We start from the raw sequence: 56,510 nt of genomic DNA, 5'->3' as shown, positions 1-56,510 counted from the left end.
GCCCGGCAAGGGTGGCAAGGGTGGCAAGAAGGGCGGGGCGAAGCCGTCCGGCAGCGCCACCCCGTCCGGCAGCGCCAGCCCGTCGGGCAGCGCCACCCCCTCGTCGTCGGCGACCGGCTCGCCGTCCGCGTCGTGACCGGCCTGCGCCTGGGCACCCTCGAGGTGCCCACGCCCGTCGTGCTGGCGCCGATGGCGGGCATCACCAACGCCGCCTACCGGCGGCTGTGCGCCGAGCACGGCGCCGGTCTCTACGTCTGCGAGATGATCACCAGCCGCGGGCTGGTCGAGGGCGACGAGACCACCAAGCGGATGCTGGTCTTCGACGAGCTCGAGACGGTCCGGTCCGTCCAGCTCTACGGCACCGACCCGACCTACGTCGGCCAGGCCACCAAGATCCTCTGCGAGGATTACGGCGTCGCCCACGTCGACCTCAACTTCGGCTGCCCCGTCCCCAAGGTCACCCGCAAGGGCGGCGGCGGTGCGCTCCCGTGGAAGCGCAACCTGCTCGGCCGGATCCTCGAGGAGGCCGTCGCCGCGGCCGCGCCGTACGACGTCCCGGTCACCATGAAGACCCGCAAGGGCCTCGACGACGACCACCTGACCTACCTAGACGCGGGTCGGATCGCGCAGGAGAGCGGCGTGGCCGCGATCGCGCTGCACGGGCGCACGGTCGCGCAGGCCTACTCCGGCCAGGCCGACTGGGACGCCATCGCCGAGCTCGTCGCCCACGTCGACATCCCCGTCCTCGGCAACGGCGACATCTGGGAGGCCGCCGACGCCGTCCGGATGGTCGAGCAGACCGGTGCCGCCGGCGTCGTCGTCGGCCGCGGCTGCCTCGGCCGGCCCTGGCTGTTCCGCGACCTCGCCGCGGCGTTCGCGGACGGCGGCCCCGGTGAGACCACCCTGCCCAACCTCGGCGAGGTGCGCGCGATGATGCGCCGCCACGCCGAGCTGCTCTGCGAGCACATGGGGGAGGAGCGCGGGTGCAAGGAGTTCCGCAAGCACGTCACCTGGTACCTCAAGGGTTTCCGCGCGGGCGGCGAGCTGCGCCGCTCGCTCGGCCTCGTCGACTCGCTGGCGGCGCTCGACGACCTGCTCGCCGTCCTCGACCCGGACGAGCCGTTCCCCGCCTCCGAGCTCGGCGCGCCGCGCGGGCGGCAGGGCGCGCCGCGCCACAAGGTGGTCCTCCCGGAGGGCTGGCTCGACGACACCGACGGCCTGGGAGAGGACGGCTGCGGGCTGCTCGAGGACGTCAGCGAGACCACCGGCGGGTGACCGGCCTCACGCCCGGACGACCCTTCTCCAATTGATTGAACACTTGACCGGTGTGCTTCACTCACACGATGCCCTGGTCCCGGCTAGGGTCCTCGGGATGCATCTGTAAGCGACAGCAAAGGAATCAGCGCGTGGCCACCAGCCACAAGCGGGAAACCGCGCGACGTACACCGCGAGCCGCCTTCCTGGCCGGCTCGCTGGCCGTCCTGGCGACCGGTGCGGCCGTGTCCGCCGGAGTGATGAGCTCCCCGGCCCCCGACAACGACCTGATCGCGATCGACAGCAGCGCGCCCGTCGCAGGATCGGTGCAGGACGCCTCGCGCGACCTGCCGGTCCTCTCGCGCAGCAGCGACCGCTCCGCCGACGCGATCGGCAGCAAGCTCGACCGACTCCTGTCCACGACCGCGACCGCCAAGGCCGTCGCCGCCGCCGACACCAAGCGGTGGACCACCGACGCCCTCAACCTCTGGACGCGCCCCGACAAGGCCGGCAAGAAGGTCGGCGAGGTCGACGAGGGCGAGAAGGTCCTCGTCACCGGCCGCAAGTACGGCGAGCGGGTCGAGATCGTCCTCGAGGGCACGTCCCGCTGGGTGACGGCTGGCCACCTCTCCGACGAGAAGCCCCTGAGCATCGCGGCGTCCTGCACCAACGGCACGAGCGTGCCGGCCGGGGTCAGCCCGAACATCAAGAAGGTCCACCAGGCCGTCTGCGCCAACTTCCCCGAGGTGTCGACCTACGGCACCTTCCGCGGCGACGGCGAGCACGCCCAGGGCATCGCGGTCGACATCATGACCTCCGGCGCCCGCGGCTGGGAGATCGCCGAGTTCGTCCGCGCCAACTACGCCGCGCTGGGCGTCAGCTACGTCATCTACTCGCAGAAGATCTGGTCGGTCGAGCGTTCCGGCGAGGGCTGGCGGGGCATGCCGGACCGTGGTTCGACGACCGCCAACCACTACGACCACGTGCACGTCACGACGTACTGACCCGGCGGCCGACCCGCGGGCCGGCCACGGGTCGCCGCGGTCGGCTCAGGCGTGTCCGCCGTCGTCGTCCCAGTGGTCGGTCGGGTCCTGCGCCGGCTGGTCGCGCACCTCGGCGAGCAGCTCGCCCGCGGCGTGGCCGTTCCTGCGGGTGGATGCCGCGAGCAGGGCCTCCTCGCCCTGCTGGCTGGTGAAGCCAGGCGGGACGACCAGGATCCGGAGCCGGCTGCGGTCCGTGAGGGCGACCGTCATCAGGTGGGTGTCGTCGCCCGGGAACGAACCGACCTTCACGTAGCCCCGCGCGACGGGCACCCGGCGCGGGGCCGGCTCCCAGTCGGGCGGTGAGAACAGGGCGCGTGCCACGGGAGCGCGGTCGCCCGGGAAGTGGTCGACCAGGTCCGCGAGCTCGACGGCGAGGTCGCGGCTCTGCGGCCACCACGCCCCGTCGAGCACGTTGCGCGGATCGGGTTCGGCGAGACGGACCCGGAGCGGGACCCTCGCGTCGGTGGCGGGCTGGGCAGGGATGTTCGACGTCGTCATGACGTCCGCCTCTCGACCGGTTCTGGCGTCCGACGGACGCACGGTGCCGGCCATTCACCCTCAGCCTACGCCGCCACCAAGCGACTGCTCGCCCCGCCAGCTGATCCCGAGCGCCACGATGCCACCTCCGGTGACCCGCACCAGCACGAGACCGGTGCCGCGGCTGGCCCCCATGTAGCCCACCTTGATCCGCCCGTGGCGGGTGAAGACCTCTGTCACGAGCACGTCGTCCCAGTCCGGTGGTGCGTAGACCAGCCGGTCGATGCGGCCGCGGTCGGTGGGGAAGCCGTCGACCAGGTGCGCCGCCTCGCGGGTGAGGTTGTGGCTGTACGGCGCCCACCACCCGCCGAGGCGGCCCTCGTCGAAGTGGGGCGACAGCTGCAGGCGCAGGGTTCCGAGCGGCGCGGCGTAGCGATGGGGGTAGATGGATTCGCGGGCAGCCATGGTGGCGCCTTCTTTCGTCGCGGCCGCGGACACGATGCGGCTGCAGCGTGGCGTCGACCTGCCTCGATCCTACGTCGGCGCCGGTCCGAGCCGGCCGCCTAGAGGTAGAACGCCGAGGTCTCGAGCGCCACGCAGGCGGCCAGCACCCAGCAGGCGGAGATCGCGGTGCACAGGCCCAGGAGCCGGTCGACCGCCTTGATGGGCGGTCCGGGCGCGACCACGACGCGCCACGCGCTGAGTCCGACGGCGATCGCGAAGACGGCCGCGGCCTGTCCGAGCTCGATCACGTGCACGGCTGCCTCCACTCGTCACGACGATTGCTTGCGGGATCAACGAGCGGGCCGCCCCGGGGCGACGGGCGGATCTACGGCAGCAGCACGTAGGGCCCACCGGACGCGTCGACCGCACGCCACGCGGTCGCCCGCTCGGCCCGGCCGTCGAGGTGGAGCCGGACGACGGCGACCCGGCCGGCGTCGTACTCGAGGGCGAGGAGGGTGCGCTCGCTCTCCCAGGTGACCGACCACGCCTCGACCTCCGCAGGAAGGTCGATGGTGGCGGCCGTCGACCCGTCGCGGCTGCGCAGCACGACCAGCCGGTCGTCGCGGAACGCCACCACCCGGCCCCCGGCGGGGCTGAAGCCGATCAGGTCGCCCTCCGCGACGCGCCACAGGGGCGTGCCGTCGGGCCGCAGCACGCGGTCGGTCCGGTCGCCGCGACCGCCGAGCACCAGCGAACGGCGGGTGCTGGTGTCGCGGGCGTGGTCGATCCCCGGGATGCGCCGGGGCGTGCCGGCGAGGTCGCTGACCCACACGCCGCCGGCGAAGCCGAGCTGGTAGACCACGTCGTGGCCCAGGAAGCCGACGACGCTCACCAGCCCCGCGGCCACCGGCACCACGACCTCGCCGCCGCCCGAGGCCCGGGAGCGGTGGATCGCACCGGCCGTCGTGTCGCCCGACTCCAGGCACAGCGTGGTGGCCCACGCGACGTAGCGGCGGTCGGCCGACGTCGCCGGCACCCCGCTCGAGCAGCCGAGCGACGCCACCCACCGCCCGTCGCGGACCCGGGCCAGGCCGACCGTGCCCTCGAAGATCCTCGCGTCGGCGACGAGCAGGCCGTCGTCGTACACGACGGCGCCGGTGACGCCGCGGCGCCCGCCCGGGAGGCGCAACCGGCGGTCGGGGGCGACGTACCACCGGCCGGCGACGTACGGGACCCGCGGCGGCGCACCCACCGGGAGCGGTGGGGCGGCCGCGGTGGGGGACGGGCCGTCCAGCGCGCCCGGCACGGCGGTGGGCAGGGCCGCGGGCGCGCACGCGGAGAGCAGGGAGAGGCCGCACGCGGCGGCGGCGACGAACCGGGGCATGCCGGTGCGACGCACCACCGCACCGTCCGGTTGTCCTGTCGATAGGGTCGCGGGCGTGGACCAGGTCGAGCGGCTGTACGACGCCGCGGCGCGCGAGCGGATCGTCCCCGAGCCGCCCAAGCGGGTCGAGGCGCCGGAGCGGCTGCCGTTCGAGCGCGACCGCGCCCGGGTCGTCCACGCCGCGTCATCGCGCCGCCTCGCCGCGAAGACCCAGGTGGTCGGCCCGCAGAGCGACGACTTCGTCCGCAACCGGCTGACGCACAGCCTCGAGGTCGCCCAGATCGCCCGCGACCTCTCCCGCGCCCTCGGCACGCACCCGGACATCACCGAGACCGCCGCACTGGCGCACGACCTCGGACACCCGCCCTTCGGCCACAACGGGGAGCGGGCGCTCGCCGTGCTGGCGGCCGACTGCGGCGGCTTCGAGGGCAACGCCCAGACCCTGCGCCTGCTGACCCGGCTGGAGGCGAAGACCGCCGACGCGGCGGGGGAGTCCGTCGGCCTCAACCTCACCCGCGCGACCCTCGACGCCTGCACGAAGTACCCCTGGGGCCCCGACGAGGCCGGTGCCGACGGCAAGTTCGGCGTGTACGACGCCGACCGCGCCGCCTTCGACTGGCTGCGCCGGGGCGCGCCCGCCCGCCGCAAGTGCGTCGAGGCGCAGGTGATGGACCTCGCCGACGACGTGGCCTACTCGGTCCACGACGTGGAGGACGGCGTCGTCGCCGGCAAGGTCGACCTGACCCGCCTCGACACGGCGGCCGTGTGGGAGACCGTGCGCGCGTGGTACCTCCCCGACGCGACCGACGCCGCGCTCGACGAGGTCCTCGCCCGGCTGCGGGCAGTGGGCAGCTGGCCCGGGGCGTCGTACGACGGGAGGCGGGCCTCGCTCGCCGCGCTGAAGAACCTGACGAGCGACCTGATCGGGCGCTTCTGCGGCGCGGTGCAGGAGGCGACCTTCGCGGCGGCCGACGGACCGTTCGCGCGCTACGCGGCCGGCCTCGTCGTCCCGGAGGAGACCTGGGCCGAGATCACCGTGCTCAAGGGGATCGCCGCGCACTACGTCATGCAGGACGCCGGCCGGGTCGCGCTGCAGGAGCGCCAGCGCGAGCTGCTCGCCGAGCTGGTCGAGGTGCTCCTCCGCGACGAGGGCGCGGGTCTCGACGCGACCTTCGCCGCCGACTGGGCCGACGCGCCCGACGACCTCGCCCGGACCCGGGTGGTCATCGACCAGGTCGCCTCGCTCACCGACGCCAGCGCCGTCGCCTGGCACCAGCGCCTGACCTGAGAGGTGGTCGAGGAGGCCGCGCAGCACCCCCGCCGGTGGTCGAGGAGGTCGCGCAGCGACCGTCACGAGACCCGGTGAGTCGACAGCCACGACGCTGCTGCCTCATCTCGCAGCGGGGCCGTGAAAAACGACCGACCGGCCACGACCGGGAGGTCGTGGCCGGTCAGTGACCGACAAGCTGGAGTCGGGAGAGGGTCAGCCGGTGACCGGGACGTGCGACTCGACCGGGGTCGGGGTCGGCGCGTCGGACGGGTCGGTCTCCTCGTCGCTGGTGACCTCGCCACAGGTGGCGGAGGCGACGACCAGGTCGACTTGGCCCAGCAGGTTGACGTGCAGCGCGTTGACGGTGAAGGTGCCGTCGGCGTTGGAGATCTGCTCGTTGGCGGTGATGGTGAGCAGGCCCGGGATCTCGACCTTGGCGTTGGGCTCGTCCACGTCGATGTCGACGGGCAGGCCGAGGGCGCTGAGGTCGGTGATCGTGGTGGTGCCGGTGTCACCGGTGCACTCGGCGATCACGGCGTCGGCGCCGACCAGCTGGTCGTCACCGGCGAGCACGTCGCAGAGGCCGCCGAGCTGGAGGTCGGTGAGCTCGGACAGGTCGAGCGCGCCCAGCAGGCTCAGGTCGAGCGGGGTGCCGTCGGTGGCGTCGCTGATGTCGTCGAGCAGGTCGCCGATCTGCGGCAGCAGGGTGCCGAGCAGGGCGTCGTTGATCTGGCCGGTGACCGGGTCGAGCGCGCCGGCGATCTGGTCGCAGGCGTCGCCCAGCGGGCCGGTGAGCTCCGCGGGGAGCTGGGCCAGGAGGCCGTCGCCGACGCCGAGGTCGGTGACGCTCGAGCTCGCCTTGCCGTTCTCGGCGCTGACGTTGATGACGCCACCGCTCGCGACCGGGTTGTCCGGCAGGCCGATGAGCGAGTCCTTGACCAGCGTGCCGTCGGTGGACTCGACCGCGATCGTGTCCTCGCCGATGACCGCGTTGTCCGCGATGCTCAGCGCGATGCCGTAGGCGGACGACGGCTCACCCGCGGCGGTGGCGGTACCGCCACCGAGCACGGCGAACGACGCGGCCCCCGTCACCAGCACGACCGCGCCGGCGGCCGAGGCCAGGGTCCTTGTCTTCTTCATGGGTTTCCCTTCATCTTCATCTTGTCGGCAGAGCGAGTCTGGGGGTTCCGGTCAGGCCTTGTCGACCATCACGGGCGTTCCGGTCGGGACGGTGCGCAGGAGGGCGAGGGCGTCATCGGGCACCCGCACGCATCCGTGGCTGACCGACTGGCCGAAGACCGAGGGGTCCGTCCAGCCGTGCAGGGCGACGGTCCCGGGGCCGCCGCCGTACGAGTCGAGGGTGTCGCTGTGGCTGCCGAGCGGCAGGATCACGGGGGAGAAGGGCTGCTTCTCGTCGGTGATCTGGCCGAGCACGAAGGTGCGTCCGGTCGGCGTCGGCGTGCCCGGCGCGCCGATGGCCACCGACCAGGTCCCGATCAGACGGCCGTCCTCGATCAGCTGCAGCTCGTGCGAGCCGAGGTGCACCTCGACCCGGAAGCGGCTGTGCGCCTCCTGCACGTCGCCCGAGCGCAGCCAGCCGGTCGAGCCGTTCGGCTTCGACGGCAGCAGGACCTGCACCCAGTCGCGGTTGCGGGTGATGACCGGCAGCCACGTGTCGCCGAACTGCTTCGGCGCGATCTTCGCGAAGGCGGTCCCGTCCGGCTCGTCGTACAGCGGGAGCATCCGCTTCGGATGGACCACGGTGCCCTTCGGCACCTTCGTGGGTCGCGGGTCCTTCGGCGCGGCCTTGATCGTCGTCTTCGTGGAGCTGGCGCGCAGCTTGCTGAGGTCGACCTTCTCGGAGGCCGTCGTGGGCGGAGCCGCCGGCGAGGGGTCCTTGTCGTCGGTGTCCCGGAAGACCACGAACAGGACGGCGATCACGAGGAGCGCGATGACGACGGGCAGGGCCGACGTCGCGCGTGCGCGCGCAGACGACTGCTCCATGCTCGGTCCCTCCCCGCATGCCCATTCCTGGCTCCCACTGTCCCGGTTCCCACACCGCTCCCGTCTGGGAAACGAACCACTGGGACGTAGGTCACGCCGAGAATAACGATCGGTCCGCTGTATTTGGTGGACCGTCTCCGGAGATGGACGCCGTGGCACCGACCCGGAGACGGATCGGTGGCCCGCGAGGGCCCGTCAGTAGGATTCCCCGCATGGTGGGACGGATCCGTGACGAGGACATCGCCGCGGTCCGGGAACGCGTGCGGATCGACGAGGTCGTGTCCGGCTACGTCACGCTCCGCAACGCCGGCGGCGGCTCGATGAAGGGCCTGTGCCCCTTCCACGACGAGAAGTCGCCCTCCTTCCACGTGACGCCGAGTCGTGGGTTCTTCCACTGCTTCGGCTGCCAGGAGGGCGGCGACGTCTTCACCTTCCTGATGAAGATCGACGGGCTGAGCTTCGGCGAGGCGGTCGAGCGGATGGCCGACAAGTACGGCGTCCAGCTGCGCCGCGACGAGAGCGGGTACGACGACCGCCCGAAGGGTCCCCAGCGCCGTCGCCTGGTCGAGGCCCATGCGGTGGCGCAGGAGTTCTACGCCGAGCAGCTGGGGACGCCGGACGCGCTCCAGGCGCGGCAGTTCCTCGCCGAGCGGGGCTTCGACCAGAACGCCGCGCTGCACTTCGGCGTGGGGTTCGCGCCCCGGGACGGGGAGGCGCTGTGGCGCCACCTCAGCGGCCGCAAGTTCACCTCCGAGGAGGCGATCGCGGCCGGCCTGGTCGCGATGGGCCGCTCGATGTACGACAAGTTCCGCGGCCGGCTGCTGTGGCCGATCCGCGAGACCAACGGCGACACGATCGGCTTCGGCGCGCGCCGGATCTTCGACGACGACCGGATCGAGGCGAAGTACCTCAACACCGGCGAGACGGCGATCTACAAGAAGAGCCACGTCCTCTACGGCATCGACCTGGCCCGCAAGCCGATCGCGCTGAGCTCCCAGGCCGTCATCGTCGAGGGCTACACCGACGTGATGGCCTGCCACCTCGCCGGGGTCACGACGGCCGTCGCCACCTGTGGCACCGCCTTCGGCGACGACCACGCCCGGGTGCTGCGCCGCTTCCTCGACGACCACGCCGAGCTGCGCAGCGAGGTCGTGTTCACCTTCGACGGCGACGAGGCGGGCCAGAAGGCCGCGCTGCGCACGTTCGAGGGCGACCAGCGCTTCGTGGCGCAGACCTATGTCGCGGTCGCGCCCGAGGGCATGGACCCCTGCGAGCTGCGGATCAAGGAGGGCGACGCCGCGGTCCGCGAGCTGGTCGCCACCCGCCGCCCGCTCTACCGCTTCGTGCTCGACAACGTCGTCGGCCGCTACGACCTCGACCGCGCCGACAGTCGGGTCGACGCGCTGCGCGCCGGTGCCCGGCTGGTGGCGAGCGTGCGCGACAGGTCGAAGGTCGACGCCTTCGCCCGCGAGCTCGCCGGCATGGTCGGCGTCGACATCGAGCAGGCCCGTGCCGAGGTACGCCGCGCCGCCGCCCGGGGCAACGCGCCCGACCGCAACGCCCCGCGCGACCGCGACCGTGACCGCGTCCAGGCGGGCGCTCCCCAGGCGCCCGCGCCCCGCAGCAACCTCCCCGACCTGCGCGACCCCCGGTTCGGCATCGAGCGCGAGACCCTCAAGCTCGTGCTCCAGCACCCGGTCGCGATCGGCCGCACCAGCGCCGACATCGGCGCCAACGACTTCACCCACCCGACCTACCGCGCGGTCTGGGAGCTCGTCGCGGCGGCGGGCGGCGCCGTGGCCGGCCAGAACGACCCCGGCTGGGTGTCGAAGGTCCGCGAAGGGGCCTCCGACCCGGCGGTGTCCTCGCTCGTGAGCGCGCTCGCGGTCGAGCCGATCCCGGTCAACAAGGACATCGACGCCGGCTATGTCGCGACCCACCTCTTCCGGCTCCAGGAGCTGACCGCGCTGCGCCGCATCGACGAGGTCAAGTCGCGCCTGCAGCGCACCAACCCGGTCGAGAACGAGACCGAGTTCAACCGCATGTTCGGCGAGCTGGCCGCCCTCGAGCAGGCCCGCCGCACGCTGCGGGAGAAGATCGTGGGCTCGGCCGAGTGAGGCTGTTCGCGCGGCGCTCGCCGATCGACGTCGGCCCGGGGGAGCGGCTGCTCGCCTCCTCCGGCGAGGTGGGCGGCACCCGCGACGCGCTCTACCTGCCGCAGCGGCTGCCGTGGGAGCAGGTCGCGAGCGCCGACTGGGACCAGGAGGCGCGGACGCTGACCGTCACCGAGGTCGGCCGCTTCGGCGAGGCGCAGCCCGTGCACGTCGTACGGCTGGAGGAGGCGGGGCGGCTGCTGCAGCTCGTCAGGGAGCGGGTGACGGCGAGCATCGCGCTCCAGCGCCACGTCCCGGTCGCGGACCGCAGGTCCGTGCGCGTCCTCGCCCGGCAGGCGCCGGGACGCCGCGGCGAGCTGGCCTGGTTCGTCGAGTACGACGCCGGGCTGGACCCGGAGGACCCGGCCGTCGACGAGGTCGTCCAGGCGGCGCTGGCGGCGGCGCGCGCCGACCTCGGCGCCTGAGCCCGGATCCGGCCTGAACCAGCCCTCGATTTCGGCCGGTCGGCCGAGCCTTGCTAGTGTTTCCCCGCTGCACGGCCCCCGGGCCGGGCCCAGCAATCCCCCGTAGCTCAACTGGCAGAGCATGCGACTGTTAATCGCAGGGTTATTGGTTCGAGTCCAATCGGGGGAGCCAACAGAAAACCTAAAAGAGCCTCTGACCTGCACAGACAGGTCGGAGGCTCTTTCTGTTGGGATCGGTGCCGGAGGGCTATTCCCCACCTATTCCCCAGATTGCGGCCGATCCCGAGCGGATCGGCTCTGGCGCGGGGCTCAGGTCACGACGAGCGCGAGGTCTGGACCGTCGCCTCGGCGTGCCGCCCGCTTCGCCTTGGGTGTCGCGCTCGGCGTCGCGGTCGGCTCGGGCTCTTGGTCCTCTGTGCTCGCCAGCGTCATGACCGATGCCGCCCGTGTCGGAGCGAGCTTGCGAGCCAGATAGCGCGTGGTGACGGCAGTGCTTGCATGTCCGAGCTGAGAGGCAATCTCTCCCAGGGGAGCGCCAGCGTCATCCATCCACGTTGCGACGGTACGCCGGAAGGAGTGCGAGCCGGCCCAGTCGCAACCTGCCTTGGTCAATACGAGCCGAACAGAGCGGAGCACGTTGCTCACGTCGCGAGGCTGTCCGAGCTTGGTTTCGTACCGCGTCACGCCGAACACGAGCTCCTTGGTTCCGAACGTCTCGGCTCGCTTGGCGAGCCTGTCAGCAAGCTCGTCGCTCAGCATCACGGTGCGGTCAGCCGCTTCGGTCTTCGTGCCCCGAATGCGGACGGTGCGAGCCTCAAGGTCGAGGTCTGCCCATGACACACAGTGAAGGGCCTCGCGGATACGAGCCCCCGTGCCGAAAAGGAAGGCGAGAAGGTCAGCAAGGTCAGCGTTGCTGTCCTCGGCGGCAGACATGACAGTGACCAGCTCGTCACGGGTGAACGCTCGCGACGTGTCCAAGTGGCGCCTGCCGCAATCGAAGTCGCAGTCAGGGTCGGAACACTTTCGGTCCCCGGTGCTGCCTTTCCGGGCGCCAGGGGTCTCAACGCGATGCATGACGCTCGCAGCGATTGCGCCTCGCCGCTCGGCAAGAGCGAGCGTGTTGGAGAGAACCTTGCGCGCTGAGGTCGCAGCTCCCTCGCCGTGGGCGTCGGCAATCTCAGATAGCCAGGACTCGATGCGCGCCACATTGTTCAGCTCCCCAAGCGGCACCAGCTCGATAGAGCTGCCAGTCACATAGCGCCGAATGTTGCCCTCGTACTGATTGAGCGTGCTGGCGCTCAGCCTCTTGCCGTTGCTGTCCTTACGGTGCTTGGCGTAGTCGAGCCACACAGCGACAGCGGTCCCAGTCCGCGTCCTTTCGTTGAGCTGGTGGTCTCCACCCCGGTGCGTGTCTCGGGCTGCCGCAACCTTTGCGGCAAGAGCCCGCTTGGCCGCGGCAGCGCTCTTGCCGCTCGCGGTCACGTCACGACGCCGATGGTTGGCGTCGTTGTAGTAGCCGCGTGCTTGGTGCATTCCCGTCGCTGTGGGGTGCGCCCTTGTTGTCACGGTACCCAGTTCGTACGGCGGAAGCTTCGGCCTTGCCATGTTGCGCCTCTCCCTCTCAGCGGCTCGCGTCATCCGGGCCCTCCATCGGGCCCGTCCGGGGGTGAAGTTAGCAGGTTTCTAGTGAATAGGTACTCAGATTCCAGTGGCTCGTTGTGATGGGTATTGGTTGTGAGGTTTCGGGTCCTGTCACCAAAGGGTCACCCTGTGAGCCTTAGAGGAGCTTTGTTGCGGAAGCTGCCTGCTTGCTGTGGAGCAAGCGCACCTGTGAGCCGTGATCGACTCGCCTCTGGCGTGGCAGGACGTCCTGGCGGCGTGGACCGATCAGGCTCGGGAGCCTGGTGGGCTGATTGGAGTGGGGTGAGCAGGAGCTGGTGCGAAACGCCGCTGCTGGGCGCTCGGAGACGACAGGATGGCCCCCGTCCCTCATTACAGCTGACGTAGGAGACCTCGGCCCGTGCCACTGGTAGCAAATAAGTACTTCGACCTTGCAGTGAGAAACATTGCGCGATTCGGAGACACCGATGTGTTTCCGCTTCCGTTCGAAAACCACGTTCTCTATGACGCGAGGGAAAAGGTCGTGGACCTCCTCCAAGACCTCTCGGGGAACTTTGAGGACCGCCTAAATGAATCTGGTCCGGTCCTACACTCCGCGCTCTCTCCTCTCGGTTACAACGGATACCGATGGGCCACCCAGATTGAGCCAATCTGGAATGCCTTCTATCTTGGCACCGTCCTTTCGTTGGCGGAGGAGATTGAAGCGAAGCGTGTTCCTGTGGATCGGAAGGTAGTTTTCTCTCATCGCCTTGACATTTCAGATCCAGCGAGCGATGACCTGTTCCAGCGCGATGGTTGGTTAAAGTACCAGCAGGAAAGTTCCGACCTTGCCGAGAAACATCAATTTGTTGTTTCAGTAGATATTGCCAACTTCTACGCCCGCGTGTATCACCATCGAATCGAGAACGGGCTGAAGTATATTGATTCCGGCGGCGAGCGTGCCCGACAGATAACCAAACTCCTGGGATCCTTCAGTCAGAACGTTTCCTATGGGCTACCAGTCGGGGGGCCCGCATCCCGCATTCTTTCGGAGCTGGTGTTGGATCCAGTGGACAAGACATTGCTGGTACAGGATCCCCCGCTGAAGTTCCTCCGTTACGCAGACGACTATCGCTTTTTTGTTGATTCGACCGAGGACGCTCACCGTGTGATTGCCCTGCTATCGGAGAAGCTGCAGCGGAACGAGGGCCTCTCATTGCAGCGGAGTAAGACCCGAATCATGACGTCTGCCGAGTTCGCTACCTCGACCCGTCCTCATAATCCGTCTCCAGGAAGTGCGGAGAAGTTTCTGAGTCTACATCTCTATTACGATCCCTACTCGCCAACGGCAGAGGAGGATTACGACTACCTGAAATTTCAGTTGAGCGAGTTTGACGTCTTGGAGTTGCTGCGTTCGGAGCTGGTTAAAGGTCGGGTTGACCAAGCACTTACGCGCAAACTTGTGCAGGCGTTGAAGCACATGCCAGACGCAGTTAAGGAGCAGGCGCTGTTCTCGCTACTGGAAAACCTGGAGACGTTGGCTCCAGTCATACCTCAGGTCATGCGTGCCGTGCGTGAGAACGTTAACGATCTGTCGGAGGAGAGCCAGGCGATCATTCACGCTGCAGTTCGCGACCTGATCACCTCGCAGAACTACATTGCTCAGGTCGAGACAAACCTGGCCTATATGGTCCGCGTGCTCGCTCAGAAGGAGTCCGAGGAGAACGGCACACTGCTAATGCAGTTGTTCGACCGAGCGCACGGCTACACCGGCGGACCTTCTCCCGAGATCCAGCGTGAAATCATGCTCGTACTAGGAAAATGGGAAGCCCACCATTGGCTGCATGATATTAAGTCTCGTCACGCGACGATGCACGGCTGGGTTCAGAGGGCATTCTTTGTCGCGTCCTATGCGCTCGGAGATGAGGGTTCGCATTGGCGAAAGCAGGCCAAAAAGTCGCTCGCTCCCTTTGACAAAATTGTGGCGGACTGGTCGGGCGAAAAAGTCCAGCAGAATGGCTGGGAGATTCCGGTTTGATTACGGCAAAGAACTTCGCGAGCATGGGATCGATTTGGCATATCGTGGTGCCGTCGCTGGAGCAGTTCAACCGATGGGTGAATGTCAATGAGCGTGCCTATGGCAGGCCGGTGCAACGCTCGGGCGAAGCTAGTCGTAGTGCCCTGATCTCGGAAACGGCCTTCAATCTTGCGACTTCATCGGCCGGAATCCGAGATCCCGAGGCTAAGGCGAAAAAATTCCTTGACCAATTGCCTGGTTCGACCGAAACAAGCCCATTGAGTGTCGCGGAGTTGAATGAGGCTCGACGCTTGGCGTTGAACCTGTCGAGAGCTTTTATTTTCGATATCAAAGACGCAGTCGTTCATCCGAGGTTTTCGGGTTGTGGCGTAGTCGGTCCAGCCTTCGGAGATCTTGTACAGAGCGCGGAGTTGATCGAGGTAAAGACGGTTGAACGGGGCTTTCGTGGCCTCGATTTTAGGCAGGCGCTTACGTATGCGGCGCTGGCGTATGCCGGGGGGCAGGAGATTGAGCGGGTCACGCTCGTGAACCCTCGGCGTGCGGTGCGATTCTCGTCCGCTTCGGAATCGTTAGCCCGCGATCTCGGTGCTGCCTCATGGATAGATCTGATGCAGAGTCTGGTCAACGCGATGACTGACGTAGGCACATCGCAGTAGGTATCTGCACAGCGAACTCCTTGGTCCGCAATGCGGATTAGAGCGCCCTCGCGGAATGCAGAGTGGCGTCGGTGACTCGTGCCACGCCGCGTTCTCGTCCATCTCGCGGATCGACCGCCGAGAGACTTCTAGCAGGTGACCGCCCAGAGAGATCGGGAGACTTTCGGGACAGCGACCGTCCGGTCACGGCGGCACAGCCGCCGCAGCAGTTTCGCTGTAGAGCCTGGGCAGGTTGAGGGAGCATCCCCACTGGAAGCGCTGGGCGTGCCGGCTGTCGATAGCTGACGGGAATCTGCCACGGGGCTGAGGCGTAGAGGGCGGGCTCGACTTCTTTAGCCGGGAAGTGAGTTCACTGTGCGCCTTTGGGCAACGCCCGGTAGGGCATGCGACGGATGGCGCATCACCGCATGGGCGGGCCTTCTGAGCCCGCCCATGGGTACAGCTCCAGGGTCGTGGCTGCTGATCCCCGGTGGGTCCTCTAGGCCTCTGTCTTGGCGCCTAGCTTCTAGGCGCGGTGCGGGCTGCACCCGCGAGGTGCGGTGCCATCAGTCTCAGTGGCCGCCTGCTCGCCCAAGACGAGTCAAACGCGTCATGCTGATAGTGCACGTTTGATCCATATATTGTGAGGGCCACATCGGCTGACAACAGACGGGGAGTCCCCTTGAGTGACCTTTGCAGTTGAGTCCATCGGCATCGAAGAGTTGCTGAAACGGCTACGCACGAACACGTGGCTTGTTCCTTCGTTTCAGCGGGACTTTGTATGGTCGGAGGCCCAAGTAACGAGTCTCGTTCTGTCGGTCATCGAGGCGCGTCCGATCGGGATGGCAACTCTCTGGGAGCAGCCTGACGACAGTGATCTGAAGCTAGAACCAGTCTCGATCCCAGACACGCAAAACGGGGTATCGGTTGATGTAGGAATCGCAACGAGCGAGGGCTGGCCGAACAAGTTCTTCGCTGTCCTGGATGGTCGGCAGCGTTCGACGGCACTGGCAATGGCTTTCGGTGGCTTGCGAGCTACCGACTCCCGCAGGCGCTTCTCGGGACGGTTCTACCTGGACGTGACTCAACAAGAAGCGACAGAGCGCGTGCGGTACTACAAGGAATCCGAGGTTAAGAGCAAGAAGCTCGACCAGCTAAGCGTCTGCGTGGGCCAGGGGCTGTTTCCTTTGGCCACGGATCCTTCGAAGGGACTGATGGGTCAATGGATGCACTACGTCCAGGCGATCAAGGACGAAAGTAACTACCCCAACGGGGTGCTTCCAGCGGATGAGGAGCTGGAACGCCGCAACGCGGTCCTGATGAAGGCCTTCGAAGGAATCAATAAGACGGTTCTCGCGGTCTACATTGTCCCGGCCGACTATTCGCTAGGCGATATTTGTGAAATATTTGAAACCTTGAATACCACCGGCACTAAGGTTTCGACCGTAGATCTTCTCCATAGTTGGCTATATAGCGACACCTCAAAGGAGCAGGATCCGATTTCTTTGAGAGACTGGATTGATGATCTCGGGCAACTCGAAGGCGCGGTCGGTTGGGCGTCGCGTACCAACCGACCCGAAATCATCGCCCAAGCCGTCACGGCTTGTTATGTGACCCTTGAGTCAGACAAGCCGAGCCCCAGGGCAGTTGGCGGCAGAAAGAAACAATCAAGCATCACGTCGCTCAAGGCAGGCGACCTGCTCGCCACCCCAGTGGCGTTCTGGAAGCAGGTCGTTTCTAATCAGCAAGGATTTGCGTCCTATCTCGGCGATTTTCAAAAGTGCGTATCTGGTTCAAATTTTCCGCTGAGCGAGTGCCCTTATCCGGTTTCGGTGGCGATCTATGCGGGCCTGCGGTGGTACATGGCTGAAGACGCTAGGTTCAATGATCAGTGGACTATCGAGGAACTGGATGCATTGTTCCGTGCCTTCTTCTGGAGGAACGCGCTCACGGGAAGGTATGACCAGGGTTTCCTCAGTCAAAGCGCGGCCGATATCAAGGTTCTCCGAGACATTTTGTTCCGTCGCCCCAAGGCGTCGACTTCCAATTCTTGGGCCGCCGAATCCGACGCTTTGCTGGGCAGGAATCTTAGTCTGCTCCCTCCTGTTAAGGAGGTACTAAACCGGCAGTTGCTCCACTCAAAACCTGCCGGGGCGTTGGGGTTGGCGCTAACGCTGCCGGTTCGGACGCGGCCTTCTGTGGACCTTCTGGATCCCACCGTCTCACTCACGTTCCCGAGCCCTAAGCCGGTCGAACTGCACCACATCTACCCCCAGGCTTGGTGCTCAAGCAATCAGCACGGACTTCTCAAGGACGTGCTCAATCCGAACAAGGCCGAGTTCGATTATGTGAAGTCCGTTGCCAATCTGACGCCGCTTACTCGGGAGAGCAACAATGATTGGCGTGCGAAGACGCCTGGTCAGGCGCTCTCGGAGAAGGCTGTTAGCTTTGGGGTGGCAAAGGACCGTCTCCAGTCGCACTTCATCGACCAGGATGCGTTCGACGTTCTAACGGGAGATACGGCTGATCCCAAGAAATTCTGGGAGATCCGAGGTCGCGCGATATCAGATGAACTGCTGAACCGCTGCAATGTTTACCTTTGATAGGCCCTTCGATGTATCTACCAGTCTCGCCCGAGGTAACCGCAGTAATTTCGCAGGCCTATGTGGCCGGAGTCGAGACGTCCCTGGCCGAATTGGCGGATCTTCTCGGTTGCGCACAAGGGGGGACGCTGGCAGCGGCGAGCGCGGTTATGGAGCGCGTCGCTGCGCTTGACCTTGAGTTGTTGCCAGGAATTGAACATGGAAAATATGACGACGTGAGGGTCTTGAGGCGCCCCGTCACGATATCTGATTACACTGAGCGCGCTCGGGAAGTGATGGAAGCTGGAGAATCATCAACAGTTGAATTCAAGTCTTCTTTGCTGACTTCAATGCACCATCTCGCCCAAGGCAAGGGTCTTGTTGAGTTGCCTAATCTTCCGGGAGAAGTGCTCAAGACCGTCGCCGCTTTCTTGAATTCAGATGGCGGGGAACTGCTGGTGGGGGTTGATGATCTTGGCGATCCGTGCGAAGGGATTGCCAGAGACCTGGAACTCAAGAGTTGGAGCGAGGATAGGTGGCAGCTTCACTTTTGGGGATTGATCGACGGAAGATTCTCGGACGGGGAGTTGATCCGGTCCTACTTGCGCGCTGAGATGGTCGAAGTTGATGCTCATCAGATCTACTACGTGAAGGTCATGTCGCGCAAGGAGCGGAGTTTCGTTCGCCGGGAGAAGAACAAAGCGTACGAATTCTTTGTCAGAAATGGACCGAAGACGGATTCGTTGGACCTCCCAGGACTCTATTCACATTTGATCCTGAGGTGGGAGTGAGCGTGAGAGGCTCCTTCCGGGCCCGTGTGGGTCTCAGTGCGTCGATGTGTCAGATGGCGCGGTCTCTGCAGCGAGGGTGGGGGAGCAACCCTGTCGGTTGCGTTGCCCGCACCGCCCGTACATAGCCGCTCTAATCGTGCCACGGTTTCAGGGTCGCGTGACCGGAAGGCAGCGTTGATCGCCGTAGCGTCGTCGCTCCCTTGCTGGAAGGGCGAACGAGAGCGCGGAAGGGCCCCCGTGGGCCCCTTGGTGGCTTTGGCGCTCCGAGCCGCGTCAGGCCTTCACGCTGAGGGCCTGATTCCGCGCCAGAACGCAAGAAAGGCCCCCGACCCTTGCGGGGTCGGGGGCATCTTGGGCGAGCGAGCCGAAGCTAGGCGACCGTGCTCGTGAACGTCGCTGTCAGGGCAACGGGGTAGTAGGGGCTGGCGCTGCTCTCTCGGGCCTGAGCGGCGAGCGTGACGCTCTCGCAGCGACCGAGCCCACCAAGGGCCTGACCGATCTGGCGCTCTGCCGATACCCGGAGGCGATACTCCAGGTCGGCAAGCTCGCCCTTGAGAACGTGGAGCCCCAGCGTCTCGGTCAGCTCGACGGTGCGCACGTTGCCGTCAGTGCGTTCGGTCAGCCTCGGAGCCCCGCCACTGAGGGCGAAGTGTCCGGCTCGGGCCTCCCAGCGCTGTGCGGTCTGAGTGAGGCCCCCGCCAACGATGCGAGGAGCCTCGGCGTTGACGAATGGGGTTGCCGCGACGAGCGAGAACCCCTTGGCGTTCCGCTCGTCAATGCTCGCCAGCAACGGCAGCTCACCGAAAACGTTGAACACGTCGAGCTTGAGCCGATCGACTCCGGTGCTCGCGCCTTCCATCCGAGCGGGGCGATTCTGCCCAGCTCGCAGGGACGTGGCGGAGTCGCTGACGGAAGCCTCGATCTCTCGCAGGTCGAGAGGGCGATGGGCCTTGGTGCGGTAGTAGTGAATCTCCACCTTTCCCGATGCCGCACCTGCCTCATGGTTGGCGCGGGTCGCCTCGGTCTGAGCGATGACGGCAGTGGGATACAGGCTCTCGGGGATCGTCTCCCAAGCGTCGGACGGAGCGAAGGTGGCGAAGACCTCGACGCCCGGAAGTGCCCGCTTCACGGCGGGCACCATTGCCTCTGCGACGTCGCAACTCGTCGGAAGGATCTGCTTTTCGAGCTTGGCGGCGCGCTGCCTCACGCCACTGAGCATTGCCTCTACGCGCTCGATATTCGCCTCTGCCTCGACGTAGTCGATTGCAGGGATATCGTCGCCTCGGCTCCAGGCCTGACGGATATCGCTGGGACGTGAAGCGACCTCAACGAGCTCGGCGCTCAGCTCTCGCTCTCGTGCGTCGAGCTCAGCGATTCCCTTTCGGAGTTCGCCTACCTTGGTGGAAGTCGCGCTCTCGGCGCGACCAAGCATTGCTCTGACAGACTTCAAGTTGTGGTTTGCCATGTTGTCTCCTTTGGTTCTGGCAACAGAAAAGGGCCCTCGAAAGGGCCCCTTGGTGTTTGGGAATGATCCGAGCGCAATCGCCCGAGTCGAGCTAGCCGGCGAGCGCTAGCGTTTGCTCTGTGTGATGCGTGTTCTGGCTCTCAAACATCTCGATTGTCTGAATCGCATAGAGCACGCGAGTCCCGATCTTTGTGAACGAAGGCCCCCGGCCTTCCGATCGCCAGTTGGCTAGCGATCCCGTGGACATTCCCCAGCGGGAAGCCAGCTCGCTGGCGCTGAGAAACACTTTCGCTGAATGCATTTCCTTCCTTTCTCCTGTGTCATGGCGCAACCCTGCCGGGTTTCGCCGCCCCTTCCTGTGAAGCCTTTTCGCAGAATGCGATCCCTTGGGGGATCGCCCTGCCACTGCCGTTGGTTCGCTCGGCGCTTGCGGTCTTGGCTCCGAACTCACGGCTCGACAGGCTCGCGACCTGTCTGGCGCTCCCATGCCAGGACTTCGGCAAGGGGGTACTTGGCGCACCGGCAGCGGTCCCGAACGAACGCGGGCCCTCGGCGCGTGTAGCGCTGTTGGCGGATCGCATCAGTACTCATGCCCCAGCGCTCTGCAAGCTCGCTGGTCGTCAGGTAGGTGGCGCTGTCCGCATTGGTAGTCATGAGGATTCCTCATTGGTGAGTGATGAATAGGGAGGTTCGCTCCGAGTAAGTCGCAGACCGGAAGGGAAGGAGACAACGATCTGCGACTTACTCGGAGGAAATGAGCGCTGGATCCTCCAATTCGCAACAGGCCCAGGAGTTGACCTTGCGAGGGGATCGACAGTGCTCGACTTCGCCAAACGCGCTTCCTGTCGGGTGCTAGCACTACAACTAGCGAAAGCGGCGGCGATAACTCCGACGGCACTACTGAATGCGTCAGAGTCGAATGAGCTGAGCCTTTGAGGCTCAGGGCATCGGGGATCAAGGGAGCCCCTTGCGGGGGCTCCTTAAGGCTCTAGGTGTTAAGGTCGTAATGGAGGGACATGGCGCAAAGCCTTTGGCGCTCATGGTCTCAGTTATAGGGAGCCCTCCGGGGCTCCCTATAGGTTGCAAATCCTTCAGTGTTCTATTACCCGGCGCTGAGCGCTTGAGTCATGACGTTGAGGTTTTGAGCATAGGCGTGCCATTAATGGATGTCTGCATTCGATATGCGGACAAAGGTCGAGAGGGTGACTAACACTCTGAGCAGTGCTTGGGGCAGTTGCGTCTAGCGCCCCGGTTATCCGTCTTCCCTTGGTGTTTGCTCCAGCGCCAAGGCTCCTAGCTGTCGTCTTCCCCGCTGGCGCTCAGCACCTCCGGCCTTCGGGCCTTTCACGGCCCGTCACTTACATATATGCCGGAATCGCCACGAAACCGGACCCTGCGAGCGAAACAGTCTTGGCGTGAGCTACGCCACGGCGCTGTGGGCGGCAGTCTCGACCGTGGGCAGCCTGAGCGCATCCGACCAAGGATCGGCAGACCAGAAGACCTTGCGCGTGTAGACCCTCGGCAACGTCGCCTTCCTCGCCATGAGCGGAGGTGCGGCCATGGTCAGCCACCCCAGAGCTTCGCAGCGGCGAAGCCGCGCCGATGCCGTCTTGCGCTCGATCCCGAGCGAGCTGGCAGCGAGCGTCACACTTCGGACACTGCGGGGGATCCCGAAGTAGAACAGGGCGAATGCGCGGGCCTTGGTGTCGAGCGGGCTCGCCAGTTCGTGCGCGGCCACGTGAGCCGCCCAGGCCTGCCCGAAGGGATCTGGTTCGGTGCCGTCGAGCGCGTCGAGGTCGAGTAGGTCGAGGGTCTGCCGGGGATCATCGCGTGCGGATCTATGGTCTTCGGTCTTATTTATGTGAGTCATTTTTCTCCCTCGGGCATGAGGAAACCCCCGGCGAAGACACCGGGGGTTTGGTGGGGTGATCGCGTGAGGTCTGTGCGCCCGTGGCTCTGAATCAGGCCCTCAGCGTGAAGCCATGTCCGGGCCCGAAGGGCGAAGGCGACCCAGGGCCCCGTGAGGGCCCTTCCAAGCTCGATCGCCTTTGCGGCAAAGGAGCGTAGTCGCCTGCCGCTCTCGGCAGCAGCGGATGAAACGTAGCGCGAGTTGGTGACAGATAGACGTTGAGCGCGATCAGCGATCGCTCCGAGCTGACCGAGCCGATGGCGCCGGTACGCGTCTTCCTTGCAGGGGCTCGGTCCCTGAGCTGAGGGAGCCCTGTCAGGGGCTCGGTTGGATTCCCGAGAGTATGAGGATCCTCGGTCTACCGGCCCTCCTGTTGCCGACGTGCTCAGCGCGCCACTGAGCACCAAGAGCCCTGCGTGCCCTCAGCGCCTCGGTGCTGGTGATTGGATCCGGGCGTGCGGAGAGACGCCTGCGCGTCCCCTTGCGGTATGGGACGCTTTGCCGCGCAGGCCCAGCCAAGACTTAGGGCCGCGGTCGCGAGATCAGATTGTGGGGAACGTCAGGTGGGTTGGTTCGGGAAGTCGGCGAAGCGCGGCCGTTTGCTCTTTTGGTACGAGTTTCCGCCTTCGACGGACAAGTCGATCGTGTACTACACCCTGGACCCTGGCGAGACTGGGCGAATGTGGTCCGCCCTCCCGGCGGATCTGTTCACTGACGAGGTTGCCAGCAAGTTTGCGGAGTCACGAGATGTTCCGCGTGTCATTCGGATGATGAACATGAGAGCGCTGGTTCCCATCAAGCTCCAGATCCCCAGTCTCAAGATCGACATCTTCAAGCTGGACTTCAAAGCTGCTCCGACTGACAGTCGTTCGGCCTTTGAAGTGAACGTATCGGTGCCGGATGCCACGTTCCGGGAGGAAGAGTGGCTTCGGGTCCGAAGTGCTGGGTCTTTGCGTTCGTGACCTCCCGAGTCGGTACGGGGGAGGGGTATCGGCCCGCTCTCATCCCGTTCCGTACTTACTCCCCGGATTTGTAGTGAATCGCCCTGATGGGCGATGAGCCGCAACCTTCTCATCCTCGCTATTTTGCGAGGTCAGAAGGCCTGTAGTGACCCACAGTGAACCTGCCTACTTGTTCTCGCAGGGTTATTGGTTCGAGTCCAATCGGGGGAGCCAGCACCACCACGAGCCCCGCACGGACTGCACGTCAGACCGGCGGGGCTCTCGCATTCCGGTGATGGCTCACCAGCAATCAGCGTCCGGGCTAGAGTCCGGGGCCATGGCGGACGGTGTGTTCGGAGCGGCGTTCCGCGATGCCCTCGACGACCGGGGGATGAGCCTGGGGGCGCTGCAGCGCTCGCTCGAGGCGCGCGGCACCCGGGTCAGCCTCGCCACGCTGAGCTACTGGCGCTCGGGCCAGCGCGAGCCGGAGCAGGAGGGCTCGCTGCGCGCGCTCGCCGAGATCGAGCAGATCCTGCAGCTGGACCCCGGTGAGCTGGAGAGCCTGCTCGAGCGCCGCCGGCACCGGGTCGCGCCCAACCTGCTGGCCGACCTCAGCGAGGACCACGAGCGGATCCGCGACCTGCTCGGCGAGCTCGGCTTCCGCTCGCCCTCGGACCGCCTGATCGACCGCGAGGTCACCCTCAAGTACGAGCTCGGGCCCGACGGCGCACCCATCCGGTCGACGTACGTCGTCGTGGTCGAGTCGATCCATGCCCACGCCGACCGGCGGGCGAGCGTGCTGACGGTGCGGCCGGGCGCGGAGACCCCGCAGATCACGCCCCTCGGGGGCTACCGCCTCGGCCAGCTCCACCACGACCGCGAGCGCGGCATCGTCGTGGGGGAGATGATCCTGGACCGGCCGCTGGTGGCCGGGGAGACCGCGCTGCTGGAGCAGGAGGTCGCGTACCGGACCCCTGATCCCGACGACAACTGCTACTTCTACTGGGCCGTGCGGAAGATGACCTCGGTCAGCCTGTGGATCCGCTTCCACCCCGACCTGGTCCCGGCCCGCTGCGAGTACTACACGGTCATCGACGGCGAGGAGCAGGTCACCGAGCTCGAGACCTTCGGCGCCAGCGTCAGCCGCACGGTCACGGGCTTCGGGCCGGGCACGCTCGGCATCCGCTGGCACTGGGACTGACGCCGTCGCGGTGCCGGGAGGATTTCCCTCCCACTCCGATCGGAACGCAACCGAAACGCCCTCCGGAGCGTCTTCCCCACCGTAGGGTGGCGACTCGGTTCAGTCGGAGGGACAAGAGAACAATGCGGGTGTCGGTCGTCCGGGTGTGGGGCGTCGCCGTGGGGGTCGGCGTCGTGGTCACCCTGCTCATGACGCTGCTCGCCCACTCGGGAGGCAGCACGGCCCGCCCGGGTCCTCCGGAGCCGGAGTTCTCCGGCCCGAAGCCCACCGTGGACGCCTCCGGGGCGGACGCGGGGCCGGCGACCCTGCCCGAGCGCCCCAATGTCGTCCTGGTCATGGCCGACGACATGCGGGTCGACGACCTCGCCTTCGCCCCCAACCTGCGCAAGCTGATCGCGGAGCACGGCGTCAGCTTCGAGAACTCCTTCTCGCCGTTCCCGCTGTGCTGCCCGGCGCGTGCCTCCTTCCTCACCGGTCAGTACGCCCACAACCACAAGGTGTGGTGGCACGACCCGCCCTACGGGTACGGCGCCTTCGACGACTCCCGCACGATCGCGACCTCGCTCAGCGAGGCCGGCTACCGCACCGGCTTCATCGGCAAGTACCTCAACCGCTACGGCCTGGCCCGCTCCAAGGTGACCGACGAGCCGTCGGCGACGTACGTGCCGGAGGGCTGGGACGACTGGCGCGCCGCCGTGGAGCCACCGGGCGACTCCGACATCCACGGCAACACCTACGACTACATGGACACCCCGTTCAACGTGAACGGCCGGATCGACAACGGCTACCGCGGCATCTACCAGAGCGACGTGATCGGCGACTTCTCCGTCGACATGGCCCGCAGGTTCGCCAAGCGGCGCTCGCCGTTCTTCATGTTCGTCAACTACGTCGCGCCCCACCACGGCATCCCGAACGCCGAGGACGAGCCCGATGTCGTCCACGACGAGAACGGCCACGAGCTCAGCGTCGTGACGCCGGCGGTGCCGGACTGGGTGCGCGGCAAGTTCGACGACCGGATCGACCGGGCGTCGGGGGTCGCGAAGACCGGCGAGCCGATCGAGACCGACGTCAGCGACAAGCCGAAGGCGCTGCAGCAGCGCTTCCAGCCCGAGGGCGACGAGGCGAAGGCGGCCCTGCTGTACGCCACCCGGCGCCGGGCCGAGGCCGTCTACGTGATGGACCGCAATATCGCCCGTCTCGTCGGTGAGCTGCAGCGCTCGGGCGCCTGGGACCGGACCGTCTTCGCGTTCACCTCCGACAACGGCATGATCATCGGCGAGCACGGCCTGGGCATGACCAAGGTCCGCGCGCACGAGCCGTCCCTGCGGGTGCCCATGCTCGTGACGGGACCCGGACTGCGGACCGCCCAGAAGAGGTACGACCCGATCACGACCGTCGACCTCACCGCGACCATCCTCGACCTCGCGGACGCGAAGGCCCCGCACCTCGCGGACGGGACCAGCCGCGTCCCGACCCTGGTGCACGGCGACCAGGGCTGGTCGACGCCCGTCGTGACCGAGGCGGTCTTCACGGCCCGCGGGCGCGATCCGCTCTTCACCGACCTGCGCAGCACGATCGGGATCCGGGTGAGCCGCTACTCCTACACCCGCTACCGCGGCGGTGACGCCGAGCTCTACGACCTCGTCGAGGACCCGCGCGAGGACACCAACGTCGCCGACGACCCGTCGTACGCCGCCGTACGACGCGCGCTCGACCGGCTGTGGCCCACGATCAAGGACTGTGCCGGGCGGGCGTGCGCGCCCCGCCTGCCGAAGGTGCTCGCGGCCGGTCCGAAGCAGGACCGCATCGACACCGACGCCTACTGGGCCGCGATCGACGCCGCGTACGGCTGGGAGGACTGACCGTGCCGGCGAACCGGCTCCGCCCGGTCCTCGTCGCCGTCGTGCTCCTGGTCGCGCTGGTGGCGGCGTCGACCGCAGCCACGATGCCGGGCAGCGCGCCGGAGGCCGGCGCCCCCGCGAAGGCGCGGGTGGGCGCCCCCGACCCGGCGCCCCGCGAGGTCCCGCCCCCTCGACGGCCCAATGTCGTGGTCGTCATGGCCGACGACATGCGCGTCGACGACCTGGCCTTCGCCCCGAACCTCCGGCGGCTCGTGGCGCGACAGGGACTGACCTACGAGAACGCCTTCTCGCCGTACCCGCTGTGCTGCCCGGCGCGCGCGTCCTTCCTGACCGGTCGCTACGCCCACAACCACGAGGTCTACTGGCACGACGCGCCCTACGGCTACGGCTCGTTCGACGACTCGCGCACCCTGGCCACCTCGATGCGGGCAGAGGGCTACCGCACGGGCTTCATCGGCAAGTACCTCAACGGCTACGGCGGCGACCGCTCCCGGGTGAGCGGCGAGCTGTCCACCCGCTACGTCCCGAACGGCTGGACGGACTGGCGCGCGGCGATCGAGAACAACGGCCGCGGCGAGTACGGCGGCGGCACCTACAACTACTTCAACACGCCGTTCAACGTGAACGGCCGGGTCGTCACCGACTACCGCGGGCGCTACCAGTCCGATGTCGTCGGCGACCTGTCGGTCGGGATGGCGCGGCGCTTCTCCGCCCGGCGCGCGCCGTTCCTCATGTACGTCAACTACGTCGCGCCGCACCACGGCGCGCCCTTCGAGTCCGACGACCCGCGCGACGTGCGGGGGACGGAGGGCAACCTCGTCGAGGTGGTCACCCCGGCCCGCCCGAACTGGGTCAAGGGCCGCTTCGACGACCTGGTCCGGCGCGCCTCCGGCGTCGCCCGCACCGGTGAGCCGATCGAGAGCGACCTCAGCGACAAGCCGCCCTCGATCCTGGCCCGCTCCGACCACCTCGGGCCACGGGCGCGGCGGGCGATCCTGCGGGCGACCCGGCAGCGGGCCGAGGCGGTCTACGTGATGGACCGCAACATCGGCCGGCTCGTCCGGGAGCTGAAGCGGTCGGGGGAGTGGGCCGACACGGTCTTCGTGTTCACCTCCGACAACGGCCTGATCCTCGGCGAGCACGACATGGCGATGCGCAAGGTCTTCGCCCACGAGCCGTCGCTGCGGGTGCCGCTGCTCGTGACCGGCCCGGGCATGCGGACGGGGGAGCGGCGCTACGACCCGGTCTCCACCGTCGACCTGACCGCGACCCTGCTCGACGCGGCCGACGCCAGCGCGCCCCGCACGGCCGACGGCGTCAGCCGCTGGCGCTCGATGCTGTACGGCGACCGGGGCTGGTCGACCCCGATCGTGACCGAGGCGATCAACACCGCCCGGGGGCGCAACCCCGACTTCACCGACCGCCGCTCCAGCGTCGGCATCCGCACCTCGCGCTACAGCTTCACCCGCTACCGCGACGGGGGCGAGCTGTACGACCTGCTCCTCGACCCCCGCCAGGACCGCAACGTCTACGCCGACCCGGCGTACGCCGCCGTCCGCGCGACGATGGACGGGCTGTGGACCCAGCTCAAGGACTGCAGCGGCGCGTCGTGCCGCACGCCGTTGCCCGACGGGCTCGCCGCGGACGCCGGCACCAACCGGCGCACGACCAGCGCGTACTGGAAGGCCATCCGGGCGGCGTACGGCTGGTAGACATCAGCTGGTGCTCGGACTCTGGTCGTCCTGCGGCTGGTCCTGTTGCTGGTCCTGCGGCTGGCCCTGCTGGCCCGGGGGCACGAAGTCCGGCCGGTCGCCCCGGCCGGGGCCACCCGGCCCGGGGAAGCCGCCCCGGCCGGGACCGTCCATCCAGTGCCGGCCCGGTCCGTCGCCGTGGTCGTCGTCGACCAGCAGCGTCGTCGCGACCCCTGCGCCGGCGCCGATGACCACCCCGGCGAGGGCGACAGCCACGAGTGAGCGGAGCGTGAAGGCGCGCTCGCGCCACCGGACCTTCGTCGGGACGGGGCCGGCCGCCGGCACCGGCTCGGCAGCCGCGACCGGCTCGGCAGCCGGGACCGGCGGGGGGACCTGCTCGGGAGCGCCCTGGGGCGCGGGCTTCTCGTCGTCGCTCATGCCAGCAGCATGCGCGCGACTCCTGTGGCGAACCTGTGGCCCAGCGATGGAAGTCCTTTCCTCCCGCACAAGCGACTCACAGCAACGGCACAGGTTGGTGGCACAGTCTGTGACCATGACCGAGACCGCCACCCGCCCGGACGGAACCCCGCTGCGCGCCCTCGTCGTCGACGACGAGGTCAACATCGCCGAGCTCGTCGCGATGGCGCTGCGCTACGAGGGCTGGGCGGTGGAGACCGCCCACACCGGCGGCGAGGCGGTCGCGGCGGTGCGCGGGCAGGGCCCTGACGTCGTGGTCCTCGACATGATGCTGCCCGACTACGACGGCATGGAGGTCCTGCGCCGGATCCGTGCCGACGACCCGTCGGTCCCGGTCCTCTTCCTCACCGCCCGCGACGCCGTGGAGGACCGGGTCGCCGGCCTCACTGCCGGCGGCGACGACTACGTGACCAAGCCGTTCTCGCTGGAGGAGCTCGTGGCCCGGCTGCGGGCCCTGGTCCGGCGTGCCGGCTCGGCCGTCGAGCAGAGCCGCTCGACGCTCGTCGTCGGCGACCTCGTCCTCGACGAGGACAGCCACGAGGTGACCCGTGGCGGCGACCAGGTCAGCCTCACCCACACCGAGTTCGAGCTGCTGCGCTACCTGATGCGCAACCCGCGCCGCGTGCTGAGCAAGGCGCAGATCCTCGACCGGGTGTGGAACTACGACTTCGGCGGCCAGGCCAATGTCGTCGAGCTCTACATCTCCTACCTACGCAAGAAGATCGACGCCGGTCGCGAGCCGATGATCCACACCATGCGGGGCGCGGGCTACGTGCTGAAGCCGGCGGGCTGATGCCGCGCCTCCTCCCGCGCTCGCTCACCTCGCGGCTGGTCGTGACCGCCGTCGCGCTGGTCGCGGTGGTCTCGCTGCTGATCGGTGCGGTCACCACCCTCGGGATGCGGGCCTGGCTGATGGACCGGCTCGACAACGACGTCCGGGGTGCCGTGAGCCGAACGGCGGGCGGACCGGGCGTCGGCGTGGGCAACCGTCCGCCGGCCATCCCTGGGGGCGACGACGGCGGACGGCGATTCTTCGGGCAGCCCGGACTGCTGAGCGTCTTCTACACCGACGCCGGAGACGTGGGGTTCGTCGTCTCCGAGCGTGGCGAGTTCACCTCGCTCGACGACGCCACGATCGACGCACTGCGTTCGGCTGTCGACGACCACGCCGAGACGATCGAGGTGCCGGGGCACGGCACCTATCGGGTGATGGCGGCCCGCACCGACACCGGCGGCGAGGTCCTCGCGGGCCTCCCGACCGACGACGTCGACGAAGCCACCCTCTCCCTCGTCCGGTGGGAGGTCGCGCTCGCCCTGCTCGGGATCCTCGCCGCGGCGCTGGCCGGCACCGCCGTCGTACGCCGCCAGCTGCGGCCGCTGACCGAGGTCGCCGCCACCGCCCACGCCGTGGCCGAGCTGCCCCTCGACGAGGGTGAGATCGGCGTCACCGAACGGGTGCCGGCCCACCTGACCGACCCACGCACCGAGGCCGGCCAGGTCGGCCTCGCGCTCAACCAGCTGCTCGCGCACGTCGAGTCGTCGCTGTCGGCCCGGCACCGCAGCGAGCAGCAGGTGCGGCAGTTCGTCGCCGACGCCTCGCACGAGCTGCGCACCCCGCTGACCACCATCGCCGGCTACACCGAGCTCGCGCGCAGGCAGGGCGACGCGGACACGGCGGCGGTCGCGCTGGCCAAGGTGCAGGAGGAGGCGGGCCGGATGACCGCGCTCGTCGAGGATCTGCTGCTGCTGGCGCGCCTCGACGCCGGCCGGCCGCTCGAGGCCGAGCCCGTCGACCTGACCCGGCTGCTGCTCGAGGCGGTCGACGACGCCCGCGTCGTCGCGCCGGACCACCGGTGGCAGATCGTGCTGCCCGACGACGGCGAGCCGATCGAGGTGACCGGTGACCGGCACCGCCTGCACCAGGTGGTCACCAACCTGCTGGGCAACGCCCGCAAGTACACCCCGGCCGGCACCGTGGTCACGGTGACCGCGCGGCCCGACGGCTTCGACGTCCACGACGACGGCCCCGGCTTCCCCGCCGACCTCGTCGGTACGGCGTTCGAGCGGTTCACCCGCGGCGACGCATCCCGGCACCGGTCGGACGGCGTCGGCCTCGGCCTGGCGCTGGTGCAGGCCATCGTGGCGGCGCACGGCGGCCACGTGACGCTGGCCAGCGTGCCGGGCGACACCGTCGTACGGGTGCGGCTCACAGCGTCCTCATAGGTCGACCAGACGAGCGGCACAGTCGCGGCCGACAGGGTCGGGGCCGTGATGAGAAAGCTGCTGCACCGGGCGCGTCCGCCGTGGCGCCGGCCCCGGCGACTGGTCCTGGTCCTCTCCGCGCTGGTGGTCGTCGCCGGCCTCGCCGGGGCCTGGCTGCTGCTGCGCGGCGACGAGCCGGCCGCGGCGTCCACGACGACGGCGACGGTGTCGACGCAGACGCTGAAGCAGACCGTGACGGCCAGCGGCACGGTGGCGGCCGCGACGACCGCCGACCTCTCCTTCGACGTCAGCGGCACCGTCACCAGGGTGCTCGTCGAGCCCGGCGACACCGTGAAGAAGGGCCAGCGGCTGGCGCGGGTCGACGACGACGTGCTCCAGGCGGAGCTGGAGGCCGCGCAGAGCTCGCTGGACGCTGCCGAGTCCGCCCGGTCCGAGCACGTCTCCGACGGTGCCTCCGACGTGCAGCTGGCGGCCGACGAGGCGGCGGTCCTCGCCGCGGAGTCGAGCCTCGCCGAGGCGCAGGACGCCGTCGACGACGCGGTCCTCCGCTCGACCATCGCCGGCACGGTGACCGATGTCGGCATCGAGGTCGGCGACAGTGCCGGCTCGAGCGAGTCGGGCCAGCCCAGCACCGGCACGACGTCCACCTCGACGGGCAGCGACACCTCCAGCGGCACGATCACCGTCGTCTCGACCGGGCACTTCGTCGTCGACGCCACCGTCTCCAGCAGCGACGTGGCGAAGGTCGAGAAGGGCATGCAGGCCGAGGTCACGGTGAGCGGGATCGACGAGACGGTGTACGGCACGGTCGCCGAGGTCGGCCTCGTCGCCGAGACCGACTCCTCCGGAGCCGCGGCCTTCCCCGTGACGATCGAGGTGACGGGCGAGCGCGACGACCTCTACGCCGGCACCTCCGCCGACGTCGCCGTCGTCGTCAGCCAGCGCGCCGACGTCCTCACCGTCGACAGCCGGGCGCTCCGGACCGACGGCGACACGACGTACGTCGAGAAGGTCACCGACAGCACCACGGGCGCCACCGAGCGGGTCACCGTCGAGACCGGTGAGACCTCCGGCCTGGTCACCGAGGTCACCTCCGGCCTGGCCGAGGGCGATGTCGTCCAGGTGCCCGGCTTCGCGGGTCCCGGCGGCTCGGGCGGTGACGAGCAGATGCAGGAGTTCCAGCGCCAGATGCAGGAGCGGATGCAGGACGGCGGCGGCTTCCCCGGTGGCGGCCAGGGCGGCTTCCCGGGAGCCCCGCAGTGACTGCGATCATCGAGCTCGAGGGCGTGCGCAAGACCTACCGGTCGGGCAGCGTCGAGTTCGAGGCGCTGCGCGGCATCGACACGTCCGTGCAGCCGGGGGAGTACGTCGCTGTGATCGGCCCGTCCGGGTCCGGCAAGTCGACCCTGATGAACCTGCTCGGCTGCCTCGACGTGCCGACCGAGGGCCGCTACGTGCTCGCCGGCGACGACACGTCCAGCCTCGACGAGGCGGCCCTCGCGGCCATCCGCAACCGGCGCATCGGCTTCGTCTTCCAGCAGTTCCACCTGCTGCCGTCGATGACCGCCCTGCCCAACGTCGAGCTCCCGCTCGTGTACGCCGGCGTCTCGCGCGCCGAGCGTCGCGAGCGGGCCGCGGCCGCGCTCTCCCGGGTCGGCCTCGCCGAGCGCCTCGACCACCGCCCGGGCGAGCTCTCCGGCGGCCAGCAGCAGCGGGTCGCCGTCGCCCGGGCGCTGGTCACGGAGCCCGCGCTGCTGCTCGCCGACGAGCCGACCGGCAACCTCGACTCCCGCTCGACCCACGACGTGCTCGGCCTCTTCGACGAGCTGCACGCCGCGGGGCGAACGATCGTGCTGATCACCCACGAGCCCGACGTCGCGGCCCGTGCCGGGCGCAACCTGGTCATCGACGACGGCCTGATCACCGAGGACCGCCTCGCGACTGGGGTGGTCGCCCGATGAGCTGGTGGGAGACCTTCCGCTCCGGCTTCGCCGCCATCCGGTCCCACCGACTGCGCTCGTCGCTGACGGTCCTGGGCATCGTCATCGGCATCTCGTCGGTGATCCTCACCGTCGGCCTCGGCCAGGGCGCGCAGCAGGAGGTCGAGGACCAGATCGACGCGCTCGGCTCCAACCTGCTGATCGTCTCGCCGGGCAGCAGCACCGACTCCTCGGGGATGCGTGGCGGCTTCGGGTCGGCCTCGACGCTCACCTACGCCGACGCCACCGCGATCGCCGACCCCGAGGCCGTGCCCGACGCCGCCGCCGTCGCGCCGACCACCTCCAGCTCGGTCTCGCTCGTCAACGGCGACACCAACTGGACCACCTCCCTCGTCGGTACGACGACCGCCTGGCTCGACGTGCGCAGCCGCGACCTGTCCGCGGGCCGCTTCTTCACGGCCGAGGAGGCCGCACAGGGTGCGGCGGTCACGGTGATCGGCGCCGACACGGCCTCGGAGCTGTTCGCCCGCCAGAGCCCGGTCGGACAGACGGTCACCGTCAACGGCACCCGCCTCACGGTCGTCGGCGTGCTGACCTCGTCGGGGGCGTCCTCGACCGGGACGAGCGAGGACGACCAGGCCGTCGTACCGGTGGGCACGGCGAGCCGGCTCACCGGCAGCACGTCCGACACGGTCTCGACGATCTACGTGGAGGCCGTGAGCGAGGAGACCCTCGCGGCGGCGTACCAGGAGGTGCAGGCGCTGCTCGCCAACCGGCACGGCGTGACGACGGCCGACGCGGACTTCTCCATCTCCACGCAGGACTCGCTGGTGGAGACGGCCAACGAGACCAACCGGACGTTCACGGTCCTGCTCGGCGGCGTCGCGGGGATCTCGCTGCTCGTCGGCGGGATCGGCGTCATGAACATCATGCTCGTCTCCGTCACCGAGCGGATCCGCGAGATCGGGCTGCGCAAGGCCCTCGGCGCCGCGCCGAACGTGATCCGCCGGCAGTTCCTCGTCGAGGCGTCCTTGCTGGGCCTGACCGGCGGCGTCGTCGGCGTCCTCATCGGCGTCATCGGCGCCCAGGTGCTGCCGCACTTCATCGACCAGGCCGTCGCGATCTCGGCGCTCGCGACCGTCGCGGCGCTCGCCACCTCGCTCGCCCTCGGCGTCGGCTTCGGCGTGTACCCGGCCAGCCGCGCCGCCCGACTCACCCCGATCGACGCGCTCCGCAGCGAGTGACGTGACCACCCCGAGGAGAACCCGACCCATGTCCCTGACCCACCTCACCCGCGCCGCCCGCCCCCTCGGTACGACGACCTGCGCCCTCGCGCTGGCCGTCCTCCTCGTGGGCTGCGGGTCCGACGACGCGACCGACACCGCCAGCGACTCCTCGCCGGCGGGCGCCGCATCGGGCGCCCCCGCGGGCGGCCCCGGCGCTGGTGGCATGCCGGGCGCCTTCGGCGAGATCGCCGCCGTCGACGGCGACGTGCTCCAGGTGCAGAGCCCGATGACCGGGCAGGTCGCCGTGACGGTCACGTCCGGCACCACGATCACCGACCAGGCCGCGGCGAAGCCGGCCGACGTGGCCGTGGGGGCCTGCGTCGTCGTACGCACGGCCGACGGCGACGACGCCGGCTCCGACACCGCGGCCACCGAGGTGACGGCCGCCTCGGTCGCGATCTCCGAGGGTGGCGACGACGGCTGCGCCGCAGGCTTCGGCGGCGGAGGCTTCCCCGGCGGCGGCGAGCGACCCACGGACCTGCCCACGGACCTCCCGTCGGACTTCCCGAGCGACGTGCCGTCGGGTGGACCCGGAGGCGGTCGCCCGGGCGGCGGCTTCGGCACCGTCGGCGCGGTGAAGTCGGTCTCTGCCGACGGCTTCGTCGTGGAGGGCCAGGACGGCGACGTCACGGTGACGGTCGGCGCGGACACGACGTACTCGAAGCAGGTCGCGGCCGACGCCAGCGCCCTCAGCGTCGGCCGCTGCGTCCAGGCGCAGGGCGACGCCGACGACACCGGCGCCGTGACCGCGGCGACGATCCGGGTCAGCGACAAGGTGGACGACCAGTGCGGCCGCTGATCCGCTCGCGTCGTGTGGCGCTCCCGCTGGCGGCGCTCGCGCTGGCCGGTGCGGGCGTCGCGGCGTACGGCGCCGTCGGCGACGACAGCGTCGACTACCGCACCGTCAGCGCGACCACCGGTTCCGTCGAGCAGGGGCTGAGCCTGTCCGGCACGATCTCCCCGAGCGGCAGCTCCGAGCTCGCGTTCGGCACTGCCGGGACGGTTGCGAAGGTGCGCGTCGAGCAGGGCGACACGGTCGAGGAGGGCGACGTCATCGCGGTCCTCGACCGGGCCTCGCTGCGCGCCGCGGTCGACCGGGCGGCCTCCGACCTGGCGTCGGCGAAGGCACAGCTCGCCGACGACCGCGAGGCGCAGACCACTGCGGTGACGACGTCGACGAGCTCCTCCTCGGCGTCGGCCACGGCGGGGAGGTCCGGCTCCAGCGGGTCCTCGTCCGGCGGTGCCCCGTCCTCGGGTGCCCCGTCCTCGGGTGCCCCGTCCTCGGGCACGTCCTCCTCGACGGCTGCCGTCGTGAAGCAGCTGACCGCGCAGCAGGACGCCGTCCTCGCGGCGCAGACGGCCGCCGGCACGGCGCTGTCCGCCGCCGGGACCGCGCTCGCCGACCAGCAGACGGCCTGTGCCGACCCGGTCACCACGACGGAGAGCACCGACGCGGCCACCGACGCGGCCACCGACTCGGCGACGGACGGCACCACCGCCGACGCCGGTACGACGACCACCGCCGTGCTCAGCGAGGAGTGCAGCGCGGCGCTGGTCGCCGTGCAGTCCGCGCAGGCGACGGCGAGCGAGGCCCAGACCGCCCTCCAGACGGCGCTGGAGACGCTCGGCAGCACGCTGACGGAGGCGCTCGGATCCGTGCAGGCGGACCCCTCGACGGGCTCATCGGGAGGCGGCTCGACCGGCTCCGGGAGCGCCCCGAGCGGCACCGGGTCCACCGGGGCCACCGGGTCCACCGGATCCACCGGATCCACCGGGTCCTCGGCGGCCGCGCCGGCCGGTGGCGCGTCCGGCCAGACCGTGACCGCCGCGACCCTCGCCCAGGACCAGGCGTCGATCGACCGCGCGAAGGCGGACCTCGCGGCCGCGGAGGCCGACCTGGCCGGCGCCGTCGTCCGCGCTCCCGCTGACGGGACCGTCGCGTCCCTCGTTGTCGCCACCGATGACGAGGTCGCGGCCGGAGACACCGTCGCGACGGTGGTCGCGCCCGGCCTGACCACGGTGAGCGTCGAGGCGACCGCGACGCAGGCCGCCCAACTGGAGCAGGGCATGGACGTCGAGGTCACCCCGGCCGGGGCGACCGAGGCGCTGGCCGGTGCGGTCAGCCGGATCGAGCACGTGGCGACGAGCGACTCCTCGACCGGCTCAGACCCGACGTACACGGTCGGGATCGTGCTCGACGAGCGCGACCTGCAGCTCCCCGACGGGATGCCGGCCTCGGTGACGGCGGTGGTCGGCGCCGCCGACGACGTCGTCGTGGTCCCGGCCTCCGCGGTCAGCAACGGATCGGTCACCGTGGTCGAGGACGGCGTGGCCCAGCGGGTCCGGGTGACCACCGGCATCGTCGGCGCGACGCAGATCGAGGTGACCGACGGGCTGGAGGCCGGCGACGAGGTGGTCCTGGCCGACCTCGACGCCGACCTGCCCAGCGGCGGCAGCGAGCAGGGAGGCTTCGGGGGAGGCGGCTTCGGGGGAGGCGGTGGCGGCTTCCCCGCCGGCGGCCCGCCGAGCGGCGTGTTCCGCGCTCCCTGACAAACCGCTGGCGCCCGGGGCCGGAGTGGGTCACGCTGCGAACGTGAGCACCTGGACCAGCGCAGTGTGGTCCGATGAGGAGTTCCTCGCCGGCCTGCACTCGTTCGTGGCGGACGCCGTCGGCGAGCCGGTCACGCTCGAGCCCGTCGGACGGCAGCCCTGGTCCGCGGTGTGGCGGGCGCACGCGGGCTCCGGGACGTCGTACGTCAAGCAGAACTGCCCGGGCCAGGCGCACGAGGCGCGGCTCGTCGCCGAGCTCGCGCGGATCGCCCCTGACCAGGTCGTGCCGGTGCTCGCCGCGGACGCCGGGCGCGACCTGCTGCTGACCGAGGACCTCGGGCCGACGCTCCAGGAGCTCGGGCGTGCCGCCGACGTCGACGTGTGGTGCCGCGTCGTCGCCGAGTCCGCGGCCCTCCAACGTCGGGTCGCCTCGGTCGGCTTCGACCCCGGACTGACGGTGATGGACCCGTCCGACGCGTCGACGTACGTCGCCGACGCGGTCGGCCGCCTCGCCGCGCTCCCGCCCGACGACCCCCGGCGGCTGGCGCCCGAGGTGGCGCACCGCCTCGAGCGGCTGCTGCCCACGGTGGACCGCTGGTCCGACCGTGTCGAGGACCTCGACCTGCCGTTGACCCTGGTCCACAACGACCTGCACGCGGCGAACGTCGTGCCCCTCGACGGTACCCTGCGCTTCTTCGACTTCGGCGACGCCGTCGTCGGCGAGCCGCTCGGCAACCTGCTGGTGCCGCTCTACATCGCCCAGGGCGAGCTGCACGCCACCCACGACGACCCGCGGCTGTGGCGCATCGCCGACGCCGGTCTCGAGGTGTGGAGCGATCTCGCTCCGATTGCCGCGCTCCGCGCCGCCCTGCCCGCCGCCCTGCAGCTGGCCCGGCTCGCGCGGGTGGAGTCCTGGCGGCGCTGCGTCGCGACGATGACCCGCGACGAGCAGGCGGAGTGGGGCTACGTCCCGGCCCGCTGGCTCGCCCTCCTGCTCGAGGCGCCGCCCGTCGAGGTCAGGCCGAGCGCGGCGCGTACATGATCACCGCGACGCCCACGAGGCAGACCAGCGCGCCGATCACGTCGTACCGGTCGGGACGGAAGCCGTCGGCCACCATGCCCCACACCAGCGAGCCGGCCACGAAGACCCCGCCGTACGCCGCCAGGATCCGCCCGAAGTGCGCATCCGGCTGGAGCGTCGCGACGAACCCGTAGGCGCCGAGGGCGATCACGCCGGCCCCGATCCAGATCCAGCCGCGGTGCTCCCGCACGCCCTGCCACACCAGCCAGGCGCCCCCGATCTCGGCGACCGCGGCGGCCACGAACAGGGCGATCGAGCGCAGCGTGTCCATGGGCCCATGCTCGCAGAGCCGGGCTCGCCGATCGCCGCGCACCAGCGATCCACCGTTCGATGCGGACCAGGGGCGGAGGCGACCGCCGAGGCTCGAACGGTGGATCCGTCGTGGGCCCCGGAGCGGCCACGCCGTCGCCCGGTCCCGCCGCTAGGGTGTGCTCCGCGATGCAAGGGGCGGTAGCTCAGTCGGTCAGAGCAGAGGACTCATAATCCTTGGGTCGTGGGTTCGAGCCCCACCCGCCCTACAACGAAACCCGCAGGTAGATGTGGGTTTCGCTTGAACGATCCCTCCGAGCGGACGTTCCGAAGGGCTCCGTAGGGGCTCCGTCGATTCGCTGGCCAGTCCGTCGCATGTGGTCGCAACACGAGCGGCAGACGCCCGAAATCGCCTACACTGATCTCGCCACCCCTGGAACGGCAGCGGGTGCGCGGAAGGCCGAGACCGACCTCTCGGAGACACACCCCGCGCATTTGAGTTCTGGGACCTGACATCAACGTCGGGTCCGGGTGGCTTCGTCGTCTCCGGGCCTCTGATCCGGAGGTTTCCTCATGTCCAAGCGCGTTGCCGCCTATGCCCGCGTCAGTGCGGTCGCCGAGTACTGCGGTGTCAGTGATCGCACCATCCGACGCTGGATGGACCTCGGCCTGCCGTATTCCAAGCCTGACCCGAGCCAACAGGGCGTCGTCCTCATCAAGTGGGCCGACCTCGAGAACTGGCTCGCTGATAGCACCTACTGATTCCCGCCCCGTCGAGCGTCCTATGGCCCACGCGCTCGGCGGGGCGGCAACACATCTCAGTGGGCCGGAATCGAGCAGCACAGGTGAACGACAACCACGAGCACGGACGCGACCTGATCCGCCTTGCCCTGACCATTTACGCCCTGATCCCGGAGGGTACCGAGACATTCGCCGAGGCGGTGGCGCGGTCCGACGAGTTGCGGCGCACCGTCACCGATGCCGAGCTTGACCAGATCCTCACCACTCATCGGGCTCTTCGGCTGCTGATCGGACCGAGGCTGGCGGACTCGCTGGCGACTCTGCCGCCGGACGTCCTGTACGCGGACGTATTGAGGAGCGGTTCGGGTCGCACCCGCCGCTGAGGTCCCTCCGTCCGGCTGGGGTGGGGCTTCCTGTCCCAGCGCGGCGGTGGGTTCTCAGCGATCAACCGCAGCCTGACATCTCAATAGCGGCGTGCCGCCGTGTGGTCGTGCAGAGGAGCCCCTTCCGCACAGCGGCGCACATAACTCGCGAGTCGAGCGGATCACGCACCTTAGCGTCGGTAGTGGATACGTCACCTACCTCCCGAAAGGGGAACCTCATGGCTCGCGGTTTCAACACCGTTGGCGACCTCGTCCGAAACCTCGGCGATGGCACCGACACCAATCGTCTTTGGGCTGACTACATCGCGGTCGTGAAGGAGTACAACGCTCGTCGCGACACGCTGGTCAACCTGCTGACCTTCAAGACCACGCTCGCCGCTGAGGCGGTGCTGCAGTCCTTCACTGGGGCGTCTTTCGAGGACGCCACTGAGTTCGGCCAGCCGGTCGGCTCGCGTCCGACTATCGGGAGCGCGCTCCTCGGCTATTCCTTCAAGTGGCGCGACGCCGCGACTCGCTTCACGTGGCAGTTCCTCGCCGACGCCACGAAGGAGGAGACCGACGCCATCACCAACAGCATCTTGGAGTCCGATCGCAAGCAGGTCTTCGAGGGTGTGATGCGCACGCTGTTCAACAACACCGCCCGCGTCAACGAGGCTGGCAACGACGTTAAGCCGGTCTACAACGGCGACGGCCAGGTGCCGCCTGAGCATGACGGCCAGACCTTCGGTGGCGGTCATTCCCACTTCGTGACTTCTGGAACGGCCAACCTCTCCGCTGCTGGTGGCCAGATCGCGGTCGACGCGCTTATGGAGCTTGTCCTTGAGCACGGCTACGGCGACGGCACGAACGGCAGGCTGGTCCTGCTCGTGAACCGTCAGGAGGCCAACCAGATTCGTGGCTTCCGCTCGGTCGCCGCGGGCGGTGCAGGTTCGTACGACTTCATCCCGGGTGATGGTGCACCTGCCCGACTGACCGCGGAGACCGTCGTCGGCGACACCCCTCCGGCCAAGATCGGAGACCAGCCTCTCATCGGCGCCTACGGACCAGCGCTTGTCGCCCAGAACAGTCTCATCCCGGCTGGGTACGTGCTTGCGGTAGCGACTGCTGGCGACAACAGTTCGTTCAATCCCGTCGGCTTGCGCGAGCACAAGACCCAGAACCGGCGCGGGCTGATTCTGCTCGACGGCCCCAATGCCGAGTACCCGCTCAGTGGTTCGGCATTTGTCCGTGGATTCGGCACGGGCGTGCGGCATCGCGGGGCGGCTGCGGTCATGCAGGTCACGGCCAACCCCGCGTACGCCGTGCCGGCCCTCTACGTCTGATGAGTGGCGCAGCACCGTGGCAGGTAGCCGAGCGGGATCAGGCTGACGCGGCAATCGACGCGATCGACAGGGCGTGGACGTACAACGCGGCGCTTATGGACAACGACGAGGTCCGGTCTGTGGTGGAGGACTGGATCGGTCAGCCGTGGCCCGTGGGTAAGCCGGTTGCCCAGTCCTACCTGATCTTCGGCCACGGCCTGTTCGCGGAGGTCATGGGCGACGCCCTGTGGATCGCCTCGATCGCATCGAAGTATGCGCGGCGCGACGGCGACTGCGACGTCTGCCATGCGCCGAAGCCGCTCGCTGGCGTTGCCGTCGTCGCTTACCCGCTCAACCTGTTGGCGCTCGTCCTCTGCTGGGACTGCGCCGACGAACTCAATCCCGAATCGCTTCTGCAGTTTGGAGTGACCGATGTCTGACATGAAGCAGATCGCCCGTGCCGCCGCTTTCTGGCCCGACATGCGCGAGATCGCCGACGACTACTGCCTGTCGTTCCGGACGGTTCGCCGTCTGGTTGCTGACGGGGTCGTGGAGTCGATCAACCTCGGCAAGATCCGGGTCAACCCGGAGAGCGTCGAGACCTGGCTTGAAAGCCGCTACCAGCCCGGCGAGGGCTGAACAGAGAACTGCGGCGCGGGTGGGGCTCCTTGGGGATCGGGACGTCCTGCTCTGACCTCACCCGCGCTGCTCCTGCGACACAACCCCGTGGAAGGAATCGCTATGTCGCGCAGTAAGGCTATTGCCCCGAGGGTGCTGATGGTCCTCGTAGAAACCACCAGCGGCACCGACCTGCTGGGCTGGGTGATGAAGACCGGCGAAGGTTCGCTCACCCTAGAACTGACCGAGTACGGCCAGGAAGGCTGGCTCGTCACCCTGCCGTGGGACGACGTGACCTGCCTGTCCGACGTCACCGAGTTCATGACTCGCACGCTCGCTTCTGAGGACGCCTGAGATGGGCCGCCAGCCTCGGGGTCGGCGCGTCGCGACCTACGTCTATGAGGACTTGAAGGGCAACCCGCTAATCCGCAAGGTCCGCTATGAGTCCAAGGACTTCCCGACCTACTTTGCGACAACGCAAGACCCGGACACGGGCCTGTGGCGGTGGACTGCCCGCATGCGGGATGAGCACTGGCCGTTCTGGGTCAAGGCGATGTACAAGCTTCCGGAGGTCGTGGCCGCACTCCGCGTTGACGTGCCGATCTGGTGGTGCGAAGGAGAGAAGGATGCCGAGAATGTCGCCGCGCTCGGCCTCGTGGCGACGACGACTCCCAGCACGAGCGACCTGTTCGACCCGCAGGTCGAGTGGTTCACCAAGTTCCGCACGCGATCCGAGGTCATCGTGGTGTGCGACCAAGACGCGCACGGCGGCTGGTGGGGCTGGGAGCGCTACGCGGCCTTGCTCCGGGCGGGGGTGGAGCCGAGCCGCATTCACGTCGTCGCGCCACCTTGGCTGCCGCCGTTCATGGCCAAAGGCAGCGATGTCAGCGACGTCCTCGCGGCGGGCCGGGGCGTCGATGCGCTGAGGTCGGTCGACCTCGACCGCCTACGCGAGTGCGCAGCCCAGTACCGGCCCAGTCGCGCACGTTCCTACATGGGCCTCGCCGCGACGGGGACAGGCGGCTCGTCGTGAGCGCGGTCCCGTGGGTGCTCGCGGTCGGCATGGCGCTGGCGATCTGGGTGCCGACGATCGCTCGGCTCTGCGCCCCACCCCCAGGAGAAGGGAGGTCGCCGTGCGTGACGACGACAAGCGCGGCTGTTCGGTCAAGGGATGCCCTTGGCGTGGACGCCCCGAGGACTGCCCGTTCCCGCACTACGACAGGGACGACGGCGACACCCGCATCGACCGGCTGATGCAAGAACGACCGGACGGCCGACGCCGCCGGTGATCGACCTCGGAGGGGTGGCGGTGTCTTGCCCTGCCGCCGCCGCCTCTCCGAGCAGGGCAACTGACGTGAAGGAGACGGGGCATATGACTAGCAAGAGGTCGGCGACGCCAGCCGACGACAGTGAACGGACCTCATGGTCGACGCCGATCGACATGCGGAAAGCGCTGTCGAACGATCCGCCGCCAGAGCCGAGGATTGGTCGATGGACCGACACAGTTGACGGAAAGTCGCTGACGCGGGCGCTGTTCTATCCGAACGAGGTGCACAGCGTCGGCGGCGAGCCTGAAGCGATGAAGTCGTGGCTGCTCCTGTTCGCTGCGGTGCAGGAAATTCGGCGCGGTGAGTTCGTGATCTTCTTCGACATGGAGGCCAACGAGCGCTCCATCGCCGATCGACTGCAGTTGCTCGGCGCAACGCCAAGACAGATTCGCACTCGCTTCAAGTACGTCCGGCCGAGCGACCAGATCAGCGACGACGACCGTGACGCCTACCGAGCGATGGTCCGCAAGTGGAAGCCGACGCTGGTCGTGCTCGACGGCGTGACCGAGGCGTACTCGATGCACGGTCTCAGCATCAACGCCGCAGAGGACGCGGCGGCGTGGTTCCGCAACTTCTCGCGGCAGTTCCAGACCACCCCCACCGACGGGTACGACGGTCCGGCGATTGTCGAGCTTGACCACGTTGTGAAGGACCGCGAGGGCCGGGGCAACTGGAACATCGGTACCCAGCACAAGAAGGCCGGGATCAAGGGCGCCATGTATCTGGTCGAGTCGTACCGCCCGCTGTCCAAGGGCAAGCACGGCATGTCTCGCCTGTTCCTCGCGAAGGACAGTCCTGGCGGTGTTGCGTGGGTGCGGAGCGGCAAGGGTCGGCGGCTGGTCGGCGAGTTCCACGTGGACGCCGAAGCAGACGCCCTCGATGCATGGATCGAGTCGCCGAGTGATCAGGCGGAGGCCGTCGAGCGCGATGACGTTGCTCCGGCCGAGACGCCGCAGTTCCGCCAGTGCATGCGTGCGATCTGGGAGTTCGTCGCGGGCACTCCGGGCGTGAGCGGCAAGGTCATCCGGGCGAACGTGACCGGTCGCGGCGACAAGGTGAAGCAGGACGCGCTGGCGGTGCTCGTGAGCAAGGGATACCTCGTGAACGAGGGCTCTGACTCCCGCCCGTCGTACGTCGTCGGCACCGAGTTCACGCTGCTCGGCGCGGTGGGTGAGTCGTCGTGAAGGGACAACCGGAACCGGAACTCAACCGGAACTCACCGGAACTCAGTTCCGGTTCCGAAGCCGAGCGAACCGGAACTCGGAACCGGAACTCACCCCTTTAGGGGTTCCGGTTCCGAGTTCCGGTTCCGGTCGGGGCCATCGAGATATGTGAAAGGAGCAAGTGATGGGACGCAAGAGCAAGGACCCTTCAGAGGCACTGGCTATCAAGCCGGTAGCGGAGGGAGCAGCAGCGAAGGGTGGGAAGTCGACTGCGGGCAGTGTGAAGAAGGCGCGTCGCACCCGAACCGAGTCACCCGCCAAGCCGGGGATGCCCGGAAGTGTCGACGACACGAGACGTTGCACGGCCACGGCCAACAGGACCGGCGAGCGCTGCAAGGCACCGGCGATCAAGGGCCACAACGTTTGTCGTGTCCACGGCGGCGCGTCGCCTCAGGTACAACGCACCGCGAAGCAACATCTACTTGAACTCGCGAGCCCTGCGGTGGCCGCGCTTCACGAGATTCTGACTGACCCCGACACCGACAACGCGACCAAAGTCCGTGCGGCGTTGGGGATTCTGGACCGGACAGGCATGGGCCCCGGCGCGAAGCTTGAGATCAAGCCGGACGACCGCTGGGGCAAGTTGCTCCGAGAAGCCACGTCCGACCAGATCGACCGGACGCTGGACGGTCCCGACGAGCCGAGTGCCCTTCCTTCCGGTGGGGGCGGGGATCACACGTGGGAGGACGTTGCCCAGGCGCAGGCCGACGCTCGGGCAGAAGCTTGGCGCGAGTACGACGATGACGATGCCCTTGAGTACGAGGCACGGCCCAACTTCCGCACGAGCGCGACCGTGCGTGGCGAGGCGCAAGTCGTCGAGGACTCGATCCTCCCCGGCATCCCGCCGACGAGCGGCCCGAGCGAGTACGGCGACCGCGACCCGCTCGCGTGGCCGTACGACCGCCCGCCCGCGTCCTGAGGTGGGGCCGTAGGCCGCTGCGGGCCGGAGGGCTGGGCCGACCCCCGCCCCACGGCGAAACGGGCCGCAAACCCCAAGTGACCTCAGCAAGCAGCGTTGCCCAACTGACTCACCGTACGGTCGCGCCTCCGACGCTCCGGAGCGGCTTCGCCCGTTTCCGATCCGCTCCGGGCCGAACACCAAAGGAAGGCACCAATGAGACTGGTGGGATACATCCGGGTCAGTACCCGGAAGCAAGCCGAGGAAGGCCACGGCCTCGACGCGCAACGCGCCCTGCAACTCGACTGGGCCGAGCGACACGACCACGAACTCATCGCCGTCATCCCCGACGTGATGACCAGTCGGAGGACTGACCGGCTACATGGCCGTGAGGCCGCGATCCGGCTCGTGGAGACCGGGCTCGCCGACGGGCTGCTCATCTTGCGGTGGGACAGGGCCACGCGCTCGCTCATCGACGGCCAGCACCTTCTCGAGCGCTCACGCGCTGGCGGCTGGCCGATCCTCGACACGAACGGCAAGTCGAGCTTGAGCAAGCGCGACAACCTCATGACCAACATGGAGCAGGTCATCGCCGAGGACGAGCGCGAGCGGATCAGCCAGCGCACCAAGGAAGGTCTCGCCGCCGCACGGCTCAAGGGCAAGGTTCCTGGCCGGCCTCCCCGAGATCTTCCGGGCATGACGGTCCACATGCTCGCCGACCTCGACCAACAGGGCATGAGTGCGCGTGCGATCGCTCAGACCCTCAACGAGCGCGGCGTCCCCTCACCCGCAGGCGGTGCGCGTTGGTCGCACTCGACCGTCCTCCGCGTGCTCAGGCGCGAGACCACCGAGCAGGCGGACGCCTCGTGAGCATCGACCGCGACAACCTCCCGAACACCGCCGCCCCTGCTCCGGTGGGGTGGGGAGACCACGAGAGCCGAGCACTCGACCGCGAGGCACGACGGATCAGCGCCGTGCGAGGACTGCCCAAGGAAGAACGCGCAGCGGCAGTCGTCCCCGTGCCCAAGCCGAGACCAGTAGCGCAACCAAGGCCGACCAGTTCCGGCCGCTGGTGCATCGTCGTCCGCCGCGACCGTCGCACCGTCAAACGCACGTTCGACACCGCCGAGCAAGCCGCCGCATGGCGCGACCAGATCACGAAGGAGGGCCGGTAATGGCTCACGTCTACAAGGCAACGAACAACAAGGGTTGGTACTGCCGGTGGTCGTTCACCGTGCCCAACCCGGACAACCCCGACGAGCCGAAGCGCAAGTTCCAGAAGCAGGTGTTCCGCACCAAGGCCGAAGCCGAGCAGAAGAAGCGTGAGGTCGAGGACCGCAAGCATCAGGGCCTGTCGGTCGACCACAACGCCGGCAAGCAGACGGTTCGCATGTGGGCCGACGAATGGCACAGGCACTACGCCCGGACGGTAAAGCCGTCCACGGCGATCAAAAGCCGGGGCCTGCTCGACGCAACTGTGATCCCTCGTCTGGGCCACCTGCCGATCCGTGAAGTTGATGCGGCGACGATCAGCGACTGGCTTGACTACATCGAGCAGAACCGGACTGGTCACAAGGGCGAGCCGATCAGCCCGGCGACGATCCGGCACCACCATCTGGTGCTGTCGAACGTGCTCGGCTACGCGGTCAAGGAACATGCGATCCCGTTCAACCCGGCACGCGACGTCAGCCCGCCGACCAACAAGGCACGAGGCCGACGACCGCGCAAGCCGAACTTCCTGTCACCCGGCGACGTGCAGAAGCTCGCGGACGGACTGCCGCATCCCTACAACCTGCTCGTCCAGTTCCTCGCCTTCACCGGGCTGCGCGTGAGTGAGGCGTCCGGGCTCGACATCGCTGACGTGGACCTCGACGCCAGCACCGCGACTGTGCACGTCGAGCGGACCCGGACCAAGGTCAAGGGCGGCTGGCGGGTGCACACGACGAAGAACGGCGAGCCGCGCACGGTGCCGATCCCTGCGGCGCTCGCCGATGAACTGCGCGTGTACGTCGCCCAGCACCCACGGGGAGACGATCCGACTGCGCCATTCTGGCCGGGCCGGAAGATCACCGGACGCACGCCCAAGGGCAACGTGAGCGGGCTGGACTATGACGAGCCGTGGGCGTCGTCGGTGTTCTACAAGAGGCACTTCAAGCCTGCGGTGGCGACAGCCGCGCTCACCCCCTCCCTCCGGCTGCACGACCTCCGCCACTCGTTCGCGTCGATCTGCGCGAGCGCTGGCATCCCCGCTGCCCAGGTGGCCGAGTGGATGGGACACGGCAACGAGGTCGTTACCCGGACGATCTACACCCACCTGTTCAAGGAAGACACGACCCGCCACACCGACGCGCTCAGCGCTGCCTTCCGCCCGACGCAGCGGCGCGACGACCTCGTAGACCGCAGGGCTCGGCGCAACCCGGCCTGACGACGCGACACACCCCGGCCTTGCACCCGTGGGGCAGATCGCTCACAATGAATGAAACTGTGCAGAATCACATCGTTGTAGTTCAGTTGTCACGCACATCGAGCGGCGTGTCGCAGAACGAGGCAGGGTGAGATGCGGCACGGTTTGTAGTGAAGGGTCGACAAGCGTTCCTTCCACGGCGCAGAAGAAAGGAGGAAGCCGATGAAGACCAGCCCCTGGCACTCCATCAAGCAGGACAAGCACCACAACAACACGGAGTGCAACACCGGTAACAACATCGAGCGCGAGAACCGTCGCGACGGCACCGGCGGCAAGCCGCTGTGTTCCGAGTGCGCCCGCCTCTGATGTGACAGGTCGCTGACGACGGGGAAGCCGTCCAGCGTCAAGAAAGGGAAGCCCCACACGTACCGAAGTGTCGTTACCACCTCGGGCCGAGTGGGGCTTCTCCCTTATCTAACCCGACTGTATGACTGTTTCATCTGTGGCGTCAGTAGTTCGAGACGTGTTCGTCGGTCGCTCCCCGTAGGGTGCAGCACGTGCTGCCGTCTGCTCGCCGTCGCCAACAGGAAACCGCTGCCCGAGAGGCTGCGGGCGAGTCACTCTGGACCACCACGTTCGACTCTCGCGCCAACGTGCGAATCGCCGCGGCTTGGTCGGCCTTCGGCGAGGCGGCATATGAGGATTACGGACCCCGCCTGAGCGCCGTGATTGCCAACCACCTACGCCAAGAGGGCGGCTGGCAGATTGCCAACGATGTTCAGGCGAGCGTGTTCACCAAGGACCTCAACCACGATCTTCGCCTGGACATGCTTGCGACGATCCCGCTCGCGCTCGACTTTGTGGCGGGTCGAGGGAACTACGGCGAGCAGTTTATGGGCGAGGTCAACGCGATCATGCGCGAGCACCGCATCGCCTACAAGTTCGTCGAGGGCGAGTTGATCCCCTTCGAATCGGACGAGCTTCTGCAGAACGTGGTCGAGCCGACCCTGCGACTGATGGTCGGCGAGCGGTTCAAGGCGTCGCACGATGCCTACCTCAAGGCGCTCAAGGAGATTGCTGCCGACGACCCCGGCGATGCGATCACTGATGCCGCGACCGCACTCCAGCAGACTCTGGTCGCACTCGGCTGCAAGGGCAATGCCCTCGGCCCGCTCATGAAGGATGCGAAGAACCGAGGCCTGCTCGGGGCACACGACCAGCCACTGATCGACGGCATCGGCAAGTTCATCGACTGGGTCAACTCCGACCGCACTGCGACGGGCGACGCTCACGACCACTCCACGGCAGTGCTTGCCGACGCCTGGCTCGTCGTGCACGTCGTCGGCGCGTTGATCGTCCGGCTCGCCGATCCGGCCCGTCGCGGCGCGGCAGACTGACGACCGGAGGCGACCCCACCCCTCCGCCCGGCGATCCGGCTACGGCCCAGCGAACACGCGTCGCGGGCCCAGCGCGACCCCGGCGACCCCACGCGAGCGTCCGCCGGTGGGTCCGTACGTGTCTGCGAGGCGGTTCGGTGGGGTCGGGTCCGCCTCGACCGGGGTAAGCCCGGCAAATCTGCGATTGCGGTCGAGGCGCGATGTGCTGCAAGGCCGACCTCGACGGGATCGGCCTTGCAAGCGGGTTTGGTCAGTTGTCGCTGTCGTCCTCGACCGGCTGGATGAAGTCGCCGGACCAGTAGTCGCAGACGTCCGAGCACTTGCACTCGGGCCAGCGGCCGCAGGCGTCCTCCGGCTTAGTCACTTGGTCACCTTCTTCGGGTCGGCCTTGGCGGCGGCGGTCTTCCGAGCGGCACCCGTCGCCTTGGGGGTGGGGGTGGCCTTGGCGGTCGGCTTCTTCGCCGCCGTCTTCTTGGCGGTCGGCAGGTCGAGCCGATCGCCGGTGATCTTGGCGGCCTTGCCCGCGACGATCGCCTTGCACCTGGGGCAGAAGTTCGCCGGGGTCGAGCCGTTCTTCCAAGCGGCTCCGCGAGCGGTCGCCGTCGTCTCGGCTCCGTGGTTGAGGCAGGTCGTCCGCCACTCGTCGCCGTCCTTGCGGGTCCAGGTCGTGGCCCCGGTCGAGCGGCTCACAGCGTGGCGAACTCGGTTGGTGGTCTCGGGCATAGCAGCCCCTCCTTCGCTACCGGCCTCCCCTTGCAGAGGCCGAGGAGCGGCGAACCGTACGCCTGCCGCTGGGCAGGTTCCTCACTCCGCAGGTCGGCTGTGCCAAGGCAACCCGATCGCCGGTGAGTCGGTGCGCAAGCTTGCAAGGGCTCCTAGAGGGCTCCCGGCTACTTCGGTCGACATGCGACGTCACACGACGCCGGAGTTGCAGAACCGCAGGTCAGCAGAGGGGTTCGCGCTCCGGTGGCGACCACCGATGCCCCACCGGGGCCGCACAATCGCCGTTCTCATAATCCTTGGGTCGTGGGTTCGAGCCCCACCCGCCCCACCCAAGCCCGGTGCGTCAGTCGCCCCAGCCCATCGGGAACACCTCGAACGGCGCGGCGAACGCCACGCCCAGCCGGGTCCCGGTGCCGCGGGCCATGCCCTCGAGGAACTCCCGCGGGTCCCAGTTCTCCCAGCCCAGCCCGTCGATGTACGCCGCGTGCGCCTTCAGCGACTCGACGCCCGCGTCGAAGGTGGCGGTCGTGTCGACGGCGTGGGTGGAGTCGGGGGAGCCGAAGGCCCAGACCTCCCGCACCCCGCCCCACGGCTCGAGCCCGTCGACCAGCTGCTCGTTGAAGACCCACCGGTTGCCCGCGTCGCGCACGGCGTCGACCACGGCCCTGCCCACGGCGATGTGGTCGGCCTGGTTGAGGTTCCGCCCGCCCCAGGTGTCGCGGAAGTTGCCGGTGACCACGATCTCCGGCCGGTGCCTGCGTACGACGCCCGCGAGCTCGCGCCGCAGTGGGACGCCGTACTCGAGGACGCCGTCGGGAAGGCCGAGGAACTCGACGATGTCGACGCCGACGACCTGCGCGGAGGCGACCTGCTCGGCCTCGCGCACGGTCCGGCACTCGTCGGGGGAGAGGCCGTCGATGCCGGCCTCGCCGCTGGTCACCATGCAGTAGACGACCGTCTTGCCCTGCCCGGTCCAGCGGGCGACCGCCGCGGCGGCGCCGAACTCCATGTCGTCGGGGTGGGCCACGATGCACAGCGCCCGCTGCCAGTCCTCGTCGAGCGGCTGCAAGGGAGAGGGGGTGTCCGCCATGCAGCGAGCATGTCAGTCGAGCACGCCGAGCGCCACGAGGAACGTGCCGACCGCGAGCAGGAGGAAGGTCCCGCCGTGCAGCGCGATGGAGACGAGCGGGATCTGCTTCTCCGCCACGCGCACCTCCGAGGGGTCGCCCGGGTCGAGCACGCCGCGGTGCGGCTCGGGCCTGTCGACGTACCGGCTGCCGCGCAGCGTGGCGACACCCATCACCGCTCCGCCGCTCGCGGTCACCAGGACGGCGGCGAAGCTCGCCCACGCGAAGCCGGAGCGATCACTGGTGACATAGGCGATCCAGACCGAGAAGGTCACGAGCGCCGCGATCGGGTGCGCGAACGCCACCAGGTCGGGGATCCGCGTCGCCCGCGCGTTGCTCGAGCGCTGGCCCGCGGCGAGGACGAAGCTGTACATGTAGCCCCCCACGATCAGCTGGAGCGCGAAGGCGAAGGTGAGCAGCACCGACATGGCGCTGTGGTACCCGCGACGCCTCAGTCCAGCCGCCGGAGCAGCGCCTCCGCGTCGTGCGGCGCGTGCCCGTCGGCATCGTTGTCGAAGTAGACGAAGACGTCGGCCTGCTCCGCCCAACGACGGCACCTGCCGGCCCACTTGTCCAGCGACCGCGACGAGTAGCGGCTGGTGTAGAGCTTCGTGTGCCCGTGCAGCCGGACGTGCACGACGCCGCTGGTGACCGCCTCCGCGCGGGGCCAGCGCCCGTCGGAGTCCGCGACGACGCAGCCGATGTCGTGCTCCCGCATCTGGTCCAGCGCCTCGTCCGTGCAGAAGGACCGGTTGCGGAACTCCAGCACGTGCGCGACCGGCCGGTCGACGTCGTACGACGCCAGCACCCGGTCGCCCGAGAGCCGCTCGTCGTGGCGTGACGCCAGGTCGGCGGCCGCGGCGGTGGTGCGCGGGAGGAGCGCGTAGAAGTCCGCCATCAGCGCCGCGTCGTACGGGAGGTTCTCGGGGAGCTGCCACAGGACCGGGCCGAGCTTGGGACCGAGCGCCAGCACGCCCGACGCGAAGAAGTTCGCCAGCGGCGCCTCGATGCCGCGCAACCGCTTGACGTGGGTGATGAAGCGGCCGCCCTTCACGGCGAGCACGAAGTCCGCGGGCGTCTCGTCCCGCCAGGCCCGGTACGACGACGGCCGCTGCAGCGAGTAGAAGGAGCCGTTGACCTCGACCGACGTCAGCCGCCGCGACAGGTACGCCAGCTCCTCGCGCCGCGGCAGGTCGTCCGGGTAGAAGTCGCCGTGCCAGCCGTCGTACGACCAGCCGGAGGTGCCGACACGGATCTCGCCCACGCCCGCGCCGTACCCGCCGGGCCGGGGACGACACCGCCCCGGCCGGGCTCACGTGGGCCGGCCGGGGCGGTGCGGGTGGAGCGGGTCGATCCGCTCAGCGGTGGTGGGTCACTTCCACACGACGGGCTCGCCGTCGAACTGGTCGTACGGCGAGTCGTCACCACCGCCGCTGAACTGGACGCCGTCGACGGTCGAGCCCTTGGTGGCCAGGGCCGGGACGCAGCCCTTCGCGGTGTCTCCGACCGCGGCGTCGTACTCGAAGCCACCGTCGGCGCAGGGCGCGAAGTCGCCGAAGACGATGAGGCTGCCGGCCTTCTGCGAGCCGATGAGACCGTCGAAGTCGCTGCCGGCCGTGTAGCCGCCGAAGCCGTCGGGGCCGACCGACAGGATCGTCATCTCGAGGTCGATGTAGAAGGGCGTGTAGTCGGCGGCGTTCTCGACCTTCGCGGCCTCGAGGTCGGCGGACGCGCCTTCGCGGATGCCGGTGACGGTGACCTCGACGGTGGCGGTGCCGTCGGTGCCGTAGGTCAGCGGGAGCACGGCCTTGTCGCCGATCGACAGCTCGGTGCCGGGGGCGGTGACGGAGCCCGCGGAGGCACCCTCGCCGCCGTCGTCGGTGGACTCGGTCTCCTCGGTAGACTCGGTCGACTCGGTCGACTCCGACGGCGACTCGCTGGAGGTGTCGGTGGTGGCGTCGGACGACGGGTCGCCGGCGGACGGGACCTCGTCGTCCTGGCAGGCGCTGAGCGCGAGGACCGCGAGCAGCGCGGCGGGCAGGGCGAGCTTGACGGACATGGGTGGTTCCTTCCCCCGAGTGAAATGGTGTCCGCCGCCTTCCCGCGCCACGCCGCACCACACCTCCGCCTGACCGGATGTGGTCCAGGTCGCATCTACGCTGCCCCTGTGATCAAGTACCTCGGCTCCAAGCGCACCCTGGTGCCGGCGCTGGGGGAGATCGCCGTCGCGGCGGGAGCGCGGACCGCGGTCGACCTGTTCACCGGCACGACCCGGGTCGCCCAGGAGCTCAAGCGGCGGGGGCTGTTCGTCACGGCGGCCGACCTGGCGTCGTACTCCACCGTGCTGAGCGACTGCTACATCGCCACGGACGCCGACACCGTCGACCTCGCCATCCTGGATGCCGAGCTCGCCCGTCTCGGCGCGCTGCCCGGGCACCGCGGCTACTTCACCGAGACCTTCTGCGAGCGGGCCCGCTTCTTCCAGCCCCGCAACGGCGAGCGCGTCGACGCCATCCGCGACGCGATCGAGCGCGACCACCCACCCGGCAGCCCGCTGCGGCCGCTGCTGCTGACCAGCCTGATGCTCGCGGCCGACCGGGTCGACTCGACGACGGGCGTGCAGATGGCCTACCTCAAGGCCTGGGCGCCGCGTGCGCTCGGCGAGCTGGAGCTGCGCCGGCCCGAGCTGCTGGCGGGTCCCGGCGCCACGGAGGGCGGCGACGTGCTGGAGACGGTCGACCGGTTGCCCACGGTCGACCTCGTCTACGTCGACCCGCCGTACAACCAGCACCGGTACTTCGCGAACTACCACATCTGGGAGACCCTGGTCCGCTGGGACGCCCCGGAGCACTACGGCATCGCGTGCAAGCGGGTCGACGCCCGCGAGCAGCGCAGCGTCTTCAACAGCCGCCGCACGATGCCGGCCGCGCTCACCGACGTGCTGGCCAGGGTCCGCGCCGACGTCGCCGTCGTGTCCTACAACGACGAGTCGTGGATCGCGCCCGCCGAGATGACGACGATCCTGCGCGACGCCGGCCACCGCGAGGTCGCGGTGCTCGCCTTCGACCGCAAGAGGTACGTCGGCGCGCAGATCGGGATCCACGGGCCGACCGGGCAACGCGTCGGCGAGGTGGGGCGGCTGCGCAACGTCGAGTACGTCTTCGTCGCCGGGGAGCCGGACCGGGTCGAGGCAGCGGTCGCCGCGGGCGTGGCCGCGGGCTCCGGCCTCAGCGTGCCGATGCCCCAGCGATGAGCAGCCGCTCACCGCGCCGCACCAGCCGCAAGGTGATGTCCTCGGTCCGGGTCCGGCCGCCGGGGAGCGAGTAGCGGTAGGTGTAGCTCACCGACATCGCCAGCGGGTCCGGGGTGATCGCCAGGATCCGCGGGTCGTCGATCGCCGACCACACCTCGCGGTAGCGCGGGCTCTGCTGCTGGTAGGACCGCGTCAGCAGCCGGAAGCCCTGCTCGGGGTCGCGGCTGGCGAGCTCGACGTAGTCGCGCGCGAACTCCTCGAGCTCTCGGGCGCTCACCGCGTCGGCGGTCTCCGACGTCGCCGGCTCCTCCTGCCGCCCGTCGCCGGCATCGCCCGACCGGTCCGGTCCCGTGCTGGACGCCGCGGGCCTCCGGCCGGCGGGCTCGTCGTCCGGCCCGAGGAAGAGGAGCGCGGCCCCGACCAGCGCGAGCCCGACGATGACGGCGGCACCACCGATGGCGAGCAGGGGGCCCGGCGGTCGCCGCCGCCCGTCGGAGGGCGCCGGCCCGCCGACCCGCGCGCGCAGGTACGCCGCCACCTCCGCCATGCTCGGCCGCTCCCGCGGGTCGGCGAGCAGCGCCAGCTCGGTGATCGGCGCCAGCCACCCGATGTCCCGGAAGCCGTTCGTTCCCGCGGTGGGCAGCTGGCCCGCGTGCGGGCTGGTCCCGGTGGTGACGAAGCGCAGCAGGGCGGCGAACGCCCACACGTCGTCCGGGGCCGGGTGGGCCCGGAGCCCGGCGCTCGGGTCCGGCGCCGTGTACGACGGATCGGGTGCCACCACCGCGCGGCCGACCAGGACCGCGCGGCCCTCGCCCTCGATCCGCACGGCCGTGGGGGAGAGCGCCCCGTGGGCAGCCCCGGTGGCGTGGAGTGCCGCTAGTGCGTCCGCGACGGGGAGCAGGAGGCGCGCGGCGTCGTCGGGCCTGAGGACGCCGCGGGTGCGCACCCGGTCGGCCAACCGGGCGTCGTACTCGCTCACCCGGGTCAGGCTACCCACCGCGACGTCGCGGGAGGCGACTTTCAGCGAGGGGTCTCAGAGCCGTCCGTCAGGCGGTGCCCGCGATGAGGAGGCGACCGTCGTCGGCCTGCTCGAGCCGGAGCGTCACGGTCTCGGTGAGGTTGCCCTTCCGCGGGAAGGCGTAGCGGTAGGTGTAGGTCACCGTCATCGCGGCCGGGTCGGCGCTGATCGTGAGGACGCGCGGGTTGTGCATCGGGCCCCAGAAGTCGGCGTAGCGCGGGCTGTCGCCCTGGTACGTCGGCGTGAGCATCGCGAACCCCGCGTCCGGGTCGGCGTCGGCGGTCCGGATGTAGGTCCGCGCGAAGTCCTCCATCTCGGCCGCGCTCGGGGCAGGAGGACCGGTCTCGGTGGGTGCGCCGGTCGTGGTCGCGCCCGGACCGGGATCGGCGCTCACCGGGTCCTCGTCGCCGGCGCCCTGCAGCGCCAGGATCGTGACCAGGGCGACTGCGGCTGCCGAGCCGGTCGCGACCACGGCCGCGATCCGGCCGGACGGGCGCCGGCGCGGCCGGTGCGGTCGGTGGGGCGGGGGAGGCAGCGGTGCGAGCACGGGAGGCGCCGGGGGTGGCGGAAGGGCCGGCAACGCCATGGTCTGGACGGACAGGTCGGCGGTGCGCTCGAGCCGGTCGCGCAGCTGGGCCATCGTGGGCCGCGCGCCGGGGTCGCGCTCCATCGTCGCGGCGATGAGCGGGCCGAGCCAGCCCGCGCCGGGAACGGTGGGCGGCTCCTCGTTGACGATCCGGTAGACCACGGAGAGCGGGCCGTTGTCGAGGTCGTCGCGGTGGTACGGCGGCCGGGCGGTCAGCAGGTGGACGAGGGTCGCCCCGAAGGCCCACACGTCGCTCGCGGGCGTCGCCTGACCACCGGTGGCCACCTCGGGAGCCAGGTAGGCGGGCGACCCGGTGATCATCCCGGTCTGGGTCAGCGTGGCGTCGGCCGTGCTGCGGGCGATCCCGAAGTCGGTCAGCTTCGCCCCACCGCCCCCGGGCGCGAGGATGTTCGACGGCTTGATGTCGCGGTGCACGATGCCCAGCCCGTGCGCGTGGACGAGGGCGTCGGCCACCGGGGCGAGCAGGCGCGCGGCGTCGTCGGGGCGGAGCGGCCCCGCCTCGCGGACCACGGTCGAGAGCGGTGGTCCGTCGACGTACTCCATGACCAGCCAGGTGTCGCCGCCGTCGTCGACCAGGTCGTAGACCGACACGACGTTCGGGTGGGCGACCTGCGCGGCGAGACGCGCCTCGCGCTCGACCCGGACCGCCTGGTGCTCGAAGCCTGCGCCCGGCGCCGTCCGCTTGAGGGCGACGGCACGCCCGAGGACCTCGTCGTGCGCGAGCCAGACCGTGCCGTTGGCGCCTCGGCCGACGGCGCGCCGCAGCTCGTACCTGCCTGCTACCCGTCGCGTGGTCATGGTCCTTGCACGGTACCCGTGACCACCGCCGTGAACCCATTGGAGGCAGGCGTGATCCATGCGGCACCCTTGGAGTGCACCGGACGCGGGAACGGCCCGCTCCACCGAACGGAAGAAGTACGACGTGTCCGTCGACCCGACCCTCCTCGACGACCTCGAGTGGCGCGGCCTCCTGGCCGAGACCACCGACCGCGACGCGCTGCGCACGGCGCTCTCGGAGGGCAGTGTCCGGTTCTATGTCGGCTTCGACCCGACCGCGCCGAGCCTCCACATGGGCAACCTGGTCCAGATCGTCACGGCCATGCGCCTCCAGCGCGCCGGCCACACGCCGTTCGCCCTCGTCGGCGGCGCGACCGGCATGATCGGCGACCCGCGCGACTCGGGGGAGCGCACCCTCAACTCACTGGACACCGTGCAGCAGTGGACGGCGCGGGTCCGCGGGCAGATCGAGCCGTTCCTGTCCTTCGAGGGCGACAACGCCGCGACGATGGTGAACAACTTCGACTGGACCGACGGGCTCTCGGTCATCGACTTCCTGCGCGACATCGGCAAGCACTTCCCGGTCAACCGGATGCTGGCGCGCGAGACGGTACGCCGCCGGCTCGAGTCGGGGATCAGCTACACCGAGTTCTCCTACGTCCTCCTGCAGTCGATGGACTACCTCACCCTGCACCGTCAGCACGGCGTGACCCTGCAGTTCGGGGGATCGGACCAGTGGGGCAACCTCACCGGCGGCGTCGACCTGATCCGACGCGCCGAAGGTGCCACGGTCCACGCCTTCGCCACGCCGCTCATCACCAAGGCCGACGGCACGAAGTACGGCAAGACCGAGGGCGGCGCCCTCTGGCTCGACCCCGAGCTGATGCCGCCCTACGCCTTCCACCAGTTCTGGCTCAACGTCGAGGACGAGAAGGTCGGCGAGCTGCTGCGCGTCTTCACCTTCCTCTCCCGCGAGGAGATCGAGGGGCTCGAGGCGCGGCACGCGGAGAAGCCGTTCCTGCGGGAGGCGCAGAAGGTCCTCGCCGACGAGGTCACGACCCTCGTGCACGGTGCGACCGAGACCGAGAACGCCAAGGCGGCCGCGGAGGCACTCTTCGGCACGGGCGACATCACGAGCCTCTCGGGCGCGACCCTCGAGGCCGCGCTGGGCGAGGCCGGGGCCATCGACGTCGACGGGACCTCCGGCATTCCCGACGTGGTGGAGCTGCTGACCCTGACCGGGCTCGCGAAGTCCAAGGGCGAGGCGCGGCGCACCGTCGCGGAGGGCGGCGCCTACGTCAACAACGTCCGGGTCGACGACCCCGAGCACGTCCCCGCCGCAGGCGACCTGATCGCCTCGTCGTGGCTGGTGCTCAGGCGCGGCAAGAAGCGCTTCGCCGGCGTGCGGGTGCGCTGACGCGACCCCTCCGGGGAGGCTCACCAGGGCCTCTCCGGAGGGCTCCGACAGCCCCGTCGGAGCGGTGTGGCCCGGGTCACGTCGTTTCGATTTGTGCTTCTGCGGGGGAATGCGTAATGTTCTCTTCGTCGCCGGGTGCGGCGGGAAGCAAGACGGCGGTCAGCCGGAGGGCTTCCGGCCCCGCGACCACTTGCCTCGAGCATCAGCTTCGAGTGCTGGTCAGAAAAGCAAGCCTTGCGGGTTTGGTACAGACCAGGACGAAGAGCTAGAGTCCGGGGCGCACATCAGCGCGAACTCGAGTCGGAAACGACGAGGTTCGCA

55 protein-coding genes and 2 tRNA genes (1 of these 57 running past the window's edge) are annotated in these 56,510 nt (G+C 69.0%); 39 read left to right on the top strand and 18 right to left on the bottom strand.

From position 1 onward, the window contains the following. The 3 genes from AC2YHB_RS08010 to AC2YHB_RS08000 all read left to right on the top strand — a co-directional run. On the top strand, positions 1–136 hold the final stretch of the coding sequence (locus AC2YHB_RS08010) for a hypothetical protein (RefSeq protein ID WP_207006223.1). Its footprint begins 665 nt before the window's first position; 136 of the gene's 801 nt are visible here — the last part of the coding sequence; its start codon lies beyond the left edge, outside the window; the stop codon is at positions 134–136. After that, positions 133–1,275: a tRNA dihydrouridine synthase DusB gene (gene dusB, locus AC2YHB_RS08005; RefSeq protein ID WP_487353756.1), complete on the top strand. Its 1,143-nt coding sequence runs from the start codon at positions 133–135 to the stop codon at positions 1,273–1,275. The genes AC2YHB_RS08010 and dusB overlap by 4 nt, the downstream gene beginning before the upstream one ends. A gap of 131 nt (positions 1,276–1,406) precedes the next feature. Then, on the top strand, positions 1,407–2,258 hold the full coding sequence (locus AC2YHB_RS08000; protein WP_207006221.1) for a VldE C-terminal domain-containing protein: 852 nt from the start codon (positions 1,407–1,409) through the stop codon (positions 2,256–2,258). Between the two features lie 45 nt (positions 2,259–2,303). On the opposite strand, the gene AC2YHB_RS07995 is transcribed toward AC2YHB_RS08000, so the two are convergent. From AC2YHB_RS07995 to AC2YHB_RS07980, 4 genes are all read right to left on the bottom strand, one after another. Next, complete coding sequence (locus tag AC2YHB_RS07995; RefSeq protein WP_487353755.1) at positions 2,304–2,795, bottom strand: DUF5994 family protein; 492 nt, start codon at positions 2,793–2,795, stop codon at positions 2,304–2,306. Positions 2,796–2,855: 60 nt separating this feature from the next. Next, positions 2,856–3,239, bottom strand: a complete 384-nt coding sequence (locus tag AC2YHB_RS07990; protein ID WP_487353754.1) for a DUF5994 family protein — start codon at positions 3,237–3,239, stop codon at positions 2,856–2,858. 98 nt (positions 3,240–3,337) lie between these two features. Next, positions 3,338–3,532: a hypothetical protein gene (locus AC2YHB_RS07985; RefSeq protein WP_036546414.1), complete on the bottom strand. Its 195-nt coding sequence runs from the start codon at positions 3,530–3,532 to the stop codon at positions 3,338–3,340. A 71-nt stretch (positions 3,533–3,603) separates the two neighbouring features. Then, complete coding sequence (locus AC2YHB_RS07980) at positions 3,604–4,617, bottom strand: hypothetical protein (protein WP_487353753.1); 1,014 nt, start codon at positions 4,615–4,617, stop codon at positions 3,604–3,606. A gap of 40 nt (positions 4,618–4,657) precedes the next feature. On the opposite strand from AC2YHB_RS07980, the gene AC2YHB_RS07975 reads away from it, so the two are divergent. Next, on the top strand, positions 4,658–5,890 hold the full coding sequence (locus AC2YHB_RS07975; RefSeq protein WP_487353752.1) for a deoxyguanosinetriphosphate triphosphohydrolase: 1,233 nt from the start codon (positions 4,658–4,660) through the stop codon (positions 5,888–5,890). Positions 5,891–6,085: 195 nt separating this feature from the next. On the opposite strand, the gene AC2YHB_RS07970 is transcribed toward AC2YHB_RS07975, so the two are convergent. Both AC2YHB_RS07970 and AC2YHB_RS07965 read right to left on the bottom strand, forming a co-directional pair. Beyond that, positions 6,086–7,012 carry a choice-of-anchor P family protein gene (locus tag AC2YHB_RS07970; protein ID WP_036546407.1) on the bottom strand — a complete coding sequence of 309 codons (927 nt, stop codon included), beginning with the start codon at positions 7,010–7,012 and terminating at the stop codon, positions 6,086–6,088. Positions 7,013–7,063: 51 nt separating this feature from the next. Then, a complete protein-coding gene (locus AC2YHB_RS07965) occupies positions 7,064–7,876 on the bottom strand; it encodes a L,D-transpeptidase (protein ID WP_036546404.1) in 813 nt (270 codons plus the stop codon). 212 nt (positions 7,877–8,088) lie between these two features. Here AC2YHB_RS07965 and dnaG point away from each other — a divergent pair, with 212 nt between their 5' ends. The 3 genes from dnaG to AC2YHB_RS07950 all read left to right on the top strand — a co-directional run bounded on the left by dnaG (position 8,089) and on the right by AC2YHB_RS07950 (position 10,626). After that, the gene (gene dnaG / locus AC2YHB_RS07960; RefSeq protein WP_179647456.1) at positions 8,089–9,993 is read left to right on the top strand and encodes a DNA primase; all 1,905 of its coding nucleotides are present in this window, start codon (positions 8,089–8,091) and stop codon (positions 9,991–9,993) included. Then, positions 9,990–10,454, top strand: coding sequence for a hypothetical protein (locus AC2YHB_RS07955; RefSeq protein WP_051932325.1), 465 nt, complete (start codon positions 9,990–9,992; stop codon positions 10,452–10,454). Before dnaG ends, AC2YHB_RS07955 begins: the two co-directional genes overlap by 4 nt. A gap of 96 nt (positions 10,455–10,550) precedes the next feature. Continuing rightward, positions 10,551–10,626: transfer RNA gene (locus AC2YHB_RS07950), tRNA-Asn, on the top strand. A gap of 137 nt (positions 10,627–10,763) precedes the next feature. On the opposite strand, the gene AC2YHB_RS07945 is transcribed toward AC2YHB_RS07950, so the two are convergent. Then, positions 10,764–12,092, bottom strand: a complete 1,329-nt coding sequence (locus AC2YHB_RS07945; RefSeq protein ID WP_487353751.1) for a tyrosine-type recombinase/integrase — start codon at positions 12,090–12,092, stop codon at positions 10,764–10,766. Between the two features lie 382 nt (positions 12,093–12,474). Here AC2YHB_RS07945 and AC2YHB_RS07940 point away from each other — a divergent pair, with 382 nt between their 5' ends. The 4 genes from AC2YHB_RS07940 to AC2YHB_RS07925 all read left to right on the top strand — a co-directional run bounded on the left by AC2YHB_RS07940 (position 12,475) and on the right by AC2YHB_RS07925 (position 18,099). Further along, positions 12,475–14,091, top strand: coding sequence for an RNA-directed DNA polymerase (locus AC2YHB_RS07940; RefSeq protein ID WP_487353750.1), 1,617 nt, complete (start codon positions 12,475–12,477; stop codon positions 14,089–14,091). Between the two features lie 23 nt (positions 14,092–14,114). Next, positions 14,115–14,747: a hypothetical protein gene (locus tag AC2YHB_RS07935; protein ID WP_487353749.1), complete on the top strand. Its 633-nt coding sequence runs from the start codon at positions 14,115–14,117 to the stop codon at positions 14,745–14,747. A gap of 665 nt (positions 14,748–15,412) precedes the next feature. Next, positions 15,413–17,329 (top strand): GmrSD restriction endonuclease domain-containing protein, encoded by a 1,917-nt coding sequence (locus AC2YHB_RS07930; protein ID WP_487353748.1) that lies wholly within the window; start codon positions 15,413–15,415, stop codon positions 17,327–17,329. Between the two features lie 62 nt (positions 17,330–17,391). Beyond that, positions 17,392–18,099, top strand: a complete 708-nt coding sequence (locus tag AC2YHB_RS07925) for an AlbA family DNA-binding domain-containing protein (RefSeq protein WP_487353747.1) — start codon at positions 17,392–17,394, stop codon at positions 18,097–18,099. 370 nt (positions 18,100–18,469) lie between these two features. On the opposite strand, the gene AC2YHB_RS07920 is transcribed toward AC2YHB_RS07925, so the two are convergent. Further along, the gene (locus AC2YHB_RS07920) at positions 18,470–19,564 is read right to left on the bottom strand and encodes a hypothetical protein (RefSeq protein ID WP_487353746.1); all 1,095 of its coding nucleotides are present in this window, start codon (positions 19,562–19,564) and stop codon (positions 18,470–18,472) included. A gap of 1,420 nt (positions 19,565–20,984) precedes the next feature. Next, a complete protein-coding gene (locus AC2YHB_RS07915; protein ID WP_487353745.1) occupies positions 20,985–21,434 on the bottom strand; it encodes a hypothetical protein in 450 nt (149 codons plus the stop codon). Between the two features lie 683 nt (positions 21,435–22,117). Here AC2YHB_RS07915 and AC2YHB_RS07910 point away from each other — a divergent pair. The 4 genes from AC2YHB_RS07910 (at position 22,118) to AC2YHB_RS07895 (ending at position 27,189) form a co-directional block, all read left to right on the top strand. Continuing rightward, positions 22,118–22,435, top strand: a complete 318-nt coding sequence (locus tag AC2YHB_RS07910; protein ID WP_487353744.1) for a hypothetical protein — start codon at positions 22,118–22,120, stop codon at positions 22,433–22,435. 316 nt (positions 22,436–22,751) lie between these two features. After that, positions 22,752–23,615 carry a helix-turn-helix domain-containing protein gene (locus AC2YHB_RS07905; RefSeq protein ID WP_036546400.1) on the top strand — a complete coding sequence of 288 codons (864 nt, stop codon included), beginning with the start codon at positions 22,752–22,754 and terminating at the stop codon, positions 23,613–23,615. Positions 23,616–23,743: 128 nt separating this feature from the next. Further along, positions 23,744–25,477: a sulfatase-like hydrolase/transferase gene (locus tag AC2YHB_RS07900; protein WP_487353743.1), complete on the top strand. Its 1,734-nt coding sequence runs from the start codon at positions 23,744–23,746 to the stop codon at positions 25,475–25,477. Positions 25,478–25,479: 2 nt separating this feature from the next. Next, positions 25,480–27,189 carry a sulfatase-like hydrolase/transferase gene (locus AC2YHB_RS07895; protein WP_487353742.1) on the top strand — a complete coding sequence of 570 codons (1,710 nt, stop codon included), beginning with the start codon at positions 25,480–25,482 and terminating at the stop codon, positions 27,187–27,189. Positions 27,190–27,192: 3 nt separating this feature from the next. On the opposite strand, the gene AC2YHB_RS07890 is transcribed toward AC2YHB_RS07895, so the two are convergent. After that, positions 27,193–27,606 carry a hypothetical protein gene (locus tag AC2YHB_RS07890; RefSeq protein WP_487353741.1) on the bottom strand — a complete coding sequence of 138 codons (414 nt, stop codon included), beginning with the start codon at positions 27,604–27,606 and terminating at the stop codon, positions 27,193–27,195. A gap of 115 nt (positions 27,607–27,721) precedes the next feature. Here AC2YHB_RS07890 and AC2YHB_RS07885 point away from each other — a divergent pair, with 115 nt between their 5' ends. From AC2YHB_RS07885 to AC2YHB_RS07850, 8 genes are read left to right on the top strand one after another with little or no spacing between them, the layout of a single operon-like run. Then, on the top strand, positions 27,722–28,438 hold the full coding sequence (locus AC2YHB_RS07885; protein ID WP_036546396.1) for a response regulator transcription factor: 717 nt from the start codon (positions 27,722–27,724) through the stop codon (positions 28,436–28,438). Then, positions 28,438–29,868, top strand: coding sequence for a sensor histidine kinase (locus AC2YHB_RS07880; protein ID WP_207006213.1), 1,431 nt, complete (start codon positions 28,438–28,440; stop codon positions 29,866–29,868). Before AC2YHB_RS07885 ends, AC2YHB_RS07880 begins: the two co-directional genes overlap by 1 nt. 48 nt (positions 29,869–29,916) lie before the next feature. Continuing rightward, the gene (locus AC2YHB_RS07875) at positions 29,917–31,131 is read left to right on the top strand and encodes an efflux RND transporter periplasmic adaptor subunit (RefSeq protein WP_487353810.1); all 1,215 of its coding nucleotides are present in this window, start codon (positions 29,917–29,919) and stop codon (positions 31,129–31,131) included. 5 nt (positions 31,132–31,136) lie between these two features. Then, the gene (locus AC2YHB_RS07870) at positions 31,137–31,829 is read left to right on the top strand and encodes an ABC transporter ATP-binding protein (RefSeq protein ID WP_487353809.1); all 693 of its coding nucleotides are present in this window, start codon (positions 31,137–31,139) and stop codon (positions 31,827–31,829) included. Then, on the top strand, positions 31,826–33,052 hold the full coding sequence (locus AC2YHB_RS07865) for an ABC transporter permease (RefSeq protein WP_487353740.1): 1,227 nt from the start codon (positions 31,826–31,828) through the stop codon (positions 33,050–33,052). The genes AC2YHB_RS07870 and AC2YHB_RS07865 overlap by 4 nt, the downstream gene beginning before the upstream one ends. Before the next feature lie 28 nt (positions 33,053–33,080). Further along, on the top strand, positions 33,081–33,893 hold the full coding sequence (locus AC2YHB_RS07860) for a DUF5666 domain-containing protein (RefSeq protein WP_487353739.1): 813 nt from the start codon (positions 33,081–33,083) through the stop codon (positions 33,891–33,893). After that, complete coding sequence (locus AC2YHB_RS07855; RefSeq protein ID WP_487353738.1) at positions 33,881–35,644, top strand: efflux RND transporter periplasmic adaptor subunit; 1,764 nt, start codon at positions 33,881–33,883, stop codon at positions 35,642–35,644. The genes AC2YHB_RS07860 and AC2YHB_RS07855 overlap by 13 nt, the downstream gene beginning before the upstream one ends. 43 nt (positions 35,645–35,687) lie before the next feature. Beyond that, entirely contained in the window at positions 35,688–36,686 is a 999-nt protein-coding gene (locus AC2YHB_RS07850; RefSeq protein ID WP_207006209.1) for a phosphotransferase, read from the top strand. Here the strand turns inward: AC2YHB_RS07850 and AC2YHB_RS07845 are convergent. Then, positions 36,661–36,996 (bottom strand): YnfA family protein, encoded by a 336-nt coding sequence (locus AC2YHB_RS07845; protein WP_036546381.1) that lies wholly within the window; start codon positions 36,994–36,996, stop codon positions 36,661–36,663. The genes AC2YHB_RS07850 and AC2YHB_RS07845 overlap by 26 nt on opposite strands. A 173-nt stretch (positions 36,997–37,169) precedes the next feature. Between AC2YHB_RS07845 and AC2YHB_RS07840 the strand changes: the two genes are divergently transcribed. The 14 genes from AC2YHB_RS07840 (at position 37,170) to AC2YHB_RS07775 (ending at position 47,267) form a co-directional block, all read left to right on the top strand. After that, a tRNA-Ile gene (locus AC2YHB_RS07840) sits at positions 37,170–37,243 on the top strand. 304 nt (positions 37,244–37,547) lie between these two features. Continuing rightward, positions 37,548–37,736, top strand: coding sequence for a helix-turn-helix transcriptional regulator (locus AC2YHB_RS07835; RefSeq protein WP_487353737.1), 189 nt, complete (start codon positions 37,548–37,550; stop codon positions 37,734–37,736). Positions 37,737–37,819: 83 nt separating this feature from the next. Next, entirely contained in the window at positions 37,820–38,098 is a 279-nt protein-coding gene (locus tag AC2YHB_RS07830; RefSeq protein WP_487353736.1) for a hypothetical protein, read from the top strand. A gap of 218 nt (positions 38,099–38,316) precedes the next feature. Then, positions 38,317–39,420: a hypothetical protein gene (locus AC2YHB_RS07825; protein WP_487353735.1), complete on the top strand. Its 1,104-nt coding sequence runs from the start codon at positions 38,317–38,319 to the stop codon at positions 39,418–39,420. Beyond that, complete coding sequence (locus tag AC2YHB_RS07820) at positions 39,420–39,839, top strand: hypothetical protein (RefSeq protein ID WP_487353734.1); 420 nt, start codon at positions 39,420–39,422, stop codon at positions 39,837–39,839. The genes AC2YHB_RS07825 and AC2YHB_RS07820 overlap by 1 nt, the downstream gene beginning before the upstream one ends. Before the next feature lies 1 nt (position 39,840). Next, positions 39,841–40,038: a hypothetical protein gene (locus AC2YHB_RS07815; RefSeq protein WP_487353733.1), complete on the top strand. Its 198-nt coding sequence runs from the start codon at positions 39,841–39,843 to the stop codon at positions 40,036–40,038. Between the two features lie 102 nt (positions 40,039–40,140). Then, positions 40,141–40,371, top strand: a complete 231-nt coding sequence (locus AC2YHB_RS07810; protein ID WP_487353732.1) for a hypothetical protein — start codon at positions 40,141–40,143, stop codon at positions 40,369–40,371. A gap of 1 nt (position 40,372) precedes the next feature. Then, a complete protein-coding gene (locus AC2YHB_RS07805; protein ID WP_487353731.1) occupies positions 40,373–41,050 on the top strand; it encodes a hypothetical protein in 678 nt (225 codons plus the stop codon). A 339-nt stretch (positions 41,051–41,389) separates the two neighbouring features. Further along, the gene (locus AC2YHB_RS07800) at positions 41,390–42,529 is read left to right on the top strand and encodes a P-loop NTPase family protein (RefSeq protein ID WP_487353730.1); all 1,140 of its coding nucleotides are present in this window, start codon (positions 41,390–41,392) and stop codon (positions 42,527–42,529) included. Positions 42,530–42,692: 163 nt separating this feature from the next. Then, on the top strand, positions 42,693–43,487 hold the full coding sequence (locus tag AC2YHB_RS07795; RefSeq protein ID WP_487353729.1) for an HGGxSTG domain-containing protein: 795 nt from the start codon (positions 42,693–42,695) through the stop codon (positions 43,485–43,487). 195 nt (positions 43,488–43,682) lie between these two features. Continuing rightward, positions 43,683–44,336: a recombinase family protein gene (locus AC2YHB_RS07790; RefSeq protein WP_487353728.1), complete on the top strand. Its 654-nt coding sequence runs from the start codon at positions 43,683–43,685 to the stop codon at positions 44,334–44,336. 304 nt (positions 44,337–44,640) lie between these two features. After that, the gene (locus AC2YHB_RS07785) at positions 44,641–45,891 is read left to right on the top strand and encodes a tyrosine-type recombinase/integrase (protein ID WP_487353727.1); all 1,251 of its coding nucleotides are present in this window, start codon (positions 44,641–44,643) and stop codon (positions 45,889–45,891) included. A 201-nt stretch (positions 45,892–46,092) separates the two neighbouring features. Continuing rightward, a complete protein-coding gene (locus AC2YHB_RS07780; RefSeq protein WP_487353726.1) occupies positions 46,093–46,236 on the top strand; it encodes a hypothetical protein in 144 nt (47 codons plus the stop codon). 191 nt (positions 46,237–46,427) lie between these two features. Beyond that, entirely contained in the window at positions 46,428–47,267 is an 840-nt protein-coding gene (locus AC2YHB_RS07775) for a hypothetical protein (protein ID WP_487353725.1), read from the top strand. Positions 47,268–47,627: 360 nt separating this feature from the next. On the opposite strand, the gene AC2YHB_RS07770 is transcribed toward AC2YHB_RS07775, so the two are convergent. From AC2YHB_RS07770 to AC2YHB_RS07750, 5 genes are all read right to left on the bottom strand, one after another. Then, a complete protein-coding gene (locus tag AC2YHB_RS07770; RefSeq protein WP_487353724.1) occupies positions 47,628–47,990 on the bottom strand; it encodes a hypothetical protein in 363 nt (120 codons plus the stop codon). Between the two features lie 343 nt (positions 47,991–48,333). After that, positions 48,334–49,080: a PIG-L deacetylase family protein gene (locus AC2YHB_RS07765; RefSeq protein ID WP_487353723.1), complete on the bottom strand. Its 747-nt coding sequence runs from the start codon at positions 49,078–49,080 to the stop codon at positions 48,334–48,336. Between the two features lie 12 nt (positions 49,081–49,092). Then, positions 49,093–49,545 carry a hypothetical protein gene (locus AC2YHB_RS07760; RefSeq protein ID WP_487353722.1) on the bottom strand — a complete coding sequence of 151 codons (453 nt, stop codon included), beginning with the start codon at positions 49,543–49,545 and terminating at the stop codon, positions 49,093–49,095. A 23-nt stretch (positions 49,546–49,568) separates the two neighbouring features. Continuing rightward, positions 49,569–50,381, bottom strand: a complete 813-nt coding sequence (locus AC2YHB_RS07755; protein WP_487353721.1) for a DUF72 domain-containing protein — start codon at positions 50,379–50,381, stop codon at positions 49,569–49,571. Between the two features lie 108 nt (positions 50,382–50,489). Continuing rightward, on the bottom strand, positions 50,490–51,176 hold the full coding sequence (locus AC2YHB_RS07750) for a hypothetical protein (RefSeq protein ID WP_179647443.1): 687 nt from the start codon (positions 51,174–51,176) through the stop codon (positions 50,490–50,492). A 108-nt stretch (positions 51,177–51,284) separates the two neighbouring features. Here AC2YHB_RS07750 and AC2YHB_RS07745 point away from each other — a divergent pair, with 108 nt between their 5' ends. After that, entirely contained in the window at positions 51,285–52,370 is a 1,086-nt protein-coding gene (locus AC2YHB_RS07745) for a DNA adenine methylase (protein ID WP_179647442.1), read from the top strand. On the opposite strand, the gene AC2YHB_RS07740 is transcribed toward AC2YHB_RS07745, so the two are convergent. Together AC2YHB_RS07740 and AC2YHB_RS07735 are read right to left on the bottom strand one after the other, a co-directional pair. Next, positions 52,345–53,349 carry a serine/threonine-protein kinase gene (locus AC2YHB_RS07740; protein WP_487353720.1) on the bottom strand — a complete coding sequence of 335 codons (1,005 nt, stop codon included), beginning with the start codon at positions 53,347–53,349 and terminating at the stop codon, positions 52,345–52,347. The two genes, AC2YHB_RS07745 and AC2YHB_RS07740, sit on opposite strands and share 26 nt — an antisense overlap. 67 nt (positions 53,350–53,416) lie before the next feature. After that, positions 53,417–54,793, bottom strand: coding sequence for a serine/threonine-protein kinase (locus AC2YHB_RS07735; protein ID WP_487353719.1), 1,377 nt, complete (start codon positions 54,791–54,793; stop codon positions 53,417–53,419). Between the two features lie 124 nt (positions 54,794–54,917). Between AC2YHB_RS07735 and tyrS the strand changes: the two genes are divergently transcribed. Next, complete coding sequence (tyrS, locus tag AC2YHB_RS07730) at positions 54,918–56,189, top strand: tyrosine--tRNA ligase (protein ID WP_487353718.1); 1,272 nt, start codon at positions 54,918–54,920, stop codon at positions 56,187–56,189. The last annotated feature ends 321 nt before the right edge of the window (positions 56,190–56,510 follow it).

The sequence above is a fragment of the Nocardioides sp. SRI_004 genome (genome assembly GCF_057586415.1).
Note: the sequence above shows the minus strand (reverse complement) of the source record. Positions and strands in the feature narration are given on the sequence as shown.

Bases quoted from the DNA above. Each gene is read 5' to 3' on its own strand.
- AC2YHB_RS07995 (WP_487353755.1), bottom strand. From the start codon at position 2,795: ATGACGACGTCGAACATCCCTGCCCAGCCCGCCACCGACGCGAGGGTC.
- AC2YHB_RS07990 (WP_487353754.1), bottom strand. From the start codon at position 3,239: ATGGCTGCCCGCGAATCCATCTACCCCCATCGCTACGCCGCGCCGCTC.
- AC2YHB_RS07970 (WP_036546407.1), bottom strand. From the start codon at position 7,012: ATGAAGAAGACAAGGACCCTGGCCTCGGCCGCCGGCGCGGTCGTGCTG.
- AC2YHB_RS07965 (WP_036546404.1), bottom strand. From the start codon at position 7,876: ATGGAGCAGTCGTCTGCGCGCGCACGCGCGACGTCGGCCCTGCCCGTC.
- dnaG (WP_179647456.1), top strand. From the start codon at position 8,089: ATGGTGGGACGGATCCGTGACGAGGACATCGCCGCGGTCCGGGAACGC.
- AC2YHB_RS07945 (WP_487353751.1), bottom strand. From the start codon at position 12,092: ATGACGCGAGCCGCTGAGAGGGAGAGGCGCAACATGGCAAGGCCGAAG.
- AC2YHB_RS07935 (WP_487353749.1), top strand. From the start codon at position 14,115: ATGGGATCGATTTGGCATATCGTGGTGCCGTCGCTGGAGCAGTTCAAC.
- AC2YHB_RS07920 (WP_487353746.1), bottom strand. From the start codon at position 19,564: ATGGCAAACCACAACTTGAAGTCTGTCAGAGCAATGCTTGGTCGCGCC.
- AC2YHB_RS07915 (WP_487353745.1), bottom strand. From the start codon at position 21,434: ATGACTCACATAAATAAGACCGAAGACCATAGATCCGCACGCGATGAT.
- AC2YHB_RS07905 (WP_036546400.1), top strand. From the start codon at position 22,752: ATGGCGGACGGTGTGTTCGGAGCGGCGTTCCGCGATGCCCTCGACGAC.
- AC2YHB_RS07890 (WP_487353741.1), bottom strand. From the start codon at position 27,606: ATGAGCGACGACGAGAAGCCCGCGCCCCAGGGCGCTCCCGAGCAGGTC.
- AC2YHB_RS07885 (WP_036546396.1), top strand. From the start codon at position 27,722: ATGACCGAGACCGCCACCCGCCCGGACGGAACCCCGCTGCGCGCCCTC.
- AC2YHB_RS07880 (WP_207006213.1), top strand. From the start codon at position 28,438: ATGCCGCGCCTCCTCCCGCGCTCGCTCACCTCGCGGCTGGTCGTGACC.
- AC2YHB_RS07875 (WP_487353810.1), top strand. From the start codon at position 29,917: ATGAGAAAGCTGCTGCACCGGGCGCGTCCGCCGTGGCGCCGGCCCCGG.
- AC2YHB_RS07865 (WP_487353740.1), top strand. From the start codon at position 31,826: ATGAGCTGGTGGGAGACCTTCCGCTCCGGCTTCGCCGCCATCCGGTCC.
- AC2YHB_RS07860 (WP_487353739.1), top strand. From the start codon at position 33,081: ATGTCCCTGACCCACCTCACCCGCGCCGCCCGCCCCCTCGGTACGACG.
- AC2YHB_RS07845 (WP_036546381.1), bottom strand. From the start codon at position 36,996: ATGGACACGCTGCGCTCGATCGCCCTGTTCGTGGCCGCCGCGGTCGCC.
- AC2YHB_RS07835 (WP_487353737.1), top strand. From the start codon at position 37,548: ATGTCCAAGCGCGTTGCCGCCTATGCCCGCGTCAGTGCGGTCGCCGAG.
- AC2YHB_RS07825 (WP_487353735.1), top strand. From the start codon at position 38,317: ATGGCTCGCGGTTTCAACACCGTTGGCGACCTCGTCCGAAACCTCGGC.
- AC2YHB_RS07820 (WP_487353734.1), top strand. From the start codon at position 39,420: ATGAGTGGCGCAGCACCGTGGCAGGTAGCCGAGCGGGATCAGGCTGAC.
- AC2YHB_RS07815 (WP_487353733.1), top strand. From the start codon at position 39,841: ATGAAGCAGATCGCCCGTGCCGCCGCTTTCTGGCCCGACATGCGCGAG.
- AC2YHB_RS07810 (WP_487353732.1), top strand. From the start codon at position 40,141: ATGTCGCGCAGTAAGGCTATTGCCCCGAGGGTGCTGATGGTCCTCGTA.
- AC2YHB_RS07805 (WP_487353731.1), top strand. From the start codon at position 40,373: ATGGGCCGCCAGCCTCGGGGTCGGCGCGTCGCGACCTACGTCTATGAG.
- AC2YHB_RS07800 (WP_487353730.1), top strand. From the start codon at position 41,390: ATGACTAGCAAGAGGTCGGCGACGCCAGCCGACGACAGTGAACGGACC.
- AC2YHB_RS07795 (WP_487353729.1), top strand. From the start codon at position 42,693: ATGGGACGCAAGAGCAAGGACCCTTCAGAGGCACTGGCTATCAAGCCG.
- AC2YHB_RS07790 (WP_487353728.1), top strand. From the start codon at position 43,683: ATGAGACTGGTGGGATACATCCGGGTCAGTACCCGGAAGCAAGCCGAG.
- AC2YHB_RS07785 (WP_487353727.1), top strand. From the start codon at position 44,641: ATGGCTCACGTCTACAAGGCAACGAACAACAAGGGTTGGTACTGCCGG.
- AC2YHB_RS07780 (WP_487353726.1), top strand. From the start codon at position 46,093: ATGAAGACCAGCCCCTGGCACTCCATCAAGCAGGACAAGCACCACAAC.
- AC2YHB_RS07770 (WP_487353724.1), bottom strand. From the start codon at position 47,990: ATGCCCGAGACCACCAACCGAGTTCGCCACGCTGTGAGCCGCTCGACC.
- AC2YHB_RS07765 (WP_487353723.1), bottom strand. From the start codon at position 49,080: ATGGCGGACACCCCCTCTCCCTTGCAGCCGCTCGACGAGGACTGGCAG.
- AC2YHB_RS07760 (WP_487353722.1), bottom strand. From the start codon at position 49,545: ATGTCGGTGCTGCTCACCTTCGCCTTCGCGCTCCAGCTGATCGTGGGG.
- AC2YHB_RS07750 (WP_179647443.1), bottom strand. From the start codon at position 51,176: ATGTCCGTCAAGCTCGCCCTGCCCGCCGCGCTGCTCGCGGTCCTCGCG.
- AC2YHB_RS07735 (WP_487353719.1), bottom strand. From the start codon at position 54,793: ATGACCACGCGACGGGTAGCAGGCAGGTACGAGCTGCGGCGCGCCGTC.